Annotated in this window: 38 protein-coding genes, 3 tRNA genes and 2 pseudogenes (1 of these 43 cut by a window edge); 24 read left to right on the forward strand and 19 right to left on the reverse strand. The window is 58.0% G+C overall.

Annotated elements, in window-relative coordinates; translation table 11 throughout:
* The 9 genes from hbdH to AC07XF_RS06185 form a co-directional block, all read right to left on the reverse strand.
* Window positions 1-394, reverse strand: partial view of a 3-hydroxybutyrate dehydrogenase gene (hbdH, locus tag AC07XF_RS06145; protein WP_495025798.1) — the 5' portion only. It extends 380 nt beyond the left edge of the window; only the first 394 of its 774 coding nucleotides appear in the window; its start codon is at window positions 392-394; the stop codon falls past the left edge of the window.
* 7 nt (window positions 395-401) lie between these two features.
* Window positions 402-1,793, reverse strand: coding sequence for a GntP family permease (locus AC07XF_RS06150; protein ID WP_495025799.1), 1,392 nt, complete (start codon window positions 1,791-1,793; stop codon window positions 402-404).
* 275 nt (window positions 1,794-2,068) lie between these two features.
* On the reverse strand, window positions 2,069-3,484 hold the full coding sequence (locus AC07XF_RS06155) for a sigma-54 interaction domain-containing protein (protein ID WP_495025800.1): 1,416 nt from the start codon (window positions 3,482-3,484) through the stop codon (window positions 2,069-2,071).
* Between the two features lie 147 nt (window positions 3,485-3,631).
* Window positions 3,632-5,209: an ABC transporter ATP-binding protein gene (locus AC07XF_RS06160; protein ID WP_495025801.1), complete on the reverse strand. Its 1,578-nt coding sequence runs from the start codon at window positions 5,207-5,209 to the stop codon at window positions 3,632-3,634.
* Window positions 5,210-5,222: 13 nt separating this feature from the next.
* Window positions 5,223-6,245, reverse strand: a complete 1,023-nt coding sequence (locus tag AC07XF_RS06165) for an ABC transporter permease (RefSeq protein WP_008000138.1) — start codon at window positions 6,243-6,245, stop codon at window positions 5,223-5,225.
* The gene (locus AC07XF_RS06170) at window positions 6,245-7,306 is read right to left on the reverse strand and encodes a microcin C ABC transporter permease YejB (RefSeq protein ID WP_495025802.1); all 1,062 of its coding nucleotides are present in this window, start codon (window positions 7,304-7,306) and stop codon (window positions 6,245-6,247) included. Before AC07XF_RS06170 ends, AC07XF_RS06165 begins: the two co-directional genes overlap by 1 nt.
* Entirely contained in the window at window positions 7,306-9,174 is a 1,869-nt protein-coding gene (locus AC07XF_RS06175) for an extracellular solute-binding protein (RefSeq protein ID WP_495025803.1), read from the reverse strand. The genes AC07XF_RS06170 and AC07XF_RS06175 overlap by 1 nt, the downstream gene beginning before the upstream one ends.
* Window positions 9,175-9,309: 135 nt before the next feature.
* On the reverse strand, window positions 9,310-9,591 hold the full coding sequence (locus tag AC07XF_RS06180) for a peptidylprolyl isomerase (RefSeq protein ID WP_007984657.1): 282 nt from the start codon (window positions 9,589-9,591) through the stop codon (window positions 9,310-9,312).
* A gap of 107 nt (window positions 9,592-9,698) precedes the next feature.
* Window positions 9,699-10,580, reverse strand: a complete 882-nt coding sequence (locus tag AC07XF_RS06185; protein WP_495025804.1) for an esterase/lipase family protein — start codon at window positions 10,578-10,580, stop codon at window positions 9,699-9,701.
* Window positions 10,581-10,918: 338 nt separating this feature from the next.
* Between AC07XF_RS06185 and AC07XF_RS06190 the strand changes: the two genes are divergently transcribed.
* A complete protein-coding gene (locus tag AC07XF_RS06190) occupies window positions 10,919-11,983 on the forward strand; it encodes a hypothetical protein (protein ID WP_495025805.1) in 1,065 nt (354 codons plus the stop codon).
* Between the two features lie 50 nt (window positions 11,984-12,033).
* Here the strand turns inward: AC07XF_RS06190 and AC07XF_RS06195 are convergent, their stop codons facing one another.
* Window positions 12,034-13,122, reverse strand: a complete 1,089-nt coding sequence (locus AC07XF_RS06195; protein WP_495025806.1) for a 3-deoxy-7-phosphoheptulonate synthase — start codon at window positions 13,120-13,122, stop codon at window positions 12,034-12,036.
* A gap of 628 nt (window positions 13,123-13,750) precedes the next feature.
* On the opposite strand from AC07XF_RS06195, the gene AC07XF_RS06200 reads away from it, so the two are divergent.
* The 7 genes from AC07XF_RS06200 (at window position 13,751) to AC07XF_RS06230 (ending at window position 21,762) form a co-directional block, all read left to right on the forward strand.
* A complete protein-coding gene (locus AC07XF_RS06200) occupies window positions 13,751-14,509 on the forward strand; it encodes a carbon-nitrogen hydrolase family protein (protein WP_495025807.1) in 759 nt (252 codons plus the stop codon).
* Window positions 14,509-14,982, forward strand: a complete 474-nt coding sequence (locus AC07XF_RS06205) for a GNAT family N-acetyltransferase (RefSeq protein WP_495025808.1) — start codon at window positions 14,509-14,511, stop codon at window positions 14,980-14,982. Before AC07XF_RS06200 ends, AC07XF_RS06205 begins: the two co-directional genes overlap by 1 nt.
* Before the next feature lie 97 nt (window positions 14,983-15,079).
* A complete protein-coding gene (gene gacA, locus AC07XF_RS06210) occupies window positions 15,080-15,721 on the forward strand; it encodes a response regulator transcription factor GacA (protein ID WP_008015884.1) in 642 nt (213 codons plus the stop codon).
* Window positions 15,722-15,723: 2 nt separating this feature from the next.
* Entirely contained in the window at window positions 15,724-17,547 is a 1,824-nt protein-coding gene (gene uvrC, locus AC07XF_RS06215; RefSeq protein ID WP_007992983.1) for an excinuclease ABC subunit UvrC, read from the forward strand.
* Window positions 17,548-17,579: 32 nt separating this feature from the next.
* The gene (pgsA, locus tag AC07XF_RS06220; protein ID WP_007992985.1) at window positions 17,580-18,140 is read left to right on the forward strand and encodes a CDP-diacylglycerol--glycerol-3-phosphate 3-phosphatidyltransferase; all 561 of its coding nucleotides are present in this window, start codon (window positions 17,580-17,582) and stop codon (window positions 18,138-18,140) included.
* 63 nt (window positions 18,141-18,203) lie between these two features.
* A tRNA-Gly gene (locus AC07XF_RS06225) sits at window positions 18,204-18,279 on the forward strand.
* Window positions 18,280-18,864: 585 nt separating this feature from the next.
* Window positions 18,865-21,762, forward strand: a complete 2,898-nt coding sequence (locus tag AC07XF_RS06230; protein WP_495025809.1) for a sensor domain-containing phosphodiesterase — start codon at window positions 18,865-18,867, stop codon at window positions 21,760-21,762.
* A gap of 14 nt (window positions 21,763-21,776) precedes the next feature.
* On the opposite strand, the gene AC07XF_RS06235 is transcribed toward AC07XF_RS06230, so the two are convergent.
* On the reverse strand, window positions 21,777-23,114 hold the full coding sequence (locus tag AC07XF_RS06235; RefSeq protein WP_495025810.1) for an MFS transporter: 1,338 nt from the start codon (window positions 23,112-23,114) through the stop codon (window positions 21,777-21,779).
* A 403-nt stretch (window positions 23,115-23,517) separates the two neighbouring features.
* On the opposite strand from AC07XF_RS06235, the gene speF reads away from it, so the two are divergent.
* From speF to AC07XF_RS06255, 4 genes are all read left to right on the forward strand, one after another.
* Window positions 23,518-25,701, forward strand: coding sequence for an ornithine decarboxylase SpeF (speF, locus tag AC07XF_RS06240; protein WP_495025811.1), 2,184 nt, complete (start codon window positions 23,518-23,520; stop codon window positions 25,699-25,701).
* Window positions 25,702-25,735: 34 nt separating this feature from the next.
* Window positions 25,736-28,036: an Orn/Lys/Arg family decarboxylase gene (locus AC07XF_RS06245; RefSeq protein ID WP_495025812.1), complete on the forward strand. Its 2,301-nt coding sequence runs from the start codon at window positions 25,736-25,738 to the stop codon at window positions 28,034-28,036.
* A 78-nt stretch (window positions 28,037-28,114) separates the two neighbouring features.
* Window positions 28,115-29,455 carry a putrescine-ornithine antiporter gene (gene potE, locus AC07XF_RS06250; protein ID WP_495025813.1) on the forward strand — a complete coding sequence of 447 codons (1,341 nt, stop codon included), beginning with the start codon at window positions 28,115-28,117 and terminating at the stop codon, window positions 29,453-29,455.
* A gap of 48 nt (window positions 29,456-29,503) precedes the next feature.
* Window positions 29,504-30,409, forward strand: a complete 906-nt coding sequence (locus tag AC07XF_RS06255; RefSeq protein ID WP_495025814.1) for an amino acid ABC transporter substrate-binding protein — start codon at window positions 29,504-29,506, stop codon at window positions 30,407-30,409.
* A 180-nt stretch (window positions 30,410-30,589) separates the two neighbouring features.
* Here AC07XF_RS06255 and AC07XF_RS06260 read toward each other — a convergent pair whose 3' ends face one another.
* Both AC07XF_RS06260 and AC07XF_RS06265 read right to left on the reverse strand, forming a co-directional pair.
* On the reverse strand, window positions 30,590-31,720 hold the full coding sequence (locus AC07XF_RS06260; RefSeq protein ID WP_495025886.1) for a methyl-accepting chemotaxis protein: 1,131 nt from the start codon (window positions 31,718-31,720) through the stop codon (window positions 30,590-30,592).
* A gap of 123 nt (window positions 31,721-31,843) precedes the next feature.
* A pseudogene (locus tag AC07XF_RS06265) lies at window positions 31,844-32,155 on the reverse strand (PAS domain-containing protein); the annotation flags it as partial.
* 447 nt (window positions 32,156-32,602) lie between these two features.
* Between AC07XF_RS06265 and AC07XF_RS06270 the strand changes: the two are divergent.
* Window positions 32,603-33,298: a tRNA (adenine(22)-N(1))-methyltransferase gene (locus tag AC07XF_RS06270; protein ID WP_495025815.1), complete on the forward strand. Its 696-nt coding sequence runs from the start codon at window positions 32,603-32,605 to the stop codon at window positions 33,296-33,298.
* 415 nt (window positions 33,299-33,713) lie between these two features.
* Here the strand turns inward: AC07XF_RS06270 and AC07XF_RS06275 are convergent, their stop codons facing one another.
* The gene (locus AC07XF_RS06275; RefSeq protein WP_495025816.1) at window positions 33,714-34,163 is read right to left on the reverse strand and encodes a hypothetical protein; all 450 of its coding nucleotides are present in this window, start codon (window positions 34,161-34,163) and stop codon (window positions 33,714-33,716) included.
* Window positions 34,164-34,166: 3 nt separating this feature from the next.
* Between AC07XF_RS06275 and AC07XF_RS06280 the strand changes: the two genes are divergently transcribed.
* From AC07XF_RS06280 to AC07XF_RS06320, 9 genes are all read left to right on the forward strand, one after another.
* A complete protein-coding gene (locus AC07XF_RS06280) occupies window positions 34,167-34,757 on the forward strand; it encodes a hypothetical protein (protein WP_495025817.1) in 591 nt (196 codons plus the stop codon).
* 537 nt (window positions 34,758-35,294) lie between these two features.
* Window positions 35,295-35,876, forward strand: a complete 582-nt coding sequence (locus tag AC07XF_RS06285) for a hypothetical protein (protein ID WP_495025818.1) — start codon at window positions 35,295-35,297, stop codon at window positions 35,874-35,876.
* 131 nt (window positions 35,877-36,007) lie between these two features.
* Entirely contained in the window at window positions 36,008-36,850 is an 843-nt protein-coding gene (locus AC07XF_RS06290; protein ID WP_495025819.1) for a DUF6502 family protein, read from the forward strand.
* Window positions 36,847-38,415, forward strand: a complete 1,569-nt coding sequence (locus AC07XF_RS06295; protein WP_495025820.1) for a DUF5666 domain-containing protein — start codon at window positions 36,847-36,849, stop codon at window positions 38,413-38,415. Before AC07XF_RS06290 ends, AC07XF_RS06295 begins: the two co-directional genes overlap by 4 nt.
* 103 nt (window positions 38,416-38,518) lie before the next feature.
* Window positions 38,519-39,268 (forward strand): hypothetical protein, encoded by a 750-nt coding sequence (locus tag AC07XF_RS06300; protein ID WP_495025821.1) that lies wholly within the window; start codon window positions 38,519-38,521, stop codon window positions 39,266-39,268.
* Between the two features lie 199 nt (window positions 39,269-39,467).
* Window positions 39,468-39,995, forward strand: a complete 528-nt coding sequence (locus tag AC07XF_RS06305; protein ID WP_495025822.1) for a hypothetical protein — start codon at window positions 39,468-39,470, stop codon at window positions 39,993-39,995.
* A gap of 570 nt (window positions 39,996-40,565) precedes the next feature.
* Window positions 40,566-41,213: a hypothetical protein gene (locus tag AC07XF_RS06310; RefSeq protein WP_495025823.1), complete on the forward strand. Its 648-nt coding sequence runs from the start codon at window positions 40,566-40,568 to the stop codon at window positions 41,211-41,213.
* Window positions 41,214-41,819: 606 nt separating this feature from the next.
* A tRNA-Cys gene (locus AC07XF_RS06315) sits at window positions 41,820-41,893 on the forward strand.
* 194 nt (window positions 41,894-42,087) lie between these two features.
* Window positions 42,088-42,174, forward strand: a tRNA-Leu gene (locus AC07XF_RS06320).
* An 80-nt stretch (window positions 42,175-42,254) separates the two neighbouring features.
* Here AC07XF_RS06320 and AC07XF_RS06325 read toward each other — a convergent pair.
* The 3 genes and pseudogenes from AC07XF_RS06325 to AC07XF_RS06335 form a co-directional block, all read right to left on the reverse strand.
* Window positions 42,255-43,093, reverse strand: a pseudogene (locus AC07XF_RS06325) (tyrosine-type recombinase/integrase); the annotation flags it as partial.
* Window positions 43,094-43,773: 680 nt separating this feature from the next.
* A complete protein-coding gene (locus AC07XF_RS06330; RefSeq protein ID WP_495025824.1) occupies window positions 43,774-44,130 on the reverse strand; it encodes a hypothetical protein in 357 nt (118 codons plus the stop codon).
* Window positions 44,118-44,375 (reverse strand): DUF4406 domain-containing protein, encoded by a 258-nt coding sequence (locus AC07XF_RS06335; RefSeq protein ID WP_495025825.1) that lies wholly within the window; start codon window positions 44,373-44,375, stop codon window positions 44,118-44,120. The genes AC07XF_RS06330 and AC07XF_RS06335 overlap by 13 nt, the downstream gene beginning before the upstream one ends.
* Before the next feature lie 947 nt (window positions 44,376-45,322).
* Between AC07XF_RS06335 and AC07XF_RS06340 the strand changes: the two genes are divergently transcribed.
* Window positions 45,323-45,598: a hypothetical protein gene (locus AC07XF_RS06340; protein WP_495025826.1), complete on the forward strand. Its 276-nt coding sequence runs from the start codon at window positions 45,323-45,325 to the stop codon at window positions 45,596-45,598.
* 528 nt (window positions 45,599-46,126) lie between these two features.
* Here AC07XF_RS06340 and AC07XF_RS06345 read toward each other — a convergent pair.
* Window positions 46,127-46,483, reverse strand: coding sequence for an IS110 family transposase (locus tag AC07XF_RS06345; protein WP_495025827.1), 357 nt, complete (start codon window positions 46,481-46,483; stop codon window positions 46,127-46,129).
* A 368-nt stretch (window positions 46,484-46,851) separates the two neighbouring features.
* On the reverse strand, window positions 46,852-48,027 hold the full coding sequence (locus AC07XF_RS06350; RefSeq protein WP_495025828.1) for a PAS domain-containing sensor histidine kinase: 1,176 nt from the start codon (window positions 48,025-48,027) through the stop codon (window positions 46,852-46,854).
* Between the two features lie 652 nt (window positions 48,028-48,679).
* Here AC07XF_RS06350 and AC07XF_RS06355 point away from each other — a divergent pair.
* On the forward strand, window positions 48,680-49,371 hold a 692-nt coding region (locus AC07XF_RS06355; protein ID WP_495025887.1), incomplete at its 3' end, for a hypothetical protein.

Below are 49,371 nucleotides of genomic sequence, written 5' to 3' on the forward strand. Positions count from 1 at the left end.
AGCCCTTGGCGCGCATGCCCGGCAGGCTCAAGCGGGTGCTGTGAAATACCGAGGACAGGTTGATGGCGATGATCGAATCCCAGCGCTCCACCGGGAACTCATCCACCGCTGCCACGTGTTGAATGCCAGCGTTGTTGACCAGAATATCGACGCCACCGAACTCACGCTCGGCGTAGGCGATCATGTCGGCAATTTGTGCCGGATCGCTGACATCGGCCGGGTGATGGCCGACCTTGCCGCCAAACCGTTCCACCTCGGCAATAACTTTGGACGCATCACCGAAGCCGTTGAGGATCAGGTTGGCTCCGGCCTTGGCCAGGCTGAGGGCTATCCCCAGGCCGATGCCGCTGGTGGAACCGGTGACCAGTGCAGTCTTGCCCGAAAGAGTCGTCATGAATACCTCACACAATGCCAGTAGCGTAGAAGGTGCCGATCACCACGAAAACCGCCAGGGTCTTGATCAGCGTAATACAGAAAATGTCTTTGTAAGCTTCGCGGTGGGTCAGGCCGGTAACCGCCAGCAGGGTAATGACCGCGCCGTTGTGCGGCAGGGTGTCCATACCGCCGCTGGCCATCGCGGCGACCCGGTGCAGCACTTCCAGCGGAATGTTCGCCGCATGGGCGGCACTGATGAACTGCTCGGACATCGCCGCCAGCGCGATGCTCATGCCGCCCGAGGCGGAGCCGGTAATACCGGCCAGCAGGGTCACGGTAATCGCTTCGTTGACCAGTGGATTGGGAATGCTCTTGAGCCAGTCGGCCAGCACCAGAAAGCCGGGCAGCGAAGCGATCACGGCGCCGAAACCATATTCCGAGGCGGTGTTCATTGCCGCCAGCAGCGCCCCGCTGACCGCGCTTTTACTGCCTTCGGCGAGTTTGCCGCGAATCGCCTGGAAGCCAAACACCAGCACCATGAGAATGCCGACCAGCAAGGCTGCCTGTACGGCCCAGATCGCCGTGAGCTTGGCGATGTCGGTGGTCACCGGCGCGGCCATGCCCGGCAGCGCGAGGCTGTGGGTCTTGCCGTAGACCTGCGGAATCCACTGGGTGAACAGCAGGTTCATGATGCCCACCGCCAGCAGCGGCGACAGCGCGAGCCAGGGGTTGGGCAACTTGAGGTCGGCGGCGGTTTCCGGCTCGTTGCGCAGCTGCGAACCATAGCCTTCACCGGCACGCTGCGCCTTGTTGCGCTGACGCTGGAGAAACAGCATGCCGGCACAAAACACGAAGATCGTGCCGATCAAGCCCAGCCACGGCGCCGCCCACGCGGTGGTGTTGAAGAACGTGCTGGGGATGATGTTCTGGATTTGTGGCGTGCCGGGCAGGGCGTCCATGGTGAACGAGAACGCGCCGAGGGCAATGGTTGCCGGTATCAGCCGTTTGGGGATGTTGCTCTGGCGGAACATTTCAGCGGCAAACGGATAAACCGCGAACACCACCACAAACAACGAAACGCCGCCGTAGGTCAGCAGGGCGCAAACCAACACGATCACCAGCATCGCCTGGCGGGTGCCGAGCAGGCGAATCGCCGCCGCGACAATGGAACGCGAGAATCCGGACAGTTCGATCAGCTTGCCGAACACCGCGCCGAGCAGGAACACCGGGAAGTACAGTTTGACGAAACCGACCATCTTCTCCATGAACACCCCGGTGAAGGCAGGGGCGACGGCAGACGGATCAGTCAGCAGGACAGCGCCGAGGGCGGCAATCGGGGCAAAAAGGATAACGCTATAGCCACGGTAGGCAGCCAGCATCAGCAGCGTGAGGGCTGCCAAGGCAATGATCACACTCATGGTGTGTCTCCTGGGTTGTTATTTTTGTTGGGTGAAACTGGGTAGGGAGGCGTATAGCGAGTTTTGTGCCAGAACTGTATGTGATTGATATATAAGATTATTTAATTTGTTGTTTAGTGTTTTTCGATCGATTGTCTCTGTTGTGAGAACATTTTTGGATGCGACGACGTCTTCGCTGGCAAGCCAGCTCCTACAGAAGGAATGCATATGCCTGTAGGAGCTGGCTTGCCAGCGAATCGCGAGTAGCGCGTCTATTAAATGAGAGTTATGTCTCTTTATGGAGACTCAGCAATCCCCAACGCCGCCATCTTCTTGTACAACGTCGACCGCCCAAGCCCCAATCGAGCTGCTGCTTCAATCACCTTGCCCCCGCATTGCGCGAGGGTGGTTTCGATCAGTTGCCGGTCAAATCGCTCCCGCGCCGCACTGAACGTCTCGTGGGCAATCGGTTCGATGGCCAAGGGCGCCACGCGCTCCACCGGGGTGAACGTACCAATCGCCGCGCGGATGTCCGCCACCGTCAGGCGCAAGTCATCACTGAGCAACGCGGCCCGTTCCAGTACATTGCGCAGTTCCCGGATGTTCCCCGGCCAGGCGTGTTGCCCCAATAGCTCCAGGGCTTCGTGGTGCAGTTCATGCTGGCTGCGCAGTTCCTCAAGAATCGCCTCACTGAGCGCCGGCACGTCATCGAGGCGGTCACGCAGGGGCGGAACCTGGATCGGCAGCACATTGAGCCGGTAATACAAGTCGGCACGGAATTCGCCGCGCTTGATGGCGGCTTCGAGGTCGGTCGAGGTCGCGGCGATCACCCGCACATCGCTCTGGATCACTTCATTGGAGCCTACCGGCTCGAATTCCTTTTCCTGCAACACGCGCAGCAGTTTGCTTTGCAGGGGCAGCGGCATGTCGCCGATTTCATCGAGGAACAACGTGCCGCCCTGGGCGATCTGCAATTTACCGGCGCGGCCCTTGCGGTCGGCACCGGTAAACGCGCCGGGGGCGGTGCCAAAGAACTCCGCTTCCAGCAACGATTCGGGGATCGCCGCACTGTTGATGCTGACAAACGCCTTGTGTGCACGGGGCGAGGCATTGTGGATCGCCTGGGCCAGTAACTCCTTGCCGGTGCCGGTTTCGCCGAGCAGCAACACCGGCGATTCGGTACTCGCGCTGCGCCGGGCGCGGCGTTTGACTTCCAGGCTGGCGGCGCTGGTGCCGATGAAGTGGGCGAAATTGTATTTGGTCTGCCGGGCGCGCAGCAGTGAGCGGGTGGAGGCCAGTTCTTCCTGCATGCTCATGTAGCGCTTGAGCATTGGCGACAGGCTGCGCAGTTCGTCGAACAGGGCGAAACCGATGGCACCGATCACCACGCCGGCGTCATCGTGAATCGGCAGGCGCATGACCACCAGCGGCTCTTTGGGCGTGTCTTGCATATCCAGCAGAATCGGCCGGCCGGTGCGTACCACTTCACGCAACAGACTGCCGGGGATCACGCTTTCGCAGGGCTTGCCGATCGCGCCTTCTGCCGATTGCAGGCCGAAGCGCCGGGCATAGCGCTCATTCATCCAGACGATGTTGGCATCGCGGTCGACAATCACCGTGCCTTCACTCGATTGCTCAATGATTTCGAACAACGAGCGGATTGCCAGCAGGCGAACGCGCTGGTAGTCCTTGAGGCTTTCGGTGGTGTTCATGAGGGGTTGATCCTGATTATGTTTTGCCTTTGCCGGCCTCTTCGCGGGCAAGCCCGCTCCTACAGTTGATCTGTGTCGTTCACAAATCCGTTGTGGGAGCGGGCTTGCTCGCGAAGGCCGCGCCGCGGTCCAACTGAATGCAACCGATTATGCCTGCCCCAACAATGCCGCCGCCAACAGCTCTTTGGTGTACGGATGCTGTGGCGAATCAAACACCTCATGGCTGGCGCCGCGCTCCACCACTTTGCCGTCCTTGATCACGATCATGTCGTGGGCCAGGGCGCGCACCACCGCCAGGTCATGGCTGATGAACAGGTAGGTCAAGCCATGTTTTTCCTGAAGCTGGCGGAGCAGGGCGACCACCTGTTTTTGCACCGTGCGGTCCAGCGCCGAGGTCGGTTCGTCGAGCAGGATCAGCGCCGGCTTGAGCACCAGCGCCCGGGCAATGGCGATGCGCTGGCGCTGGCCGCCGGAGAATTCGTGGGGATAGCGATGGCGACTTTGCGGGTCGAGGCCGACTTCGCTCAGTGCCCGGATCACTTCGGCGTTGCACTCTTCGGTGCTCAACTGGCTGTGCACTTCCAGGCCTTCGCTGATGATCTGCGCCACGGACATCCGTGGGCTGAGGCTGCCGAAGGGGTCCTGGAACACCACCTGCATTTTCTTGCGCCATGGCCGTAGCTGTTTTTGCGTCAGGCCATCCAGCGCCTGACCCTGAAAACGGATGCTGCCTTCGGAGTCGAGCAAACGCAGGATCGCCTGACCAAGGGTGGACTTGCCGGAGCCGGACTCGCCGACGATGCCCAGGGTCTTGCCGCGCTGAATGTTCAGGCTGATGCCATCGACGGCGCGCAGCCAGGTCTTGCGCTGAAACAGGCTGCCACCGACGGGAAACCGCACCTGCAGGTTGTCCACCTCCAGTACGTTTTCGCGCTCGTCCCGGGGCAAGGCTTCGCCCTCGGGTTCGGCGTGCAGCAATACGCAGCTGTAAGGGTGCTTCGGTTCGGTGAAAAGGGTTTCGCAAGGCGCCTGTTCGACGATTTCCCCGGCCTTCATCACACACACGCGCTGGGCGATGCTGCGCACCAGATTGAGGTCATGGCTGATCAGCAGCAGCGACATGCCCAGCCGCTGTTGCAGGGATTTGAGCAGCAGCAGGATCTTGCGCTGCACCGTCACATCCAGCGCGGTGGTCGGTTCGTCGGCAATCAGCAGTTCCGGTTCGCAAGCCAGGGCCATGGCAATCATCACCCGCTGGCGTTGCCCGCCAGACAATTGATGGGGATAGGCCTTGAGGCGTTCCTCGGGTTTCTGGATGCCGACCAGGTGCAGCAATTCGAGGATCCGCTCTTGCGCCGCTTTGCCCGCCAGGCCTTTGTGCACCAGCAAGGTTTCACCGATCTGTTTTTCGATGCTGTGCAGCGGGTTGAGGGACGTCATCGGCTCCTGGAAGATCATCGCGATGCGGTTGCCGCGCAGTTGTCGCAACTTACCGGAATCGGCGCCCACCAGTTCCTGGCCGCGATAGCGGATGCTGCCCGTCGTCTCGGTATCGGTCCGGGGCAGCAATTGCAGGATCGAGTGGGCCGTCACCGACTTGCCCGAACCCGATTCACCGACCAGCGCCAGGCATTCGCCGGGGCGGATGTCCAGGCACAGATTGCGCACCACGGTCTGGCCGCTGAAGGCCACGCTGAGGTCACGGATTTCGATCAGGTTGGTCATATCAACGTCCGCATCAAGATCGAGGATCAAAGGCGTCGCGCAGTGCTTCGCCAATGAACACCAGTAAAGAAAGAATCAGCGCCAGGGTGAAGAACGCCGTCAGGCCCAGCCACGGCGCTTGCAGGTTTTGCTTGCCCTGACCGATCAGCTCGCCCAGGGAAGCGCTGCCGGCAGGCATGCCGAAGCCGAGGAAGTCCAGTGCCGTCAGGGTGGAAATCGCCCCGGTCAGAATGAACGGCAAGTAACTCAAGGTCGCGTTCATGGCGTTGGGCAGAATGTGCCGCACGATGACTTTGCGGTCGGTCAGGCCCAGCGCGCGGGCGGCCTTGACGTATTCCAGATTGCGCCCGCGCAGGAACTCGGCACGCACCACATCCACCAGGGCCAGCCATGAAAACAGCGCCATGATTCCCAGCAGCCACCAGAAGTTCGGCTCGACGAAGCCCGACAGGATGATCAGCAGGTACAGCACCGGCAACCCGGACCAGACTTCCAGCAACCGCTGGCCGAGCAAATCCACCCAGCCGCCGTAATAGCCTTGCAGGGCGCCGGCCGCGATGCCGATCAGCGCGCTGACAAACGTCAGCATCAAGGCAAACAGGATCGACACCCGGGCGCCGAAGATCACCCGGGCCAGAACGTCCCGTGCCTGGTCGTCGGTGCCCAGCCAATTGACGCTGGAGGGTGGACTGGGTGCGGGTTTGTTCAGGTCATAGTTGGGCGTGTCGTCACTGAACGGAATCGGCGGAAACAGCAACCAGCCGCCGTCCTTCTTGATCAGTTGCTGCACGTAGTCGCTGCGGTAGTCGGCCTGGAACGGCAGTTGCCCGCCGAACTCCTGCTCGGTGTGGCGCTTGAAGGCCGGGAAATACCACTGGCCTTGATAGCTGACCACCAGCGGTTTGTCGTTGGCGATCAACTCGCCGCCCAGGGTCAAGGCGAACAGGCCGACAAACAGCCAGAGTGACCACCAGCCCCGACGGTTTTTCTTGAAACGCTCGAAGCGCCGGCGTGCCAACGGTGAAAGCTTGAGCATCAGGCGTTCCTCGCGGCGAAGTCGATACGCGGGTCGACCAGGGTATAGCAGAGGTCGCCGACCAGTTTTATCAGAAGGCCGAACAGGGTGAAGATGAACAGCGAGCCGAACACCACCGGATAGTCCCGTGATACCGCCGCTTCGTAGCTCATGCGGCCCAGACCGTCGAGGGAGAAGATCACTTCAATCAGCAGGGAGCCGGCAAAAAACACACTGATGAATGCCTGGGGGATGCCCGAAACCACCAGCAGCATGGCGTTGCGGAACACGTGGCCATACAGCACCCGTCGTTCACTCAATCCTTTGGCCCTAGCGGTGACCACGTACTGACGGGTGATTTCATTGAGGAACGAGTTTTTGGTCAGGATGGTCAGCGTGGCGAAGCCGCCAATGACCAGCGCGGTCACCGGCAGTACCAGATGCCAGAAGTAATCGGCCACCTTGCCAATGGTCGACAGCGATTCGAAGTTGTCCGAAACCAGTCCGCGGACCGGGAACCAGTTCAATGAAGTACCACCGGCAAAGACCACGATCAGGAACATCGCAAACAGGAACGCCGGCATGGCATAGCCGATGATGATCGCGGTACTGCTCCAGATATCGAAATGGCTGCCATGGTGCACGGCCTTGCGGATGCCCAGGGGAATCGACACCAGGTAGGTGATCAGCGTCGCCCAGAGTCCGAGGGAAATGGTCACGGGCATTTTTTCGAGGATCAGGTCGGTGACGGTGGCACCACGGAAGAAGCTCTTGCCGAAGTCCAGGCGCGCGTAACTGGTGAGCATCAGCCAGAGGCGCTCGTGTGCCGGTTTATCGAAGCCGTACTGTTTTTCAATGTCCTTGATCAACTGCGGATCGAGCCCGCGACTGGACCGGGACTTGCCGCTCAGGGATTCGCCGGAGCCGCCGCCAACCGTGGCGCCACCAATGCCTTGCAGGTGCGCGATGGCCTGTTCGACCGGCCCGCCCGGCGCCGCCTGGACGATGACAAAGTTGACCAGAAGAATGATCACCAACGTCGGAATGATCAGCAGCAGGCGCCGTAATATGTAAGCCCACATCAATGCGGCCCTCCGGGTTTGCCACGGCTGATACGCTCGGCCGTCATCTGTTGGTTGGTCAATGGCGTGGTGCTCATTTCCCACCAGCTCTCGATGGCTTCGTCATTGCTCGCTTGCACGTTCGGGATGCCGAAGCGGTTCCACCACACTGTAGAAGTTCCCGGTGGGTAATAGTTGGGAATCCAGTAGTAATTCCATTGCAACACACGGTCCAGGGCATGGGCGTAATGCAGCATGTCAGCCTGGGTATTGGCGTGCACCAGCCCGGTAATCAAGGTGTCCACAGCCGGGTTCTTCAACACCATGTAGTTGTTGGAGCCAGGGTCGGTGGCCGCCGCCGAGCCGAAATAATTGAGCAGTTCGTTTCCCGGAGAAGTGGTGACCGGGTAGCCGGTGACGATCATGTCGTAGTCGCGGCTCATCAGGCGATTGACGTACTGGGACGGGTCGATGCGGCGGATGTTCAGATCGATGCCGATCTGTTTCAACGTGCGTTTATAGGGCAACAGCAAACGGTCCATGCCGTTCTGACTGACCAGGAACGTGAAACTCAGCGGCTCGCCGTCGGCGTTGACCAACTGATCGCCTTCGGGTTTCCAGCCGGCCTGTTCGAGCAAGTCCAGGGCCTGCAACTGCTTGTCGCGAATCACGCCGCTGCCATCGGTCTTCGGCGCTTCGAACACCTTGGTGAAGACTTCGTCGGGAATCTGCCCGCGCAGCGGTTCGAGAATCGCCAATTCACCGGCATCCGGCAATCGCCGGGCAGCGAGGTCGGTGTTGGAAAAGAAGCTCTGCTGGCGGATGTACATGTCGCGCATCATCTGCCGGTTGCTCCACTCGAAATCCCACAGCATCACCAGTGCCTGGCGTACGCGGCGATCCTGGAACATGGGCTTTTGCAGATTGAACACAAAACCCTGGGCCGGCTGCGGTGCCTCGGTGGCGAGGTGGGCCTTTTGCAGGCGACCGTCGCTCAGGGCCGGGCTTTCGTAGCCGATGGAGTAAGCGGTGGCGGAAAACTCCCGGTTGTAGTCATAGGCGCCGCCGCGCAATACCTGGCGCGCCACGTCGGTATCGCCAAAGTACTCGATGCTGAAATGATCGAAGTTGTACAGGCCACGGCTGACCGGCAGGTCCTTGCCCCACCAGTCGGGATTGCGCTCGAAAGTGATGCTGCGCCCGGAATCGATCTTGCCGACTTTATAAGGGCCGCTGCCCAGCGGCGGTTCATAGCCGCCACCACTGGCGAAGTCGCGGCTCTTCCACCAGTGTTCGGGAAACACCGGCAAGGTCGAGATATCCAGCGGCAGGGTGCGATTTTCGTTGTTCTTGAAATCAAAGCGGACAGTCAGTGGCGATTCCACTTCGACGCCTTTGACGTCGGCGAACTGGGTGCGGTAACGCAGGCTGCCCTGGGTCATCAGCAGGTCGAAGGTATAACGCACGTCTTCGGCGGTAATCGGTTTGCCATCGGCAAAACGCGCCTTGGGGTTGAGGTAAAAACGCAGGGAAAGACCGTCGTCGGAGCGCTCCATCTTCTCTGCCACCAGGCCATACACGGTGTACGGCTCGTCCAGCGAGCGCTGGGCCAGTGGTGAATAGAGCAGGCCGTCGATCTGCGTGACGCCGATACCTTTGTCGATATACGGCAGGATATGGTCGAACTGGCCGATTTCGATGGCCGAGCGGCGCAGGGTGCCGCCCTTGGGGGCTTGCGGGTTGGTATAGGCGAAGTGACTGAAACCGGCAGGGTATTTCGCCGGTTCACCGTAAACGGTCAACGCATGTCGCGGTTCAGCATTCACACCAGCGGCACCCATCAACAGGGCCACGGCAGTGAACAACAAGGTAGAGAAAGCCGGTCGCATTGTCAGCCTTAGAGCCGGGTGGTCGTTAACGACAATTTGTACGCTAGCGGCGCGTCCCTCGCCAGCCGTATTGCGCGTCGGAAACACAACGGCCCACCAAAAGGCGGGCCGTTGTGTGAATAGCTCAAGCGTCAATCAGTCCTGACGGCTGGTTACTTCAAGCAGGTGGTAACCGAACTGGGTCTTGACCGGACCCTGGACCACGTTGATTGGTGCGCTGAAGACCACGGTGTCGAATTCCTTGACCATCTGGCCCGGACCGAACGAGCCCAGGTCACCGCCCTGGCGGCTCGAAGGGCAGGTGGAGTTCGCCTTGGCAACTTCGGCGAAATCGGCGCCAGCTTCGATTTGGGCCTTGAGTTCATTGCACTTGGCTTCGGAGGCAACAAGGATGTGGCGGGCAGTGGCTTTAGCCATGGGAAAATACTCCTTTCAATACTCGGTAAAGTGCTGAGCCTACCGGATTCAGTGAGCTATTTCTTCTCAAAGTTCCGTTCCAGGCGGGATCCACGACAGGTCGCGTCTCAAAGGCCGGCCTCTCGCAAGCGCTCGGCATGTTGTACAAACAGTTCAATCGGGTCGACACCTGTGCGCAGTTGGCCGGTCGGCTGGCCAATGGTGTCCAGATGATCCAACGCATAGTCGGAACGGATAACCGTGCCCAAGTGGGAGCTGAAGCGACCGACCATACCGTCGTTCTGCTCGCCTTCAGTGACGAAATAGCCAGCGAAGGCCCGACAGAAAGCATGGAACGGATCGAGCGCATTGAGCCCAGTATCGAGGGCGTTCGACGGCAGGACGCCGCTCCACGAATAGTAACGAACACCGTTGACCCGCTCGCGCCCCTTGCCACCCCAGGTTGTCGGCAGTCCTTGTGGGTATTTGTCGTTGAAGGCGCCTACACCTTCGGTAGTCAGCGCGTTGAGCGCCGCAATGGCATTGCGTGGAAGGTATTGGTTGTCGCTTAAAGTTGCCAGGAAGTCGGCGAACAGGGTCACTACCGTCTCGGCCACATGTTCCGGCAAGCCGCCCGGTGTCAGTGCCTTGCGCAGGAAATCGGCCAGTTCCGAGCCATGGTTCGGCCCGCTGACGGAAGTCACCGAAGCCACGCTGTGTGGCGCAATCGCTGCCGCATAACGCGCGGTCAGTGCGCCCTGGCTATGGCCTATGAGGTTGACTTTGCTGGCACCGGTTCCTTCCAGTACCCGCTCGATCTGCGCGAGCAATTGGTCACCGCGTACCTCGTTGTCATGGGTGGCCGACAAGTGGGGAACGAACACCCTTGCTCCGGCGTTTCGCAGCGCCTGTCTGATGTCGTGAAAAAGTTGGAATTTGCCGATTCTTTCGAAGCCGAATAGGCCGTGGATCAGCAGGATTGGATAACAAGTGTTTGCATTCCGTTGCATGTTCGTACCTTTTCGAAGAAGTTCGCTGGGACTGAATTGCACTTCACTCTAAAACACTCGACGTGGGTGCGATGTCTGAAAAGTCCGCTGAAAGGTGCAGAAAACGGCATAGAGCAGGTACGAATGCTCAAATGCAGATGCGGGTTTGTTCGGAATATTTGGAGATCTTTTCGACTGGTTCAGGCTGCTTTTGAACAAAGACCTACCTCGTAAGCATCGATTTTCCGAGCCCGCCAGAGCGAGTACCCGACAGCGTGGATCTTCGCGGTGAGGTTCAATAGTCGTCATTCGATGTCGGCAATCCGGTCGACATGTGTTCCAAGGACTGGAGCGGATAAATGATCACTCATGAAGCGCATACCCCTGATCACGCGCAGCCACTGTTACCGCCACCTTTGTTGGAAGAGGCGGAAAACGGTGTGCTGAACCCCTCGGATAGGAAGGCCGTCGTCAAGGTCCAGCCTTATCCGGAGATGGCCTGTGGAGACAGGCTGCTGTTGAGTTGGGCAGGCCTGGATGCCGATGGCCTCGTCTATCGATATCAACTGTCACGCTTTGTCAGTGAGGAGCGAGTGGGAAACGAGATTGTTTTTGCGGTTGGCGGCACGCACATTGCCGCACTTGAAGGGGGTTCTGTCGAAATCTGGTACACGCTCGCCAGTGCACGTTTTGCCGGGCCGGTGCATTCCCGACGATTACAGTTAAACGTGGGCGATGTCAGATCCAACTTGCTGCCGGTGATAGTGAACGATTCGGTGGGCGAAACGCTTGATCCGGACCGGGTCAAGGAAGGGGCGGTCGTCACGATCAAGCCTTATTCGCGCATGGCGGCGGGCGACTGGGTATTGCTGACCTGGACGGGCGTTGCACCTGAAGGAAGTTTCAGTGATGTGTTGAAGGTCGAGGCCTTTGCCGTCGGTGACGAGCTGTCATTCTGGGTCAGCCCGGCGTGTTTGGCGCCCAATCTCGGTTCCACCGTTACCGTCGGTTATTGCGTTAAACAAGCCGGGCAGGCGCCCCGTTACTCGGAGCCGACGGCACTATTGATCGGCCCGCTGCAGCGGGGCCCGCTGTCCTCACCCGGCGTGCTGGAAGCCGACGAAGGCTGGCTGGACCTGCAGGATGCGCAAGATGGTGTAACCATCATCATCGAACAGGCCCAGGCCGAAGAAGGGGAGCTGGTTTACCTCAAGTGCGACGGGGAGAGATTCAATCACCGTGATGATCGCGAAATATCGCGAGAAACTGCCGGCCAACCGTTGGTGTTCATCGTTCCCTACCGGTTCTGGCGCGAACATCAGGGCTCGACGATAAGCGTCTCCTATTCAGTCGAGCGTCTTGACGATACCAGTCAGCAATCGGAGAAAACGTGGGTGCAGGTGCAATCGCCAATTAGCTGTTGATGGGTCGTTGCCATCCAGTCTTCGGTTCAAGACTGGATGGCAATCCGGTGTCATGCTGGTTGTCGGGTGTTGTGTTGAGTGCGCAACCGGTCTGCCGCCTTGCGCAACAACTCTTGCGTCCCGGTCCAGCCCAGGCAGCCATCGGTCACCGACACGCCGTATTGCAATGACGAGCCCAGAGGCTGGCAGCCTTCGAACAAATGACTCTCGATCATCATGCCGATCAGCGAGCGATCACCTTGCAGGCGTTGCTCAAGCACATCGTTGAACACCGCCGGTTGGCGCAGCGGGTCTTTGCCACTGTTGGCATGGCTGCAATCGACCATGATCCGGGCTGGAATCTTGAGCCTGGTCAGGTCGCTGTTCACCTGGGCGACACTGGCGCGGTCGTAGTTCGGCCCACGATGGCCACCGCGCAATACCAGATGAGTGTCCGCATTGCCCGGGGTTTGAATGATCGCCGGATGCCCCTGGCTATCGATACCGAAATGGCGATGCGGGTGGGCCGCCGAACGCATGGCGTCGCTGGCGACACCGACACCACCGTCAGTCCCGTTCTTGAAACCGACCGGCATCCCCAGGCCGCTGGCCATTTCCCGGTGGATCTGCGACTCCGTCGTCCGGGCGCCAATCGCCACCCAGCTCAACAGATCGTCGAAGTAGCCGGCCGCCATCGGTTGCAACAGTTCGGTAGCCACGGGCAGGCCCAGGCGGAGCATCTCGCGCATCAACTGACGAGACAGCGTCAGGCCGCCGGCCATGTCATCGCTGCCATCCAGGTGCGGATCGTAGGCCAGGCCTTTCCAGCCGACAGTGGTCCGGGGTTTTTCGACATACGCGCGCATCACCAGTAGCATTTCGTCGCTGACTTCGGCGGCGAGGCGGGCAAGGTTGCCGGCGTACTCAAGGGCTGATTCCGGGTCGTGTATCGAGCAAGGGCCGACGATGACCAGCAGGCGGGAATCTTCACCGTTGAGGATTGCGCGAACCGCTTGGCGGTGGGCGGTGACTTGCTGGGTCAGGGCGTTGCTGAGGGGCAATTGCTGTTTGAGTTGCAATGAACTGGGCAGGCGCAGGGTCAGTGCTTCATTGGCAGGGCTCAAGGTGGACAGCGGCAGTGCAGAGACGGACGAGTTCATATTCAAGGCTTCCTGGGCTGGTGGCGGGGTCGTGCCCGCGCGCTCGGCCCTACTGGGGTGTTCGACAATTGGCCAAATTGGCTGCGTGTGAGTGCTTGCCACCTGTGGGTGACCGATCGGAGGCGGCAGGCTGTCCCGAGCGGAGGGTGGTAAATCGCCAGGCGGTAAAACTGTCGTAACGGTAGTAAGTGGCGTAGTTCATGTTCTGAATCCTCTGGATGTCTGGTGTGTTGCTAAAAATGTCGGGGCTGAAAAAACAAAACCCCCGGTCGGGAGGCCGACCGGGGGTTGAGAATTCTCTGGTGGCGACCCGTTTAAAGTGGGCGCCGTGTGGGTATCAGGCGCGCCAGTGGCTAAACCAATACCCAAAATAAAAGCTGACCGGAGCACAACCGTCATTCACCCGGGCAGCCGCAACCGAGCGCAGGGCGCTGGCGGTACGAAGCTGTAAGAGGGTGCTGAGCATGGTCGGTCTCCGATGGATGGGCCGAGCTTACTAGAGGCCGGTGCGCAGATTCAATCAGAAAATGCTATCAGGCAAGGACAACGCTTTCTATCGCTTGAGTGCCCCGAAGGTTGTGACACACTCTGCGCCTCTATGAAAAACACATCGTCACAAGGACGCACCATGACGACACTTACCCTCGCCGCCGCACAGTCGATTTCCATCGCTGGAGATCTCGCCGGCAATATCGCCAGACATCAACGTTTCATGCAGGTGGCTGCGGAGCAGGGCGTGCAATTGCTGGTGTTCCCGGAGCTATCGCTGACCGGCTACGAACGGGGGCTTGCGTCCCGATTGGCTATTGCGCCGGACGCGGCCGTACTGCAGCCGCTGCGTGATTTTGCCCGGGAAGTCGGCGTGACGGCTGTCGTCGGCATGCCGATTCGGTTGTCGGATGCATCGCCCGTGCTGATTGGCGCGCTGACATTGGGTGCCGATGGTTCTCTCGGGGTCTACAGCAAGCAGCATCTGCATCCGGGGGAGGAGGTGGCGTTTGCGCCGGGAACGGGAGGCGAGCCTCTGACAATCGGCGCCGATACCATTGCGTTGGCAGTGTGCGCAGATTTCACCCATGCCAATCATGCGGCTGTGGCCGCACAAAAAGGTGCTGGCGTGTATGCCGCAGGCGTGCTGATCACTGCAAAAGGCTATGACCCGGATACCGCATTGTTACAGGGCTACGCCGCTGGTCATTCAATGGTGGTGTTGATGGCCAACCATGGCGGTGCAACGGGTGGCTGGGAGTCGGCAGGACGTAGCGCGGTGTGGGCGTCGGACGGTTCGCTGATTGCGGCCGCCGCCGGTACCGGCAACCAGATGGTCGTTGCCCGGCGTAATCCCGCAGGCTGGACCGGAGAGGTATTGGCGGTGGAGCCAGCGTGATGGAACGCCAATGGCGGCCGGCAACGCCTGATGACCTGGAGTTCGCCCGCGAGCTGACCTGTAAAGGCATGCTGCGTTACTACATTCAGCATGATCTGTTGTGGCAGGACGAAGCGTTTGACGTGGCCTGGGCGGTGCGCGACAACCGATTGATTGCATGGGGCGACACCGTGCCGGGTTATGTCAGTCTGAGTCGTGATGCCAGAGCGTTGTACATCCGCGAATTGCACGTCGCCGAAGCGTTTCGTGGGCAGGGCATTGGGTCTTGGGTGATCGATCAGGTACTGGCTGTCGCGCGCAAGGAGCGGCGCCCGGCGTTGCGCCTGACGGTTTTTGAAAACAATCCGGCGCAAGTGTTGTACGAGCGCAAGGGATTCAGGGTGGTGGGCAAAGACGAATGTTTCCTGAGGATGCAGCTGGATATCCCTGGTCGGCATTGCTGCAACACGCTTGTGACAAGCCTTTCAAGATGAATTGAAACTTTTAATCTGACGCTTTCTGCTAGGTCTGCCAGATGCTTTTTGCTAAGGTGTCTGACAACCGAATAAGACCATATCGCGAGGTGTCTGCTTGATTAGGGTGCTAGTAGTCGATGACCATGATCTCGTTCGTACAGGCATTACACGAATGCTGGCTGACATCGATGGCCTGCAAGTAGTCGGCCAGGCCGAGTCGGGTGAGGAATCCCTGCTCAAGGCGCGTGAGCTGAAGCCCGATGTGGTGTTGATGGACGTCAAGATGCCGGGTATCGGCGGTCTTGAAGCCACTCGCAAATTATTGCGCAGTCATCCGGATATCAAGGTCGTCGCGGTGACCGTGTGTGAAGAGGATCCGTTTCCTACACGGCTGTTGCAAGCCGGTGCGGCAGGGTACCTGACCAAGGGGGCAGGATTGCCGGAAATGGTCCAGGCCATCCGCCTGGTGTTCGCCGGGCAACGCTACATCAGCCCGCAAATTGCCCAGCAACTGGCGATCAAGTCATTCCAGCCCACCAATGATTCTCCTTTCGATGCCTTGTCGGAGCGGGAAATCCAGATCGCGCTGATGATCGTCGGCTGCCAGAAAGTACAGATCATTTCCGACAAATTGTGCCTGTCCCCGAAAACCGTGAACACCTACCGTTACCGCATCTTCGAAAAGCTTTCGATCAGCAGTGATGTCGAGTTGACGCTGTTGGCGGTTCGTCATGGCATGGTCGACGCCAGCCTCTGAAAATGACCGAAACCTTTGATCCGAGCGCCTTTCTGTCGACCGTTAGCGGGCGCCCCGGCGTGTACCGCATGTTCGACAGCGAAGCGCGGTTGCTCTATGTCGGCAAGGCCAAAAACCTCAAGAATCGCTTGTCGAGTTACTTTCGCAAGACGGGGCTTGCCCCCAAGACTGCCGCACTGGTGGCGCGTATCGCCCAGGTCGAAACGACGATCACGGCCAACGAAACCGAAGCCTTGCTGCTTGAGCAGACGCTGATCAAGGAATGGCGCCCACCCTACAACATCCTGCTGCGCGACGATAAATCCTACCCCTACGTCTATCTCTCCGATGGAGAGTTTCCGCGACTGAGCATTCATCGCGGTGCGAAAAAGGCCAAGGGCAAATATTTCGGTCCTTACCCTAGCGCTGGCGCGATTCGCGAAAGCCTGAGCCTGCTGCAAAAGACGTTTTTCGTTCGGCAATGCGAAGACAGTTTTTACAAGAACCGTACACGTCCTTGCCTGCAATACCAGATCAAGCGTTGCAAGGCGCCTTGCGTCGGGCTGGTGGAGCCCCAGGTGTACGCCGAAGATGTGCGCCATTCGGTGATGTTTCTTGAAGGGCGCAGCAATGCGCTGACTGACGAATTGTCCGCTGGGATGGAGGAAGCGGCGATCAATCTCGAATTCGAGCGAGCGGCCGAGTTGCGGGACCAGATTGCGTTACTGCGCCGGGTCCAGGATCAACAGAGCATGGAGGGCGGGACCGGAGACGTCGATGTGATTGCCGCGTTCGTCAATCCTGGCGGTGCCTGTGTTCACTTGATCAGCGTGCGCGGTGGGCGGGTGTTGGGAAGCAAGAACTTCTTCCCTCAAGTCGGTATTGAAGAAGACGTTTCTGAAGTGATGGCCGCGTTTCTCGGCCAGTACTTCATCAGCAGTCCTGAACGCGACTTGCCCAGCGAGCTGATCGTCAATGTGGTCCACGATGACTTTCCAACACTGATCGCGGCCATCGAAGAGCTGCGCGGTCGTGAATTGACCATCAGCCATCGCGTGCGGGGTACGCGAGCGCGCTGGCAGCAATTGGCGGTGACCAATGCCGAGCAGGCACTGAGTGCGCGCCTGGCGAATCGTCAGCACATTACGGCGCGCTTCGATGCGCTGGCCGAAGTGCTGAAGCTGGAAGAGCCTCCACAACGACTTGAGTGCTATGACATCAGTCATTCCAGTGGCGAGGCGACGGTGGCGTCCTGCGTGGTCTTCGGCCCCGAAGGTCCGATCAAGGCCGATTACCGCCGGTACAACATCGAGGGCGTTACGGCCGGCGATGATTACGCGGCGATGCATCAGGCGTTGACCCGACGCTTCAGCAAACTGAAGGACGGGGAGGGCAAGCTGCCGGATATCCTGCTGGTGGATGGCGGTAAAGGTCAGTTGTCGATGGCCCGCGACGTGCTCGATGAATTGGCCGTGCCTGATCTGATTTTGCTCGGCGTGGCAAAAGGCGCGACGCGCAAGGCCGGTTTCGAAACCCTGTACCTGAACGACGCAGCACATGAGTTCACGTTGCGTGGCGATTCTCCCGCGCTGCATCTGATCCAGCAGATTCGCGACGAAGCCCACCGATTTGCCATTACCGGACACCGTGCCCGGCGTGGAAAAACCCGTCGGACGTCTACACTGGAAGGCGTCGCTGGCGTCGGACCAACCCGTCGGCGGGATTTGTTGAAACATTTTGGTGGATTGCAGGAGCTGTCTCGTGCAAGCATCGAAGAAATTGCCAAAGCCCCCGGGATCAGTAAAAAGCTCGCAGAGTTGATTTATGCAAATCTGCACAGCGAGTAGAATGCCCCCTCACCTCGTAGCCAGTTGTGCCGATGAATATCCCTAATCTGATTACCGTTCTACGCGTTCTGCTCATACCGATCTTCATTTTACTGTTCTACCTGCCTTACCAATGGAGCTACCTGGCATCCGCCTCGGTCTTCGCATTCGCTGCCGCCACCGACTGGCTGGACGGGTACCTTGCCCGCCGCCTGGAACAAAGCACACCGTTCGGGGCTTTTCTCGATCCGGTTGCCGACAAGCTGATGGTTGCGGTTGCATTGGTACTGTTGGTGCAGGAGCACGGAAACCTGTGGCTCACGCTGCCAGCTGCCGTGATCATCGGTCGCGAGATTGTCGTCTCGGCACTGCGCGAATGGATGGCCGAACTGGGCGCTCGTGCTCACGTTGCCGTGTCGAACCTGGGCAAATGGAAAACCGCCGCGCAAATGCTGGCGCTGGTGATCCTGCTGGCCAATCCCAAGGATTTCAGTTTCTGGGTCTTGCTGGGTTATACGTTGCTGATGGTGTCGGCTGGCCTGACGTTGTGGTCGATGGTCCAGTACTTGCGGGCTGCCTGGCCACATCTGAAGACCGACGTTGAAAAGAAATAAAACTTTTTTGAATCAAGGGGTTGACGGGGCTTCAGGATTCTATAGAATGCGCCACACCAAGACGCGGGAATAGCTCAGTTGGTAGAGCACGACCTTGCCAAGGTCGGGGTCGCGAGTTCGAGTCTCGTTTCCCGCTCCAAATATTGTTTTGCAGGGCTCCACTGAGCGCTGTAAAGCTAGAAAAAAAGAGGCTTAGGCCTCTTTTTTTTCGTCCCGCGATTTCTTTCGGAATCTGCTCGTAGCCACATCCGGGCTTTGCGCGTAGCCGTTTCCAGATAGATGACGCATAGCCGGACCCGTACATTTCTCCTCAATCGATCGAGACGAGGAGAGGTGCTACTGCCTTTGACTGACACGGCTATTCGCAACGCCAAACACTTCGGAAAAACCATACGCTCGAGGCTATGGACGGGTTGTCCCTGTTCTTTGGCGTCAAAGTGGTCACTCGAACTTCGTTTAACGGCCTCTGACGACTTCCCGCAATTGATCGCTTCTACATGCGCCGCAGCGGTTCTCGTACCCTTCAGGGCGTTCAAAAACATCACTGTAGAAAAGGTCGCTCCGGGCAACGGGTAGCGAATAACTTGTTGTCTGTCTCATAGTTGGCAATAAAGCGCATAAAACTATTGAAAAAAACTTCTATAAGCTCTAAATCGAAAGCTCACTGGCGCATTGCTAGCGGTCAGTAAGTGAGTATCGCCAGTTTTTGGCTAAGGGAGCACTGATGAGTTTTCGTCCATTGACCGACTCCCCATGGCAATCGAAAGACTGCGACGCGGTCGCATCCCAACTGAAAGGGAACCCGGATACTGCCGCAATGGCATACGCTGGCAACGAGGACACGATCGAGCAATTGCTGGATTCGGCACGCAACTGGGCCCATACCACCGCGTGGGCCGTTTACCGCGCCGGTGAGCAAATGCATTTGGTCGGGCAGGGCGACCCTCAGGGGCAGTGGCCATCAAGCGTTGCAAATGAACAGTTCGACGCCTTTTGCTCAACCAGGCGCTTGCAACGCTGGCCGACCGGTAGAGGCGAAAGTGTGTTGGGTTGGCTACTCGCACCAGTCACCGATACCGCGCAAACGGCGCTCGCCGAGTTTGCCCGGCGCTTGGGCATTCAGGTACAGACCAATACCCTGGCCCGTGCGCAGATTACTCAGCGTGTGCTGTATGAAATTACCTACCTGGCCAGTTCGACCCGCGACCGGTCAGTGTTTCTGGTGGGGGTTCACCGGCTGCTGGCCAGCCTGATCGACGCCGAAAACTTCTATCTCGCGCTGTATGACCCGCACAGTGGCAAGATTGACTACCCGTATTATGTCGACATCATCGACGTTGAGGCCCTGGAGGCCGAGAACTACGAATACCTTGACCCTTCGCGCCTGTCGTTGACCGGCCAGGTGTTGACCACTGGCCAGCCGCTGTTGATCGATTCCGCCGGCATTCTCGCGGCTCAGGCCGAGGGTCGTTTCTACTGCGTGGGTGATCGTCCCGAGTTCTGGATGGGCGCACCGTTGAAAAATGCATCGGATGACGTGTTTGGCATGCTGGCGATGCAGGTCTACGACGTTTCTCGTACCTACAGCGCTGAAGACCGCGCGCTCTTTCTGGTGGTGGCCCGCCATGTGGCCATGGCGCTCGACCGGATTCTGCACCGCGAGGACCTCGAAGGGACGGTGATGCGTCGCACCCTGGAGCTTTCGGCACTCAACGACGCATTGAGGCAGGAAGTGGCAGAACGGGAACGCGCCGAGCATCTGCAGAATGCGCTGTTCCAGATTGCTGAACTGTCGAGCCAGCCTGGCGATATGGCTGAGTTTTTTCAAACCTTGCATGGCATCGTCGGTGATCTGCTCTTCGCGCAGAACTTCTACATTGCGCTGTTCGACGACGCGATCAGAGAAGTGACCTTTCCGTATTATGTCGATGAGCGCCAGACGACACGCCCCGTGGCACGGCGTGGACGCCGGGGCTTGACTGAGTACGTGATCCGTCAGCGTCGACCTTGCCTGATTGATGCCGGCGAGGCCGAGCGATTGTCTGCGCACGGTGAAATCGAAATTGCAGATCAGTCTGTACGATCCTATTCCTGGCTGGGCATCCCATTGTTCGATGGCGATGTGGTGCGTGGCGTGCTTGCGGTGCAAAGCTATACCTCGCAGGTGCGGTATACCCTGCGTGACCAGGAATTGCTGACGTTCGTGTCGCGACACATTGACACCGCGCTGTCGCGACGCACGGCCGCAGAAGCCATCCATGCCGCCAACCTCAAGCTGGAAGCCCGGGTGCAGGACCGCACCCGCGAGCTCGATCACGCCAATGCCAAGTTGCAACACGAAAACTCCCACGATGCGCTGACCGGGCTACCGAATCGCACCTACCTGCAACAGCGCCTCAATCTGGCCTGGTCGCGGTTCAGCAGCGAAGGCGGGCACTTGGCGGTGATGTTCATCGACCTCGACCGTTTCAAGATGGTCAACGACAGCCTCGGCCACCATTTTGGCGACCTGCTGTTGATGCAGGCCGCCCACCGTCTACGCGGTTGTCTGCGTGCCTCCGACATGCTGGCTCGCCTGGGGGGCGATGAGTTTTCGGTGCTGGCTCCCGAGGCGCCGCTGGACGTGGTGATCGAAATCGCCGAACGGATCCTGGTGGCGTTTGACCTGCCGTTTTTCATCAATGGCCATGAAGTTTTTTCGTCGTGCAGTATCGGTATTGTCAGCGCTGACGGTCAGTTTCATCACGAGCCAGCGGACTTGCTGCGCGATGCCGATGCGGCGATGTACCGGGTCAAGAGTGCCGGGCGCGACAGCTACGCAGTGTTCAACCAGGAAGTGCGCCGTGAAGTCTCGGACCAGGTTGAGCGTGAAGGGGCCTTGCGCAACGCGCTCAAACGGACCGACGAACTACTGCCGTATTTCCAGCCGATTGTCAGCGTCGAAAGTGGCGAACTGTTGGCCCTGGAAGCGCTGATCCGCTGGCATCAGCCAGGTGGCCGGGTGATCGCGCCGGGCGAGTTTTTGCCGGACGTCGAGGGGTTGCGTCTGATCGGTCGACTGGACCTTTACATGCTCACCAGCATTGCAGTGATCCTCGCACAACCCCAGCACGCCAATTGGCCTGCGGTGCACGTCAATTGCTCCAGCTACAGCATGACGCGTCCGGACTTCGCCGGTGAGGTGCTTGCACTGTTGGCGCGACACGGGGTCGCGCCGTCGCGGATCTGCCTGGAGTTGACCGAAGGTGCACTGGTCGCCGAGCCGGCGATGGCCCGACTGACCATGCAGCAACTGGCCGACAACGGCATGTCGGTGGTGCTCGATGACTTCGGTGCAGGGTTTTCATCCCTGAGCTATGTGCATCAATACCGTTTCAGCGGCTTGAAGATCGACAAGTCGTTCATCCTTGAACTGACCACCAGTTCCCGCAGTCGCGCGATCGTCCGGGCGATTGTGCGGATGGCCGAATCGCTGGACCTGAGTGTGGTGGCCGAGGGTGTCGAAGATGAAGCGACCCTGGACTTGCTGCGCGAAATTGGTGCGGGGCAGGCCCAGGGTTATTATTTTGCCAAGCCGATGGGATTGGAGGATTTGTTGGCGAGTTCGCTGGTCAGTCGCTAGGGTTTGTTGACGTTTCAGGCCGCCGCGCTCACTCCGGCGCCTTTTTCCTGCGTCGCAACGTCATGCAGGGAAATCCTTGAAGTCTCCGGCAATGCCAGTCCACCTGCCAGCGCGAGCAATGCAATCGCGATGAGGTAGAACGCCGGCGACAAGTTGCTGCCGGTGGTGCTGATCAGCCACGTTGCCACCAGCGGTGCTGTGCCGCCGAAAATGGTATACGCCATGTTGTAGGTAATAGCCGATGCGGTGTATCGAGTTCGGGTAGGGAAGGTTTCCGAGAGCAAGGCCGCCGTCACCACACCACACAATACAGCGCCAATCGCCAGGAGCATGACGCCGACGACGGACGCTGCGAACGAGCCGGAGCTGGCCATCAGGAACGATGGATACACCGCCACAATCAACAGAGCGCAAGCCGTCATCACCGTGATTCGGCGCCCGACCCGATCCGAATACAGCCCGGCCAGCGGGCAGATCGCCGCCGCGAATAGCAAGGCAATCAGCGACACCAGCAACGCTGTTGCGCGACTCAGGCCACCCGCGACTTGCAGGTAGGTAGCGAAGTAGGTGGTGAACATATAAAACGAAAGTGCCGTGAGTGAGACAAAGGCACCCAGGCAACAGATAGCGGCACCATGATTGCGCAAGGTTTCCTTGAGTGGGGAATGGGCAACTGCATGTTCCTGAGTCACCGCCTGGAATGCCGGTGTCTCATCGAGCTTCCAGCGCAAGTAAAGCCCCACCAAACCCAGTGGCGCGGCGATCAGGAACGGCAGGCGCCAGCCCCAACTACCCATCGCTTCGGCCGATAATGACGCCTCGAGTGCGTAGGCCACCACGGCTGCCGCGGCGAAGGCGGAAAATGTCGACACGGGAATGAAGCTGCCGTACCAGGCGCGTTTATCACTCGGCGCATGCTCCATCAGGTAGGCACACGCACCTGCGTATTCTCCTCCGGCGGAAAAGCCTTGGGCGCAACGGATCAGGGATAGAAGAATCGGCGCCATGACCCCGATCGCCGCATAAGTGGGCAGCAGACCGATCAAGGTCGTCGCACCGGCCATCAGCAGAATCGTCATCGCAAGGGTTCGCTTGCGGCCGATCCTGTCGCCCAGCATGCCGAAGAAAATCCCTCCAAGGGGCCGAAATGCAAAGGCCACGGCGAATACCGCAAAGGTCTTGAGCAGCGCGGCACTGGCATCGCCGCTGGGGAAAAATTGCTGGGCGATGGTCGTGGCCAAAAAACCATAGACGGCGAAGTCGAACCACTCGACGAAATTGCCGATACCGGCGGCCACAATCACTCTTCTCAGCGTTTTAGGGCTGACTTGCTCTGTAGCTGTGCTCGTCATGCTGGACCTCGACAGTTCGTCAGTAAGCTATCGATTATCGGGGCAGGCACTGAGGCGGTTCACTTCAAAAGTGTCATCCACATAGTCAGCACCGACTTCACGCAGTTGTATCAGGCATGATTCGCGCCAGATTGGCGGAACGTGTGATCGCTGAGAGTTAGTTCCTTTGGATTAACCCCAATGTTTGTTCAAGCACCGAAAGGCCTGTTCGCAAAAATGGTCCCGTTATTGCGCCATGAACTACACAAAGCAGAAGTCCCGGAAAATAAACTCGGCAATAAGTAACAAATAGTAAAAATGAACTATACCCAATAGGGCAATCGCTTCTGACCCCGGGACATGATGCCTCTGAAGATGATCGTCCCAGGAACTTCAACGTCAAGCCGACCGAGAGCTTCTGGTTATGAAAGCTTTGAAAATCGCTGCCAGCGATGCAGTTCGAAATTGTTTTCGTACGACCCGTGAAATCGTCCCGTTCGACCAGACTGACCTTACCGATGTCGCCGTCGCCGTACTCTCGGTAGATGATTTGGCAGCAGGGGCGCTGGACTCCATCAAGCGAACCGGCTTCGACATTCCGATCTTCCTGGTGGCATCTCAGGGTCGCAGCAATCGCTCCCTGGAGGTCTACAAGCAACTGCAGGATGTCATTTTGCAGGTCAATGGTGTCTTCGACTTATCCAGCAATAATGCCGAGTACTACGGCAATCAACTGGAGACGGCAGCCAAAGCCTATGAAGAAAGCCTGCTGCCACCGTTCTTCGATGCGCTCAAACACTACACCGAGTCAGCCAACGCGACCTTCGCCTGCCCGGGCCACCAGGGCGGGCAGTTCTTTCGCAAGCACCCGGCTGGCCGGCAGTTTTTCGAATTCTTCGGCGAGACGCTGTTTCGCGCCGACATGTGCAACGCCGATGTCAAACTCGGTGACCTGCTGATCCACGAAGGCCCGGCGCTACTGGCGCAAAAACACGCGGCGCAAGTGTTCAACGCCGACAAAACCTACTTCGTGCTCAACGGCACCTCGGCGTCGAACAAGGTGGTGACCAACGCCCTGTTGACTCCAGGCGACCTGGTGCTGTTCGACCGCAACAATCACAAGTCCAACCACCAGGGCGCGCTGCTGCAGGCCGGGGCCACGCCGGTCTATCTGGAAACCGCGCGCAATCCCTACGGTTTCATCGGCGGGATCGACGCCCACTGCTTCGAAGAAGACTACCTGCGTCAACTGATTGCCGAAGTCGCCCCGGACAAGGCCCAACTGCCACGACCTTTTCGCCTGGCGATCATTCAACTGGGCACCTATGACGGCACCATTTACAACGCCCGGCAAGTGGTCGAGCGCATCGGCAAACTGTGCGACTACATCCTGTTCGATTCGGCGTGGGTCGGCTACGAACAGTTCATTCCGATGATGAAAGACTGCTCGCCCATGTTGCTCGACCTGGATGAAAACGATCCAGGGATCTTCGTCACCCAATCGGTACACAAACAGCAGGCCGGTTTTTCCCAGGCCTCCCAGGTGCACAAAAAAGACCGGCACATCAAAGGCCAGGCCCGCTATTGCAACCATCACCGGCTCAACAACGCGTTCATGGCCCAGGCATCCACCAGCCCTTTCTACCCGTTGTTCGCCTCGCTGGATGTGAATGCGCGCATCCACTCAGGCCGCAGCGGCCTGCGCCTGTGGGACGACTGCGTGAAGTTCGGCATCAATGCACGCAAGCTGATCCTGGAAGCCTGCACCATGGTCCGCCCATTCGTGCCGGATACCATCGACGGGCGCTTATGGCAGGACCATCCGACCGACGCCATCGCCAGCGACATCCGTTTCTTTGAGTTCCATCCGAAGGATCGCTGGCATGCCTTTCCCGGTTATGCCGAGAAGCAGTACTTCATCGACCCGTGCAAGTTGCTGTTCACCACGCCGGGCATTGACCCGGTCGATGGCAGCTACACCGATTTCGGCATTCATGCCGGCATCCTGGCCAACTTCCTGCGCCAGAACGGCATTGTTCCGGAAAAGTGTGACCTCAATTCGATCCTGTTCCTGCTCACACCGGCCGAAGACTGGGCAAAGATGAGCCATCTGGCCGCCCAAATCGCCCGTTTCGAACGCTTCGTACAAGACGACGCGCCCATGAGCCGGGTGCTGCCGGCCATCTACAGCCAGAACGAGGAGCGCTACCGCAACTACACCATTCGCCAACTCTGCCAGGAAATGCACGACCTCTACCGCCACCACAACGTGCAGCAATTGCAGAAGGACATGTTCCGCAAGGAACACTTCCCGAAAAAAGCCATGAACCCGCAACAGGCGCAAATCGAATACATCCGTGGCAACGTCGAACTGGTGGCGTTGGCGGATGCAGACGGGCGAATCGCCGCCGAAGGTGCGTTGCCTTACCCGCCGGGTGTGTTGTGCGTGGTGCCCGGGGAGATCTGGGGAGGCGCAGTGCTCAAGTACTTCCTGGCACTGGAGGAGGGCATCAACCGCTTGCCCGGCTTCACACCGGAGCTGCAAGGCGTGTACCTGAAGCAGGAAGGCGGTCGCACCCGGGCGTATGGGTACGTACTCAAGGCCTGATGCTGCACCCTCAACATTGCTCAAGGAGATACGCATGAGTCACTCGCAAACCCGATTGCCAGTCGATATGGCACAGCGCTTCCCGGTGCTGATCGTGGCCAACACCCAGGAACATGACGACAGCATCATTCTGCGCAGCGCCCAGGCGATTGCTGCCGCCCTGCATGAGCATGAGCTGGAGGTGGAGCTGGTCGGGTCGCTGGAGGAGGCAGACATCGCCGTCAGTGCCAACTCGGCCTACTGCTGCGCGATCATTGGCTGGGGCCTTTGCGAAAACAACCAGGACCAGGCGCTGAAGTTGATCCAGCTGATCCGTCGCCGCACGGCGCAGTTGCCGATCATGCTCGGCATGAGCCAGGCACATCAGCGCCGGGTACCGCTGGCTTTCGTGGAGAACATTGACGGCTTTATCTGGCTGCCCGAAGACAGCCCGGAGTTCATTGCCGGGCGCATCGAAGCCGCCGCCCGTCGTTACCTCGACAGCATTCTCCCGCCGTTTTTCGGCGCGCTGGTGAACTTCGCCGGCACCCATGAATATTCCTGGCACACCCCGGGTCACACCGGCGGTACCGCCTTCATGAAAACTGCAGTGGGCCGTACATTCCTCGACTTCTACGGCGAGCAGATGCTTCGCTCGGACCTGAGTGTATCGGTCGGCGAACTGGGCTCGCTCAATGACCATTCCGGCCCGATTGATGAAGCGGAAAAATATGCCGCACGGGTGTTTGGCGCTGACTTCACCTTCTTTTCCGTGGGCGGCAGCTCCGCGAGCAACGAGATTGTCCTGCATTCGGCGGTGACCGATGGCGACGCTGTTCTGGTCGACCGCAACTGTCACAAGTCGTTGAACTATGCCTTGAACATGTCCGGTGCGGTGCCGCTGTACTTGCGTCCACGGCGCAATGCACGTGGCTTGATCGGACCGGTGCCGCGTAGCGAACTGACGCCTGCTGCCGTCGCACAGAAGCTCGCTGACAGCCCGTTAGCAACCAACAAGACTGCCAAGCCGGTGCTGGCGGTACTGACCAACTCGACCTACGACGGCCTGTGCTACAACGTGCAGACCACCACCCGCGAGCTGAGCCAGAGCGTCGACCGCATTCACTATGACGAAGCCTGGTATGCCTATGCCCGTTTCAATCCGTTGTACGAGGGTCGCTATGGCATGCATCGTGGCGAACGGCATGCCGACGACGCCACGGTGACCGTCACCCACTCCACCCACAAGCTGTTGGCGGCGCTGTCCCAGGCCTCGATGATCCATATTCGCTCGGGCAAGGTGCCGGTCAAGCCGGCCCTGTTCAACGAAGCCTTCATGATGCACACCTCGACCTCACCGCAATACAGCATTATCGCGTCGACTGATGTCTCGGCGAAAATGATGAATGATGCCGGTGGTTACCTCACCGATGAGTCCATTGATGAAGCCATTGCCTTTCGCCAAGCCATGGTGCGCCTGAACAACGAAATACAGCAGCGCAACGCCAAGGACTGGTGGTTCGGCGTGTGGCAACCGGACCAGGTCGACGGCGTGCCTTTTGCTGACGTCGACCCGCAGGTGCTGCACCACGGCGACGCCTGGGTGCTCAAGCCTACGGCGACCTGGCACGGTTTCGGCGATTTGGGCAGCGATTACTGCATGCTTGATCCGATCAAGGTCACCGTGCTTACGCCGGGGCAAACCCTCGAAGGGCAGATGGAGAGCAGCGGCATCCCGGCCCCGCTGGTGTCGTCCTTCCTCTCCAGTCGCGGCATCGTGGTCGAGAAGACCGAACCCTACTCAATCCTGCTGCTGTTCAGCCTGGGTGTGACTAAGGGCAAATGGGGCTCGCTGGTAGCCGGCCTGATGGAATTCAAGAAACACTACGACGGCAACTCGCCCCTCGAACAAGTGATGCCTGATCTGGTGGACAGCCATGGCGACCGCTACAGCGGCATGGGCCTCAAGGACTTGGCCGAGGAGATGCACCAAGACATGCTGGCCACCAAAATGCTGCACAACATGGACGCAGCCTACACCTTGCTGCCCGACCCGGTGTCCTCGCCAAGGGCCACCTTTGCCAGCCTGGTTAAAGGTGAAATCGAACAGATTGCCGTACGCGATATGGTCAATCGCACCGTTGCCGTGCAGATCGTTCCTTATCCACCGGGTATTCCGCTGATGATGCCTGGTGAAAAAGCAGGCAATGACAAGAAGGCCATTGTCGACTACCTGCTGGCGATGGAGGCCTTCGACGGCCGCTTTCCAGGTTTCGAACATGACAACCATGGCGTCGAGATCGAGCGCGACAGCCAGGGGCGCCCAACCTACAAGGTTTACGTGGTCAAGCAGTAAGCATTAGCCCCTGTCCGGCCGCGTGCTGCACATCGCCGGACCCAGGTTCAAAACTCTGCACAAGGCAAGGAGTTTGCGATGGCTGATTCAAGCAAGAAAATGGGCCTGATGGGGCTCACGACGCTGGTAACGGTCAACATGATGGGCTCGGGTATCATCATGTTGCCCACCAATATGGCTCAACTGGGTGCCGTTTCGCTGCTGTCATGGATCTTCACTGCGATCGGCTCGATGGCCATCGCTTACTGTTTTGCCCAGTGCGGCGTCTTCTGCTCGCGCTCTGGCGGCTTGTCCGCCTACACCGAAGAAGCCCATGCAAAGTCGGGTTTTTTCCTCTGCTCCTACCTGTACTTCCTGTCCCTGGCCATCGCCAACGTGGCCGTGGCCATTTCGGCGGTGGGCTACATGACCGCCTTCGTGCCCTGGCTGGGCACGGGTGCCATTCCACTGTGCATCGGCACGATCTCGCTGATCTGGCTGACCACTTTCGCCAACTTCGGTGGTCCTGGCATCACCGGCAAGATCGGCGCTTTCACGGTGTGGGGCGTGATCATTCCGGTAGCCGGCCTGAGCATCATCGGCTGGTTCTGGTTCAAGCCCGATGTGTTGGCCGCCGCCTGGAACCCCAATAGCCTGCCGATTTCCGAAGCCATCAGCAAAGCCATCCCCCTGACCCTGTGGGCCTTCCTGGGCATGGAATCGGCGGCCCAGGCCACCGATGCCGTGGAAGACCCCAAGCGCAACGTGCCGCTGGCCTGTCTGTTCGGTACTTTGGGTGCAGCCGTGGTCTATGTGCTGTCGACCACCGTCATCCAGGGCATCATTCCCAACGCTGAACTGGCCAAGTCCTCGGCGCCCTTTGCGCTGGTCTACGCCACGATATTCAGTCCGATGGTCGGCCATATCGTCATGGCCCTGGCGGTCATGGCCTGTGTAGGCTCGCTGCTGGGCTGGCAATTTACCCTGGCGCAAACCGCGAAGATGACGGCTGACCAGGACCTGTTCCTCAAGCTGTTCAGCAAGGTCAACTCGATGAATGCGCCCGTGGTCGGCATGATCGTTTGCGGCGTGCTGCAAACCCTCATGGCCCTGTCGACCATCTCGCCCGATGCCGCCGCCCAGTTCAGCAAGCTGGTCAGCCTGGCCGCGGTCACCAACCTGATCCCCTATATCACTGCGCTGACCGGCCTGCTGGTGATCATGCACAAGGCCGGGGTCTCTTCAGCGATTCGCACGCGTAACGTGGTGGTATTGCTGATTGCCGTAACGTACTCCTTGTATGCCCTGTATGCCTGCGGCAAGGACGCAGTGATGGGCGGCACCCTGGTACTCGCTGTCGGCTACTTGCTCTATGGATTCCTCGCCAAGCGTTTCACCGAAGCGGCGCCAGCCATCCAGGCCAGAGCCGGTAATCCTTAGGCGTAGCCATCAAGACTGCATAGACATCTGTATACGGGGAAACCGGACATGAACGTACCATTTACCAAAACCACCAGATTGCTGCTTGCCTTCGCGCTTTTGACACTGCCGCTAATAGCCGGCGCCAACACCCTTGAACGCGTGCGCAGCAGCCACACTTTTACCCTGGGTTACTTGCCAGACCTGGCGCCCTTCAGCAAGCAGGAAGGCGACAAGGCCAGTGGTTATGCCATCGACCTGTGCCTGAAGGTCGCCGACAAGCTCAAGAGCGAGTTGGGCCTGCCCGACCTGCAAGTACACTACCTGCCTGTCAAGATTTCGGACGAGGTCAACGCCGTGAGCCAGGGTAAAGTCGATATCCTCTGCACGCCGACACCGCCCACCCTGGAACGGCGCAAGATGATCAGCTATTCCATACCGGTCTACACCGCCGGCCTCTCGGTCGTGGTGCGCAAGAATGCTGCCGAACCGTTGCTCAAGGTGCTCAACGGCGAGGTCGCCTACAACGGTCCGACCTGGCGAGCCAGCATCAACAATGGCCTGGCCAACCACACCTACGCGACCCTCGAAGGGGGCGTGACCGAAGACTGGATTCGCGAACGGATGCGCCTGCTCAACGTGATCGCCTCGCTGGTGACCGTGGCCAACATCGACGAGGGCGTCAAACTGGTCGCCGAGGGCAAGGCCGATGCCTTCTTCTCCGAGCGCATGCTGTTGCGAAATGAAATCGCCAAGGAGGGTGCGGCCGGGAACCTGATGATCCTGGACCGCATCTTCGAGTACTCGCCGGTGGCGATGATCGTGGATCGCAACGACGAAGACTTCCGCTTGCTGGTTGATACGGCCTTGAGCGAAGCCTATTACACAGGCGCCATAGAAAAGGCATACGACCAGTACCTGGGCGGGTCCAACGATACCGTGAGAAAACTGTTCAGGGTGTATGCATTGCCCTAGTGGCATCGTGCAAACCTGTGGCGAGGGAGCTTGCTCCCGCTGGACTGCGCAGCAGTCCTTCTTTTGGGGGGCGCTGCGCACCCCAGCGGGAGCAAGCTCCCTCGCCACAGGTGATGCAATGGATTCGGAGCAGTATCAATTGGCGAAGACCATGGCGAAGCAGGAATCGCCCTGTCGCTACTAACGGTTAAAACGCTCGGCCAGGCTGTGCAGGTAGTCGGCCATGACTTCCAGATCCTGGCTGATCGCGGCGCCTTGTTTGGCCTGCCCGGCGCTGTGATCACACAGTTGGGCAATGCGCGTGATCTGTTGATTGATATCTTCGGCCACATGACTTTGTTCTTCTGACGCCGAGGCCATCTGCTGGCTCATTCCCGTGATCCGGCTGACGGCCTGACTGATACCGACCAAAGCCGACTGCACCGCCTCGACACGCTGCATGCTGTCGCGGGAAATCTGTTCGCCGCGGCTGGCCGTCGAGACGGCACGATCGGCACCGATATACAGTGAAGCGATGATGCCGTGGATCTGTTCGGTGGATGTGCGAGTGCGTTGTGCAAGGGAGCGCACTTCGTCGGCAACCACGGCAAAACCGCGACCTTGTTCGCCGGCCCGGGCTGCCTCGATTGCGGCATTGAGCGCCAGCAGGTTGGTCTGTTCGGCAATGGAAGTGATGACATCCACCACACTGCCGATCGACTGCGTTTCGCTCGCCAATGCATTGACCGCCTGGCCAATTTCGTTGACTGCCTCATGCATGGTTTCCATGGCGTTCAGGCTTTGCTGAGCCAGTTCGCTGCCCTCACGAGTCAACTGGTCGGCCTCCGACGCGGCATGTGCGGTGCTGATGACGTTATGGGTGACTTCCTGAATGGTTGCGGCCATCTGTGAAATGGCGGCGGCAGACTGATCGGTTTCACTGCGCTGACGATCAAGTGACTGCGCTTGCGCACCGGAGAGTTCGGATGACTGCGCCGCCTTGGCCTTGACATTGACGCCAGCATCGACGAGCCGGGTCAGGGCCGTCTGCAAGCGAGCCTCCTCACTGAGCATGGCCATATCCAGTTGTCCCTGGGGGCCGTGGTTGTCGCTATAGGTAAGCGCGACCAGCGGATCGGAAAATGCTTTCGGATGCTCGGCCAGCGTGCGCTGAATGGCTCTGCGATGTCGGGACTCGATCAGGTACCAGGCAATACCCAGGCTCGCCACCAGGATCCCCTGAGCCGCAGCTTTTGGCAGCCACTGATCACCCAGCAATGAAACCCCGCCTGCAATCAGTAATGGCCACCCGTGTTGCAGTGGCCGGAACATCCGCGCACTCAACGAAACTATTGGCTTGCCGGCCCGCATCCTTGCATAGAGTGCCGCTGCCCGACGGACCTGGTCGCGGCTGGGCACCGAGCGAACCGACTCGTAACCACTCATGCGTCCGTTTTCATAGATGGCCGTGACGTAGGCACTGACCCAATAGAAATCACCATTTTTCGAGCGATTTTTCACAATACCCATCCAGGGTTTGCCTTGCTTGATGGTGTGCCACATATGAACGAATACCCCGGGTGGCATATCGGGGTGTCGGACCAGGTTATGGGTCTGACCGACCAATTCGTCGTAAGTGAAACCGCTGATGGCAACAAATGCGTCATTGCAGTAAGTGATTCGGCTATCCAGATCGGTCGTGGATATCAATCGTTGTTCGGCGGGAAAGACTCTTTCATGCTCGGTTACGGGTAAATTCACACGCATACAATGCGACCCCTCGGATTCTTATTATGATGTTGAGCATATAAATCAGAAATGCGCCCAGGCATTGCGCCGGCCGGGCCAGCCGTCAGATCGTGGGATTCAACGTGCGGGCCTGAAGAGGAATTTATGGACGGGGGAGGCTGGCGGCCCTTCATTCGACGACAATTTCTTTTCATTTCATGACAGGTCCACGATGTTGTTGTGGAATCGTGTGAAACGTCGAAATGAATCAGTTTTGGGTCGCGAATGAGCGCGAGTGTCATGGCTCGGGTCCTGGTGTTCATCTGCTGCCAGAGCCTTCCTTTTCTTGCGCCTCTACACGAACCGTGGGTACGGGTTGAGCCATGACCCTGGTCGCAAAAAGTTGAAATGCACGGCGTTGCTCGACAGAATCGCGCCCCGATCCGGCCAAAGGTGCCGGACGTTCGTGGTGAAAAGGGGCTGCAGTTGAACGAACAGACATTGTCCATGCGTCTGGAGCGCGTGGCGGCGCATGTGCCAGCAGGTGCGAGACTGGCCGATATCGGCTCGGATCACGGTTACCTGCCGGTGGCGTTGATGCGCCGTGGCGCCATTGCGGCGGCGGTGGCCGGGGAGGTGGCATTGACGCCGTTCCGCTCGGCCGAGCGCACTGTGCGCGAGAGCGGCCAGGAACTGCGGATCACCGTGCGTCTGGCCAACGGTCTGGCGGCGATCGAGCCGGGTGACGGGATCACGGCAATCAGCATCTGCGGCATGGGCGGCGAAACGATCCGCGACATCCTCGACAGTGGCAAGGCGCGGCTGAGCGGCCAGGAGCGCCTGATCCTGCAACCCAACGGAGGCGAGCAGCCACTGCGTCAATGGCTGATGGAAAATGGCTACCGCATCCTCTTCGAGGAAGTGCTGCGGGAAAACCGCTTTGACTACGAAATCATTGTCGCCGAGCGCGCCGGGCCGGTGCTGTACACGGCCGAGGAGCTTTACTTCGGCCCGCTGCAGATGCGGGCTCGCAGCCCGGCGTTCCTGGTCAAGTGGCAGCGCATGCTGCACCTGAAGCAGCAGACCCTGAGCAACTTCGCCCGGTCGCGGCAGGCTGTGCCCGAGGAGAAGGTGCAAGACATCGCCCGGCAGGCGCGGTGGATCACCGAACTGCTGGCTTGAGCCCGCCAGGGTTGGTCCGAACAGTCGCCGAACGGCTTGCAACGAGCAGGAGTCCATATACATACATTCCTCAGGAATAGCCTCCAGGCATCACGATGTTCGATTTTTCCCCCTGCTGATGCGTGGTTCGGTCGATTTTGCTCGACGCGGACTGTAGTCCTGACGTTCGGTGGTTGACACTCGGGCTGACAGCAGTACTCTAAAGGTTGTGGGAATATTTCCCACGCAACTATGCTAGCTGGCTCTGAAGGACCGTGCGGAACCGCAGTTGCTCGTTAATGCTGCACATTTATCACCGCGCCAGTTGGTTGGCCGCTCCAATGGGCGGCTGGGAACTCACTGATCATTGCGTTCGATACGGAGATGACTACGCAACTCCAAGCGGAGGTGCATCATGTTGTTAAAAAAATGTTTATTAGCTCTGGCAATCGGCGGAGTCCTGTCGGCATCGACTGTCCTGGTGCCCGATTACATCGGTAGTTTCTCCAGCGTGTATGCCAAAGATGGCGGAAGCGGTGGAGGCGGAGGTGGCCACGGTGGCGGTGGCTCCGGCGGCGGTGGTCACGGTGGTGACGGCGGCGGTCACGGTGGCGGCGGCGGTGGCAACGGCGGCGGTGGTCACGGTGGTGACGGCGGCGGCGGTCACGGTGGCGGCGGCGGTGGCAACGGCGGCGGTGGTCACGGTGGTGACGGCGGTGGTGGTCACGGTGGTGGCGGCGCTGGCGGTCAAGGTGGCAACGGCCATGGAGAGGGTGGCGATCATGGTGCTGCAGGCGGTCATGGAGGCCAGGGGCGCGGCGACGCTGACCATGGTATGGCCGGGAACAGAGGCCCAGGCAATGCACGTGACAACGACGATGACCATGGTATGGCCGGGAACAGAGGCCCAGGTAACGCACGTGACAACGACGCTGACGATAATGACAACGATGCCGCAAACGCAGCCCGGGACGCTGCCAAAAATGATGCAGATGCAGCCAGAGACGCTGCTAGAGCTGAGGCGGATGCAGCCCGGGATGCTGCCAGAGCTGAGGCAGATGCTGCCAGGGACGCTGCAAAAGCTGCTGGCGTAGCTGGCGCAGATGCAGCCAGAGATGCCGCCCGGGCCGCTGCAGATGCAGCCAGAAATGCTGCCAGGGCCGAGGCAGATGCAGCTAGAAATGCTGCCAAGGCTGCTGCCAATGCGGCCAGGAACGCTGCCAAAGTTGAGGCGAACGAAGCCAGAGAGGCGAACGAAGCCGCCAGAGAGGCAGCCGAAGATCAGGCGGACGCAGCCAGAGAGGCTGCCGAAGCTAACGCGAAAGCAGTCAGAGAGCCTAACGAAGCCGCCAGAGAGGCAGCCGAAGATCAGGCGGACGCAGCCAGAGAGGCTGCCGAGGCTAACGCGCAAGCAGCCAGAGAGGCTGCGGAGGATGCCCGAGACGCCCCGGATATCGACGTGGTTGAGGTACAGAACTAGGCCTGCACATTCAGCAATGAACACAGCAGGCATACCCGTTGAAAACGTCCCGGGAGCTTAAGGACGTATCTGCAATGAGTCGCAAGCCCTGAAGAATTGCAGGGTTTGCGACTTTTTTTCCAAATCGTGTTGCACGGTCAGGAACACCGACGAGGATGACCGTCAACTCCAGGCAGCGTCTCACCATCTGCGTTTATTTTTATACTGAACCCAACCCTCCAGCAGTCTCCTCCCCCGACCAAGTCCTGTTCGTCATGAACACAACCTCTCGTCTCCTGCGCGCTTTCGTGCTCGTTGTAGATCGTTTCTGCGTGTGTTGCTGACGCTGAGCGCTGGTCCCGCCCCCAACCGTCGGTCGGCTTTCTCCTGCGCTGGTTGACCCGGAGCCAGATAGGGCTAGTTTACAGTTAGTGGGAAAATTTCCCACGCTAATCACTCAAGAGATACTGCAGAGCTGAGGGTTGCTTCCATACCGCTTCCCGATTGCAACCTGTTTGCGCTGGCACTGCTCGCGGTAAATCACCAGGAGAATGCTTGATGAACACTTACTTGCTTTTCAAGAGAGGATTATTGGCGCTGGCAATTGGTGGCGTCCTCTCGGCTTCTATTGTTTTGGTACCGGATACCATTTCCCATGACTCGAGCGCCTATGCCAAGGATGGTGGTGGTGGTGGTGGTGGTGGTGGTGGTGGTGGTGGTGGTGGTGGTGGTGGTGGTGGTGGTGGCCACGGCGGCAACGGCGGTGGCAATGGCGGCAACAGTGGAAACGGTGGCAACAGTGGTCACAGCGGCAGCGACCATGGGAATGGAAACGGGAATTCAGGCCATGCCAGTTCCGGAGGCTCAAACTCCGGTCGCAGTGGAACCCATGCAGAAGCGGGTGACGACCACGGCAACCACGCCCGCGGCGAGGCCGGTGACGACCACGGAGTCCACGTCGGCGGCGAGGCCGGTGACGACCACGGTGTCCACGTCGGCGGCGAGCCTGGTGACGACCACGGTGTCCACGTCGGCGGCGAGCCTGGTGACGACCACGGCGTCCATGTCGGCGGTGAGCCTGGTGACGATAATGGCAACCATGATGGTGGTGAGCCCGGCGACGACAACAGCCGGATCTGATGCGGCTTGATGACCTCATACAAAACCTTGGGCACCGGTTTTGTATGAGGCACGGAAAAAATACGCGATTGCATTTATGGGATTATTTCCCACGCAGCTATACTAGGGTTAACTGTCCAGGAATGCGCTGAATGCAATCTTCTACCTTGCCTGCTTCTCTCCTCAAAGCCTTGCGGCATGTCATGCGGCCGCTGGTACGCCTGATGCTGCGCAAAGGCGTCACCTACCTGGTGTTCGCCGACCTGCTCAAGGAGGTTTTCGTCGATGTGGCGGACCGTGAGTTCCGTCTGAACGACAAGGCGCCGACCGACAGCCGCATCAGCCTGCTCACCGGCGTGCATCGCAAGGATGTACGGCGCTTGCGCGACACCAGCGACCCTGCTTCTTCCACGCTTCCGGAAAACATCACTTTCGGTGCGCAACTGGTCAACGCCTGGACCCACGCGCCTTTTTGCGACAACGCCGGCCAGCCACTGCCACTGCCAAGATTGGCCAGTGTCGGCGGCGACTGCTCCTTTGATGCCTTGGTGGCGAAGGTCAGCACGGATATCAGGGCGCGGGTGGTGTTGGATGAGTGGCTGCGCCTGGGCGTCGTCCGCCTTGACAAACAAGAACGCGTGCACCTCGAAGTCCAGGCCTTCGTGCCGCAAAAGGGCTTCGATGAGAAAACTGCTTACCTGGGGCATAACCTGCACGATCATGCCTGCGCTGCGGTACACAATCTGAGCAGCGAAGGTCCGGCCTTTTTTGAACGCAGTGTCCACTATGACGCACTGACCCCGATGAGCGTCGAGGCGTTGCGCGAGGCCGTGGCCAAAGAGGGGATGCAGGTTCTGTTGAGTTTCAACCGACTCGCCGCCGAACTGGAATTCCAGGACCTGCCCAGCCTTGAACCGCGCCAGCGCATCACGGTCGGCCTGTACTTCTATACTGAAGCTTCCGATCCCAATTCGCCGACGGCCCCAAAGCCATGACCGTCAAATTGAGCCTGATTCGTGCAATCGCCCTCGCTCTGTGCCTCGGGCTTCCCCTTGTGCTGCAAGCCGCCCCAGCCTGTGTCAGCCAGAATGACGCGGGCATAAATGGAGTGCCAGTCATCCAGGCTCCGGGTGGCACCGGCGGCACGGGCGCGGCGCCAGGCGGCATGGGCGGTACAGGCATCAGCACCGACAACGACAACGGCGGGATCGGGGGGACCGGCGCACCGCTCAAAAAACGTCCTGGCGGCATTGGCGGCACTGGTGCCGTTGCAGGCGGCGTGGGTGGCACAGGCATCAGCAACGACAACGGCGGGATCGGCGGCACCGGCATTGTCGGCACCATCACCGGGTTTGCCTCGATCTGCGTCAATGGCGTGGAAGTGCACTTCACCCAAAACGTTCCTGTCAGCGAGAACGGCATTGCCGCCACCAGCACTCACCTGGCGGTAGGCCAAGTGGTTGCCGTGGATGCGTTCAAATCCCCACGCGGCCTGGAGGCCGGGCGCATTTCTATCCTGCACGTCTACGAAGGCCCCTTGACAGCACTGCCGAGAGCTTCCATGCCCATGCGTGTCATGGGGCAACCGGTACGCCTGGCCAGCGATGCTCAAGTCGCTGCCGGTCTGCGCCTGGGTGATCCCGTACGGGTCAGCGGGCTTCGTGATTCCCGTGGCGAAGTGGTCGCCAGTCGTATCGACCGGGCGCCCGGCCTCAAGGAGGCCAGTGCCATCGGCACGGTGGATCGCAGCGGCTATCTCGAGGGGCTAAAACTCCGCAATCACCCAGGTCCGGCGCAGGAAATGCTGGTGCGCGGCCAGTGGTCCGGCCGCGAGCTGGACGTGACCCAAAGCCGCCCCGACCCGAGCCTGCCCTTCATTGGCCGGGCGCGCAATGCAGTGATCGAGGGCCTGGTACAGGGCCGGCAGGACCGCCATTTGGTGGTGGGTGGCTTTAATGTGACGTTGGCTCGCGACACCGTGTTTGTCGGTGTGCAGCCTTCGGAGATGGCGCTGGATCGACGCGTGCGGGTCAGCGGCGTGTTCAGCGGCGCGCGGGAGGTGCAGGCAACGCGTATCGAATTGCCCCGCGAGCGTTCCGATTCGCCAGCCAGCAACCAGCACGGGCGACTGCGAACCAGTGAGCAAAACACGGACGACTCAAGTGGCTCCAACAGCGCCAACAGCTCCGGCAATTCCGGCAATTCCGGCAGCTCGGGGAGCTCGGGCAGTGACAGGAGCGGCCGCTCCGAGAGCGAAGGCAGCGTCGGTGACGATACTCGCCATGGGGGAATTGACAGTCGTGGCGGCGGCGATAAGAAAGAAAGCGTGGACAAGTCCGGCAAGTCAGAGCGTGTCGAGAGGGTCGAACAACCCGACAAAGTTGAGAAGGTAGAGAAAGTCGAACGCCAAGAGAAAGTCGAGAAAGTTGAACGGCCAGAAAAGGTAGAGAAGGTAGAGAAAGTCGAGAAGGTAGAAAGAGTCGATAAGGTAGAAAAAGTCGAGCTGGTTGAAAAGGTCGAGCAGGTTGAAAAAGTCGATCGCTCCGGCAAGACGAATTAAACAGTGCAGTCATGATGCACTTATCGTCATGAGTAACTAGGCTGGGTAAGTCACGCAACAAAGCATGCGTGTGAACTTCGATGACGCAAGACACGAGGTGAACATGAACCCCAAGCGCATCCTGCTCGTCGGATTGCTTGCCAGCCTGCCCTTGCCAGCCTTGGCCGATACCTTCACGACCTCGATCGCAACCGACTATTCTCGGGGCGACTATGGCACCGGTACTACTTCCGAAACCTGGTACGTGCCGCTGGTGGGCAAGTACGAAACCGGTCCCATGACCTACAAACTCACTGTGCCCTGGCTACGCATCACCAATCCTTCGGTCGGCCCTGACGGCGAGCCGTTGCCCGGCGGCTGCCACAAAGTGGAAAGCGGCATGGGTGACACCGTCGCCGGTGCCGACTATGCCGTGCTTGACGGCAGCGTTGACGGGCTGTTCGTGGACCTGATCGGCAAGGTCAAGTTGCCCACTGCCGACGAAGACAAGTGCCTGGGCACCGGCAAAACCGACTATTCCGCCCAGGTCGATGTCGCCAAGGCCTTCGGCCCTGTGACCGGGTTCGCTACCTTGGGCTGGAAAAAATTCGGCGACCCGTCGGGCTCTGACTTCAACAACCCGATATTCGCTGGCCTGGGCTTCGCCATACCCGTGTTCGCGCGCACTACGGCGGGCGCGTCCTACGATTGGCGGCAGAAGGTCGTTTCCACAGGCGACCAGATCAAGGAACTCACTTTCTTCCTCACGCACAAGCTCAACCAGAACTGGAAGTTTCAGTTGTATGCCGTCAAAGGGTTTTCCGACGCCAGCCCGGATGGCGAGGCTGGACTGTTGTTGAGCCACACCTACTGATACCCACCCGCTGCAACAGTACGTTAAACAGCATTACGCAAAAACATGTTTGGTACGGTGGTGGCCCCCCCTACATTGGGGATTTTTACATGAAATCGGTCAGAGTTACGGGGGCGAGAGCCGATTGAGTGACTGTTTTTGTACTGAGCGGAAAGCCTTTTCCAAAGTCAAAATTTGCTTGTATTGAGTTCAAGACCCGGTGCTTGTCATCCCCCGACACATCTTCTATAACGTGGCCAAAATCAACATCAGATTTATGTCAAACATGAACTCTGTTGTTGACGCCAGACTCCCTGTCTGCAAGAAAATCACGATCATTACTGGCGTAGAGGTTGATGTCAGAACCGCCAGTAAAGGGTTATCCGAAGGTATGCTCTCTGCGATGCCTAAAGCACTGATCGTCACCAAGGCGATCAATGCTCCCGCGGCGAGCGCCGACATAATCATTACTGTCGCTGTCAACGTAACCATAAACAGTGCCACCGCTGACTCGACCACGTTGAATACCTCCATTACCGGCTCTGCCATCACGTTTGTATTGCAATCAGGACTAAAGCAAGGCACGAGCCAACAGGAAGGACGTGGGGAGGAGGGAGGCTATCCCGACTGCCTGGGCGGGCCGCATAGCCATGAATTTGTGCTGATCGCGATTGCTGGCTGGTCACCCTCGAAACGTCGAGGCTGCAATTGTGTTTGGTTACCGCTGGTGTCGACGATCAGAAACTGAAGTTGAGTATTTTTTAATATAAATAGTATGATTATTTTAGTTTGGATAGCCCCAAATGAGAGTCACTCGCCATTGCGTGTGCTGAGCGCTGTACAACAACAGATGGATCCAAGGATGACAACTAATGGATCCAAAAAGTAATTATTAAAGTTCATTTAATTAAGTAGCCCAGTTGTCATGGGCGTTAGCGGCGGAGTTGGCTTGCTAGTGTGGCTTCAGACGCTCTCGCTCTATCCACCGTTTGTCGGGCCTTTGATCGAAAAAGTGAACGTTTCCGCTACTTTGGTCTCTGATTCTTCAGCGCGTCATCGATGACCTGCCCCTGCAGTCGCAGAAAAGAAGTGGAAATTTAACCCCATATGCATTGTATGCAAATGAGTGTTTTTTTACCTGAAATTCAGGAGGCGATAGACAAGCCGATAATTGATTTGCCGGGCAAATCAATTGGGTTAATAGTGCCAAGTCTATGATTTGGCTTATCTTGTATAAGTAAGATCGGACAGGTTTGTTGATAAATAAACTACCTGTGGGTGGTCGATCTGTACTGTCAAATAAGGTGGAGAATATACCGTGGCAATAAATATAATTATGAGCCTGCTCGAAAATAAAGAAGCAATGGAGTTTGTGCGCCTGGGTGTTATTTACGCTCACTTGGTGGCGTGTTGTGTAGCCATTGGTTTGGTGTTGACCAGTGATGTCGCGATGGTTAGAGACCTGTTAAAGCGAAAAGTGTTAACTGAGCATGATAATGCTCACATGGAAAGTCTTCAAAAGTCTGTCGTCGTTGCACTGATCGCTTTGTGGGTAACGGGTATCGCTGTCGTAGGTATTGATTACCTCGGAAAAGGTGTCGATTACTTTATGAATCCCAAGCTTCAAGCCAAAGTGATTATTGTCGCGTTACTGAGTTACAACGGCGTTCTGTTGCATCGCCTGGTACTCCCAGCACTGCAAAAGGCAGGCTCCTTGCTCGATCTCGGATTCAGCGCGCGGATGCTGGCGTTGGCCTGCGGTTCGTTGTCGGCAGTGTCCTGGATGTATGCCGCCATGTTGGGTGTAGGGCGCCCTCTGGCCTGGAAATACTCCCTTTCAGAACTGTTGATGGCCTATCCGGTACTGATTGTGCTCGGCTTCCTGGCGATGCTGGCGTTGACTCAGCGAGCGAAACAACAGGGCTACTCTGTTGCACCTCAGCGGGCACTGGCAGCCGCATACTAAGCCGGCTCTGCGTGTAAACCTCGCGGGCTCGTCCAGAGTCCGCCAGGTGGCGACCTTTTTTGTGCAGGTGACAACACAGACCGGCACAGGGAGGTCGCTTTTGTTTTTAAGGCGTAATTTTCGGTAAACGCCTCACAGGAACACCTCCAGTCAAGACGTACAAGATGCGTGCCCCGGAGAGGCCTCGAGTCCAGGGTTCGGATTACAGCGTAGCGTTTCAAACCCGCCTAAGCTCCATTCGAGCTTCGAGTTCCCCTCCATAAACCGGCAATCACCCATGAGGTTGTCGTCAGCGAGGTCGAGACGATCTACCCCGCGAACCAGGACGGAAGGCTACTTTTTTCCAGTCTGGTTTTGATGAGGGGCTGAACGCACGGACGCGGAGGGGATTGCACCCCCATGGAGTAATGAAAGCTGGCGGCAGAATTTTTTTTGAAATCAAGGGGTTGCCAGCCTCAAGAAATGAGTACATAATTCACGCCATCGAAAGCACTGACAGCCTAAAAAGCCCAATGTTTTCAAGGAGATAGAGTACGAGCAAGATCTCGTTTCTCACTCAAGTTTGTACGCATCTGGTGTTGACGCTACAAGACACCAGGTGTTTGAGGCCGAGTAGCAAAATGGTTATGCAGCGGATTGCAAATCCGCCTACGCCGGTTCGATTCCGACCTCGGCCTCCACTATTAGAAAGCTCCGTAGATCTATGATTTACGGAGCTTTTTTATTTGCAGTAGCCTGCAAGATTTAGTCTTGAAAAGGGTATTTGCGAACTTGCTTCACCGGGTGGGGATGTATATATTTCCACCTCTGCTGCACGAGCGTCAGATCTGCCAGATCGTTATTTGACAGAACCTGGACGGCTCACCGCGCTACCGCCCGAATGGCGAAACTGGTAGACGCATGGGACTTAAAATCCCCCGCTCGTAAGGGCGTGCCGGTTCGATTCCGGCTTCGGGCACCATATAAATCAAGGGTTTGCGAGCGAAAGCTAAGCAAGCCCTTGTTTGTTTCTGGGTCGTAATTCTGGCTTTGGGTCGCAATTCACTTGGTAGGCGAGACTTTCTTACCTATGCGATTGCGGATGTATTGCTCGGTCATGACAACGGTAGTATGCCCAAGTTGATCTCTGGCCTGCATGATGTCGCCACTCGATTCAGCCTTGTCCGTACCGGCTTTAGCGCGTAAATCACGCATTTGAAACTCGGACTTCGCGACACCCGCCGCCTCCCTGGCCAAGTCAAACCTTCCCCGCAACATTGCCACCGTCATTGGTGTGCCATCCTCCGAAACGATCAGCCGCGTCGAGTGGACCCTATGTTCTTTTTTTCGGGACATGATTCGATCAATCAAAACTTTCAGTTCGCCAGTTATCTCAATCCGACGTTTTGCATTCGTCTTGCCTTGCAGCACCCAGATTTGGTCGTCACGGACATCCTGTTCGTCCAGTAATCGGGAATCGATCACGCGCTGACCGGTTAGATAGGCAAGGTCCATCGCATCTCGCAGGCCAGCATCTGCGTTCTCGTATACACGCTTGAACAGCGCGTCCTCGATTTAGACGTCCCGGCCGGTCTCCTTGTTACCCTTGATCCCGGCGCACGGGTTGGCCAAGGCCGTATAGCCAACGTCCCTGGCAAAGTTCCAGATTGCACTGAGCAAGGCCTTCTCGCGGTTGGCCCGTACAGGTGCAGCCTTGCGCCAGGTCAAACACTGTCGGACATGCAGTGGCTGGATTGTTTCGAGTGGTGTCGGCGGGTCGTCGAAAAATGACATCAGGTTTTTAAGCTCTCTGACGTTGTCCTTCTGTGTCGCGGGTTTTTTCGTTGGCACACGACGTCGACCATGTACTTCTCGGCCACGTACCGGAACGTGATCACCTCAGGTCGGAGACTGTCGCGCTGATGCTAATCAGCGACTTGCGGGTCCGGGTGAAACCAGGTGAATCGGTTTTCTTTAGGCATGGGGATGTCCTTGGCCGGTGATCGGCTACAGTTGATGGGTCACTGATATGGAGATCGAATATGAAGTGTTTAATCTGTCAGGCTGCCGCCAGGATTGTTGGAGCGCCTGGAGACTGGTCAGAGGTCAAATGCTCAGCTGGTTGTGGACACTTCAAGGTTTCAGCGAACCTTGTTGCGAAGATGAAGTTCAAGAAGGAATCCTTCGACATCGAACGCACAAGGCGATGGCTTGATATGTCCCGGAATGAGGAGCCTGTGCCATTGATATCGACCTACGATTACAATGTTTCCTTACTGCATCGGGATGCAGAAGACAGATCTACCAGCCCGCGGAATCATTCTAGAAAGTCGGTAACTTCAGATTAGATAGAAGTTCTTGCTTCGATCTGGCGAAGTGCATGCTGCACGGCGGTGATGACCGGCTTCATCAGCGTCGTGCGCTCATCCTATGTCGGCGCGACAGGATTGGTTCGGACGTCCTATGCCGGGGCTTGCAATTCTTATCGCGGACGACAGGGACTGGCTGGATCAAAACGATTTCTTCAGGCATGACTTCGTCCTTGCCGCTATAGCGGCTGACATTGAAGTGGAAAGTGGTGTTACTTGTGGGGAGCGGCAGAGAGTTTGGAGTAAGTGTTGATATTAGTTGTGGCAAGAAGGCAGCGGCCATCTTCGAATTTTGCGTAGAAAGTTATTTCCTTTTCTTTATCACATAGCCACCAGCCCGCAACTAGTCCAACCGGACCTAAAAGCAATGCTCCAGCCAGACTCCATCGAATTACGCTCCCTTTCTTATTAACTATTTCCTCGGTTGCTGTTTCTAAAGTTTCTAGTTTTGAAATGGGTATCTTTATTTCAAGAGAGGGTTTTACTGCGGACTTTAAAATGAACAGTCCAGATTGAAATTCAGCATCACCTGCCAGAAAGTCACCGGATATCACCGTTATCTTCGACATGGTGTTTCTCTTCTGATCAGGTTTAGCCCGCTGATTACTGGGCTCCAAAGGTCCCTGTCAGTCAATCGACTTGCGACAAAAGGTGGGGTTGATGTCTCCATCGATACCAGATCATGGGCCTTCACAACCGTCATGCTGAGGCGGTCAGCGATCAGCACTTCCAGTCCTGCACCTTTCGAATGCTCCCAGCCAGGGAGCGTGGCTACGATGTCGCAGTTCATCAGGGCTGCGATGCTGCGGCGCATGCAATCGTTCCAGGTTCCGCCGCCCCCGGGTTGAGTTCGCGCAGCACCGACCGGCGACCCTCCTGCATGGCGACTACCGCCGTGGTACCAGCGCCGCCCTCCGTGACCGGAAGCGACAGGTGGATATTCTAAGTTTTGGTGTGCAGCTATGCTTTCAGCACTTTGTTCAAGAAATGGATTTCACTATGAGCAGCGTAAGAAAACCGACACAGCGAGAAATCTCCGATGCCTTGGAACTTAGCGAAAGTGAGGTCGCGTTGTACGTTGCAGACGTAGAGGAAAAGGCCGATGGGTCGGGGCACTGGATCTTTTTCAGTGTAGTGACGCCTAACGACGTACTGTTCTGGCTCAGGGTCGGTAACAACCTGAAGCTTGAAACAGACGCCATAAACCTCCTATGGACAAAACAATCACCGAGTATCGCTCGGTAGGTCTCCGGGATCGCGCTTTAACTCCGCCAAGCTCTTATCCTGAAATGCTCGCGACACCTTTTCGCTTGGTTCATAAGGTGTCGTGACATTTCGGAGCATCCACGCCGCTGTCTCGAAGTCAGTATTGACCAGGTTGATCAGCAGCCGCTGGTGGATGTCCTGCTGGTTGTGGACAAAGGTGGAGAGTATTTTACAAAGGGCGTAGCACTTGTAGGTGACAAGTTAAAGGCGTCTGAAATAATACCAATGCTTCATAAGCAAAGTGTGAGTGTTGGTGAAATTGTAGCTTGTAGCTTGCCTTTTAGTTAGCTGGGTCATCTTGAAGATGTCTTTGATGCTCTGTTAGGTCAGAAATTCAAACAGCTTTCTAAATTGGCTAAGGCCCCATATTTCATCCGAAATGATGTTCCTGGGTGTGAGTCAGTCGTGGGGGACGTATCGAAACTTTGGTCGAATTTGCATCAGGCCTTTCATGATAGACATATTCCGGCGCACGAATCGGCTACTCAGTTTGTCATGGATTATGATAAGGCGGCGACCGCAGTAAATAGCGTAAAGCTAATAATTGAAATTACTGAAGCTGTGTTTTGGTCTACGGTCTGGAAGGATGAGCCGCTTACGCAATATGAAAAGAATGTTGCAGCGTGGGAGAAATATAAGCATGTTCGTATAAAACTTGCTGCAGCAATTCGAACTAAACGGAAAGAGCATGATGATTGTTTAGAAGCCTCGCGATTTAGGGTGCTTCACTTTAATTGGAAAGATTGGGTTGCTGACTTCCTCAGGGCGTGAGGCGGTCAGTCACAAGACAAGCGACTGCCGCAACTCGGCTTTTTTTCGCACTTCAGCCCCTCAATTGAAATGGCAAAGAAGCACAGGCGCTGCCTGATGACAGAGTCTGTCCAGCAACCTCCGATCTTCGTTCGGGCAGCCTGGTCATACCCATGCATACAGACATCATGCAGGCCGGAGGATGGTATCTCGCGCATGTTCAACGCAGGGGCGAGGAGCAGCCGATCTGGCGTTTCCTTGATTGGATTCAGTCGCAGTGATGGGGGGACTGAACGCCGCAGCCGTTTGAGGGGCGTTCCTGGCAAACGCACCCTCTCAATCTGTTTTGACTACGGCTGGCTGAATCAGACCATGCCGACAAACGACAGGATAAATAGGACGATCACGACGGCGCCAACGAGGTAGATAATATTGTTCATGACTTCACCGCTTCATTTGGATTGAGGGAAGAAACAGGGGTGTCTAAACAGCTGACACCCTCGTTCGCGTTTCCGTTCCGTTACCCTTGCTGCAGGAGCGATCCAGAGGCTATCGGCTAAAGCGCGCGGCCAAGCTGTGCAGGTATTCGGCCATGGCTTCGAGATCCTGGCTGATTGCCTCGGCATCGTTGGCGTCGTTCTTGTTGCTCTTGACGAACGGTTTGACGAACTGCGGCGCGATCAGTCTCACCCGAAATCCGCGTGCTTGTAGTTGCCGCGCCCAATGGTGCGCACCACCGCAACTTTCCATGCCGATCTCACAGCCGGGTTCGATCTTCTCCAACACCGTTTGCAGCCAGCGATCGCGAGGCAGACGCTGCCGCCAGACTGGCTGCTCATGACGATCCACGCCGTGGATCTGAAACACGTTCTTGGCCAAGTCGACCCCAATGCGCATAAGCTTCATGTGTGGACTCCTTCTCACGGTTGACTGCGGTTCGCACCTTCAGTCTGGCACTCAAGATGCCGAGGTGAGGAGGAGTCCATCCCATTGCTTTTGGTCCAGGCTGTGTGAAACGCAAGCATCGTCTTGAAGTTTGCGTGGCTACGTAAAATCTGTCGGCGTTGGTTCGTCAGGCAGCCCGAGATTTTACGTAGAAACACGATTTTCGTTCCGATCTCAACTGCCAACCTTGCTCTAAAACGTTTTCACACAGCCTAGGCCGATTTCTGCCGTCCACGACCAGCTGAAACCGACCCACAGCGGTCAGTCACGCCAGGCTATCGTCGGCTAGTAATGGAGGGGTGATGGGGCTGAGTGAGGGGCAATCCAAACTAATTTAAGTTGCGAGGAAAGGTTGCAGTGAATGTCGTTCCGCTCGTTAGAGAAGACGTTACAGCCACTTCGCCGTAGTGCGCCCTTGCGATCTCACGAACGATGAACAGGCCCAGCCCGACACTTCTAAGTTCAGCATTGTCATGACTGCCACGGATCATTGGTTCGAACAAGTCCTTGAGCAACTCCAGTGGTATGGGGGTGCCAAGATTGTGCACTGTAATAATGACCGCTTGATCTTCGAAGCTCGAAGAAACGGTGACTTCGCTATCGGCAGCACCGTAGGCCACTGCATTGGCGACCAGGTTGCCGATGAGCTGATACAGCCGATCACTGTCGGCAGTAAAGTCACCTTGCCCATAACGCAGGTGGATCAACTCATGCCCGGGGAAAGCCAGACCCAACTCGTCCAGGCAGTCGGCGACCAGTTCGTGTAGATCGACTGGTTTGGGCAGGACTGCGATACCTCGCCCGACTTGCGTCAAGGTGAAATCCAGCAGATCGGCCACCAGACGCTGTGCGCGCTCTACCGAGTGGGTGATGTGGCCAAGTATTTGTGCCTGTTTAGCATCCATCTCCCTGCGACCCAGCAGTTCCGCCGCCATTTTTATCGCCGACAATGGGTTGCGCAGGTCATGACTGACAATCCCGATAAGCTGCTCGGCGAACAAGGCTCTGTCTTCAGCCGCAGCGTAGGTGATGCGCAGCTTGTCCTGGGTCATATCCAGTACCCGTTGATCCTTCAGGTGTTTTGCCAAATGTCCTTCGGCGAGCATTCGGGCATTGAGCAGTTCGCGCTCGTACCTTTGGCTATCCGCGGCTTTGAACAGGGTCATTTCATGAAATATGCCAGCAGAATGCTCACAGCTGATGGCGCTGAGCATCATTGGAATGGAATGTCCGTTGTAGTGAGCGAGATCGAACTTCACGTCAGCCACTACGCCCTGTATCTGCATGAGGGGCGCCCAGTACATCTTGTGGAACGTCCTTCCCTCGAGGCTCATCAAGTCCTGGATGTGATGACCGAGCAGCTCTTCTCGCCGGTAGCCTAACCAACGGCAGAATGTGAGGTTGACCTGTGCGATCTCGCCATTTTCTGCGGTAAGCAGTAAGCCGCAGTCAGATTCGTCGAAAAGAACGTCAGAACCGGGCAGCGAATCGTCATCTGCGGGCATTTGCATTCACTGACCAATGGGGCCGATATCTGGAAAATTATAGACACGACTCGCGCAAGGACCCTCAGAATTTACCCCTTTCTCAGTGATTGGTCTCGACATTTTTTTGGGGGGTACAGCAGCTGTGAATGACCGTTTATGGCCGATTGCTACCTGTCGCGATGGCCGCAAACCCAAAGCTGTCGTTGGCCAAAGGCAGAAATCGGCCTCGATCAGTCGCTCCATGCCAGCACGGGCAGGCGAGCCAGCGCCATGACTGGCTCTTTGATTCGACCCGGGTTCCCCAGGTAAATCCGAATGCCAGACTCCTGGTCTATCCCATTGAAAACTCATCTCGTTAAACCAGCCGATCAGCTGAGGGGCGATGCTCCAATGGGGGCAGGTTGAAGTGTCTGCTCAACGCATGCCTTGGTCCTGATACTGATTTGTTGAACTCGGGCTGAAAGCACTCCTCTAATACAAACGTGGGAATATTTCCCGCGCAACGATACTGACTGGCTTTGAAGGATCGTGCGGAACCCGCAGTTGCTCGTTAATGCTGCAGATTTATGACCGAGCCGGTTGGCTGGCCGCTCCAATGGGCGGCCGGGAACTCACTGGACATTGCGTTCGATATGGAGATGACGACGCAACTCCAAGCGGAGGTTGCAACATGCAGCTCAAAAAATGTTTATTGGCTCTGGCGATTGGCGGAGTCCTGTCGGCATCGACTGTCCTGGTGCCCGATTACATCGGTAGTTTCTCCAGCGTGTATGCCAAAGATGGCGGCAGCGGAGGTGGTGGCGGTGGTCACGGTGGCGACGGCGGAGGCGGCCACGGTGGCGGCAGCGGTGGCTCCGGAGGTGGCGGTCACGGTGGTGACGGCGGTGGAGCCGGAGGTGGCGGTCACGGTGGTGACGGCGGTGGTGCCGGAGGTGGCGGTCACGGTGGTGACGGCGGTGGTGCCGGAGGTGGCGGTCACGGTGGTGCCGGCGGTGGTGCCGGAGGTGGCGGTCACGGTGGCGGCGACCATGGAGAGGGTGGCGATCATGGTGCAGCAGGCCATGACGGTGACGGTCATGGAGGCCTGGGGCGCGGCGACGCTGACCATGGTGGTATGGCCGGGAACAGAGGCCCAGGCAATGCGCATGACAACGACAGGGCGAAAGACAACGACAGGGCGAAGGACAACGACAAGGCGAAGGACAACGACAAGGCGAAGGACAACGACAGGGCGAAAGACAACGACAGGGCGAAGGACAACGACAAGGCGAAAGACAACGACAGGGCGAAAGACAACGACAGGGCGAAAGACAACGACAGGGCGAAAGACAACGACAGGGCGAAAGACAACGACAGGGCGAC

This window comes from Pseudomonas sp. GW821-FHT01C01, assembly GCF_059422645.1.

What these genes read in the sequence shown, in the direction of transcription:
- AC07XF_RS06150 (WP_495025799.1), bottom strand. Translation starts at nt 1,793, where the DNA reads ATGAGTGTGATCATTGCCTTGGCAGCCCTCACGCTGCTGATGCTGGCT.
- AC07XF_RS06155 (WP_495025800.1), bottom strand. Translation starts at nt 3,484, where the DNA reads ATGAACACCACCGAAAGCCTCAAGGACTACCAGCGCGTTCGCCTGCTG.
- AC07XF_RS06160 (WP_495025801.1), bottom strand. Translation starts at nt 5,209, where the DNA reads ATGACCAACCTGATCGAAATCCGTGACCTCAGCGTGGCCTTCAGCGGC.
- AC07XF_RS06165 (WP_008000138.1), bottom strand. Translation starts at nt 6,245, where the DNA reads ATGCTCAAGCTTTCACCGTTGGCACGCCGGCGCTTCGAGCGTTTCAAG.
- AC07XF_RS06170 (WP_495025802.1), bottom strand. Translation starts at nt 7,306, where the DNA reads ATGTGGGCTTACATATTACGGCGCCTGCTGCTGATCATTCCGACGTTG.
- AC07XF_RS06175 (WP_495025803.1), bottom strand. Translation starts at nt 9,174, where the DNA reads ATGCGACCGGCTTTCTCTACCTTGTTGTTCACTGCCGTGGCCCTGTTG.
- AC07XF_RS06180 (WP_007984657.1), bottom strand. Translation starts at nt 9,591, where the DNA reads ATGGCTAAAGCCACTGCCCGCCACATCCTTGTTGCCTCCGAAGCCAAG.
- AC07XF_RS06185 (WP_495025804.1), bottom strand. Translation starts at nt 10,580, where the DNA reads ATGCAACGGAATGCAAACACTTGTTATCCAATCCTGCTGATCCACGGC.
- AC07XF_RS06190 (WP_495025805.1), top strand. Translation starts at nt 10,919, where the DNA reads ATGATCACTCATGAAGCGCATACCCCTGATCACGCGCAGCCACTGTTA.
- AC07XF_RS06195 (WP_495025806.1), bottom strand. Translation starts at nt 13,122, where the DNA reads ATGAACTCGTCCGTCTCTGCACTGCCGCTGTCCACCTTGAGCCCTGCC.
- AC07XF_RS06200 (WP_495025807.1), top strand. Translation starts at nt 13,751, where the DNA reads ATGACGACACTTACCCTCGCCGCCGCACAGTCGATTTCCATCGCTGGA.
- AC07XF_RS06205 (WP_495025808.1), top strand. Translation starts at nt 14,509, where the DNA reads ATGGAACGCCAATGGCGGCCGGCAACGCCTGATGACCTGGAGTTCGCC.
- uvrC (WP_007992983.1), top strand. Translation starts at nt 15,724, where the DNA reads ATGACCGAAACCTTTGATCCGAGCGCCTTTCTGTCGACCGTTAGCGGG.
- pgsA (WP_007992985.1), top strand. Translation starts at nt 17,580, where the DNA reads ATGAATATCCCTAATCTGATTACCGTTCTACGCGTTCTGCTCATACCG.
- AC07XF_RS06230 (WP_495025809.1), top strand. Translation starts at nt 18,865, where the DNA reads ATGAGTTTTCGTCCATTGACCGACTCCCCATGGCAATCGAAAGACTGC.
- AC07XF_RS06235 (WP_495025810.1), bottom strand. Translation starts at nt 23,114, where the DNA reads ATGACGAGCACAGCTACAGAGCAAGTCAGCCCTAAAACGCTGAGAAGA.
- speF (WP_495025811.1), top strand. Translation starts at nt 23,518, where the DNA reads ATGAAAGCTTTGAAAATCGCTGCCAGCGATGCAGTTCGAAATTGTTTT.
- AC07XF_RS06245 (WP_495025812.1), top strand. Translation starts at nt 25,736, where the DNA reads ATGAGTCACTCGCAAACCCGATTGCCAGTCGATATGGCACAGCGCTTC.
- potE (WP_495025813.1), top strand. Translation starts at nt 28,115, where the DNA reads ATGGCTGATTCAAGCAAGAAAATGGGCCTGATGGGGCTCACGACGCTG.
- AC07XF_RS06255 (WP_495025814.1), top strand. Translation starts at nt 29,504, where the DNA reads ATGAACGTACCATTTACCAAAACCACCAGATTGCTGCTTGCCTTCGCG.
- AC07XF_RS06260 (WP_495025886.1), bottom strand. Translation starts at nt 31,720, where the DNA reads ATGTTCCGGCCACTGCAACACGGGTGGCCATTACTGATTGCAGGCGGG.
- AC07XF_RS06275 (WP_495025816.1), bottom strand. Translation starts at nt 34,163, where the DNA reads ATGGTCATCGTCGTTGTCACGTGCATTGCCTGGGCCTCTGTTCCCGGC.
- AC07XF_RS06280 (WP_495025817.1), top strand. Translation starts at nt 34,167, where the DNA reads ATGGCCGGGAACAGAGGCCCAGGTAACGCACGTGACAACGACGCTGAC.
- AC07XF_RS06285 (WP_495025818.1), top strand. Translation starts at nt 35,295, where the DNA reads ATGAACACTTACTTGCTTTTCAAGAGAGGATTATTGGCGCTGGCAATT.
- AC07XF_RS06290 (WP_495025819.1), top strand. Translation starts at nt 36,008, where the DNA reads ATGCAATCTTCTACCTTGCCTGCTTCTCTCCTCAAAGCCTTGCGGCAT.
- AC07XF_RS06295 (WP_495025820.1), top strand. Translation starts at nt 36,847, where the DNA reads ATGACCGTCAAATTGAGCCTGATTCGTGCAATCGCCCTCGCTCTGTGC.
- AC07XF_RS06300 (WP_495025821.1), top strand. Translation starts at nt 38,519, where the DNA reads ATGAACCCCAAGCGCATCCTGCTCGTCGGATTGCTTGCCAGCCTGCCC.
- AC07XF_RS06330 (WP_495025824.1), bottom strand. Translation starts at nt 44,130, where the DNA reads ATGTCGAAGATAACGGTGATATCCGGTGACTTTCTGGCAGGTGATGCT.
- AC07XF_RS06335 (WP_495025825.1), bottom strand. Translation starts at nt 44,375, where the DNA reads ATGCGCCGCAGCATCGCAGCCCTGATGAACTGCGACATCGTAGCCACG.
- AC07XF_RS06340 (WP_495025826.1), top strand. Translation starts at nt 45,323, where the DNA reads ATGGATTATGATAAGGCGGCGACCGCAGTAAATAGCGTAAAGCTAATA.
- AC07XF_RS06345 (WP_495025827.1), bottom strand. Translation starts at nt 46,483, where the DNA reads ATGAAGCTTATGCGCATTGGGGTCGACTTGGCCAAGAACGTGTTTCAG.
- AC07XF_RS06350 (WP_495025828.1), bottom strand. Translation starts at nt 48,027, where the DNA reads ATGCCCGCAGATGACGATTCGCTGCCCGGTTCTGACGTTCTTTTCGAC.